The organism is Francisella philomiragia (assembly GCF_018135955.1).
Classification (GTDB): Bacteria; Pseudomonadota; Gammaproteobacteria; order Francisellales; family Francisellaceae; genus Francisella; species Francisella philomiragia.
Window position 1 is genome coordinate 1,026,886 of the sequence record NZ_CP063138.1, and the last position, 57,671, is coordinate 1,084,556.

Genomic DNA, 57,671 nt, shown 5'->3' on the forward strand with positions numbered 1-57,671 from the left:
CAAAGTAACTATTAGAATTTGCATCTAAAAGTACAGCATTTAAATGCAGGTCTTGAGTATGATAAGAAAAATTTATATTACCTCCTGACTGCATAAAATATGTTCTAGTTAATGTTGAAACATAGTTTGATACAATATCAAAATTACCATACATTACCGTTGAGTTAGCTACGTACCCAAAAAATGGACTTTCTGAAAGATTACCAACAATCAAATATATAGTATTGGGATCTATATTAAAACCATCACGATGATCTTGATATAATGTAAAACCAACTAAAGATGTAAACCATTTAGAAATTGTTGAAGCGGCATAAAAATCTACAGCATACGAAAAAAATTCTCTCTCTCCACCAGGAGGTACCTTATTTAGTCTTTGCCAATCAATTAGAGCGACTTTAGTACCAAAGTAGATATAGTTATCATCTAAAATGCCTTGTTGTCTTGCCTGAAGCATAAACAATGGATCACCAGTATCTGATTGTACGTTTAACATCGCGTGAGTTAGTGTCTCACTAACCCTAAAACCATTAAACCATGAAGTTTTTATGGCATCAATATTTAAGGCTTCATTGATTTTAGTATCAAAGGTCTTCTTAGCTAATGCGCGTTTTTCACTATCTGTTAGAGCCTCACCTTCTTTAACTGATAAGTCCTGAATTGCTTGCTTTTCGATTTTTTCTTGTTGTTCAACACTTAATGGTGCTTTGTTAAATATATAGTCTTGGTTAGGAAAAACTCTTCTATAAGCATTAGATTCAAGTCTACGGATATTATCAGGATCATAACTATTTCCAACAAGGCTAGATATATTTGTATTTGTATTTGTATTTGTATTTGTATTTGTATTTGTATTTGAATCCGTGCCCGGCATAGCACTAACTGCCACACTAAATGTAGATATTGTTAAAATACTTGCTAAGGTCACTAATTTTATAAACATGAAACTACAATTCTTTATTATCTAAGTCCTTGTCATTTTGTTGTATTATGTCAACAATCTGTTGCTGAGTTAGTGATTCACCTTCTTTTATTTCAATATCATCTATAGTATCAGCCACTCTTTTGCTTACGGGAATTTTTTTACCATTTTCTTCTATATAATATGCATAACAAAAACTACATATAAATCCAAAAATTATAATAAAAAGTATTCTCGTAGGCTTCATTTTATACTTTTTTTACAAATTGAGATTTTAATTTCATAGCACCAAAACCATCGACCTTACAGTCAATATCATGATCACCGCTGACCAAGCGAATATTTTTAACTTTAGTACCTACTTTGATAACTTGCGAAGAGCCCTTAAGCTTTAGATCTTTAATCACAGTAACTGTATCACCATCAACAAGAAGATTGCCATTTGAATCTTTGACAACTAATTGCTCATCAGCACTTTCATTTGGTTGCCATTCATAACCACACTCTGGACATATTAAGATTTCATCAACTTGATAAACATATTCCGATTGACATTTAGGACACAAAGGATAACTAGACATAAAATTCCTATAATTTCTTTAGTGTGGATTAATATAACATTATAGACCTCTAATTACTATCCATTATATTTATTTATCTTATTATATTATTTGCAATCTATTTTTAGATAAATATTCTTAAGTACATAGTCATAATGTTATCTTGTTCAGAGAAGTTTTTTGCTTGTCCTCTAACATATGTATAACTAAAACCTAGCCATCCATCAGCAAAAACATTGTATCTAAATCCAGTAGCAACTGATGCTGCGTAATTATCCGATGCTTGTTGAATCTGAGAATAACTAACAAAGGGTACTAGATCTTTATTCATTACATTTGCAGTATAATCAAGCTGTGATGACCAGCCAAAAACATTACCACCACTTGTTAAAAATTGATTTGAAGTTAAATCTGGAAATATTGATGAAGCAAAAGCTTCTCTTAAATTAAAACCTCCGGATACATCTGTCAAAGATGTCACTCCTTTATCTGTAAATACAAATTCATTAACAAATTCAAGTTTACTAATATTCATTCCGAAATTAAAATTTACTACACCAACATTATCATTTTGATCATTTGTAAAACCCGAAACATTTGAGTAAGCAGCACCAGCATACCAGTAATCCCCAACATTTTGTAAGTCTTGGGTATATTTCATATTTACAGAAAAGCTTAATTTGGAGTTACCCTCATATGCATTAGCTACCTTCAAAAAACCATCTTTAGATGTAGCCAAAAACACAAAATTGGTCTGCAAACCATCTTTGTTATATGAAAGATTAACATTCCCACCTGATTGCATAAAATATAAACGTGTTAATGTTGGTATAATATTAGTAGTTTCATCAAAACTACCAAAGTTTACTGTTGATAATGCAGCGTAAGTATAAACAGGTAATCTATTGAGATTACCCAATATAAAATATACTCCGCCCGGAGTTGCAGACCATTCACCATTAATCGTGTAGGTACTTAAAGAGGCATATATAGAAGTCCACTCACCCAATGTACTCGCCACATAATATTCTAGTGCATAATTATTAATTGAATTTGCAGATACACCATTTTGAGAATTTCTACCCCAAGTGGGTGTAAAGGAAGCCATCCCTCCTACATATAAGTAATCATCCTTTAATAAACCATTCTGACGCGATAAAATAATAAATTCTGGATCACCGGTTTCTTGCTGTGTATTAAGCATTGCTTGAGAAAGTATTACATTATCCTCTATCCCTTGATACAAGGGTAGCTTAACCTTATCAGCGCCAGATAATTTTAGAAGAGTTTTCCCAACATCAAAAGTTGATCCTGGAGCAATAGATTCTCCTTCATACTGCTCAACAGTATCTAGAGCTGAATCATCTTGAGTAACATTTCCTTTTGACTCATCAGTATTCACTAATTTTTGTTGAGTATCTATATCTGCGACATCAGTTGTGGCATAGGCATCATAAGTCAGCATAAGCAAACTTATTAGTATTAGAAAAATATTTTTCATCTATGCGCTATAATTTTGATTAAAATTTAAATAGAGAATAATAGAATAATTGATAAATTATAAATCTACAACATGACCTGATAAGTACTCAGCCACACCTTCAGGAGATGCTTTCATACCCTCATCACCTTTGTTCCAACCAGCTGGACAAACTTCACCATGCTGTTCATGGAATTGTAGTGCTTCTACCATTCTGATCACTTCATCCATGTTTCTGCCTAGAGGAAGATCGTTAACAACCTGATGACGAACAACACCAGATTTATCAATCAAAAAAGTACCTCTAAATGCCATACCACCTTCTGATTGTACATCATAAGCTTTAACAATTTCTTGATTAATATCTGCAACCATAGTGTACTTAACTGGGCCAATACCACCTTCATTGATTGGAGTATTTCTCCAAGCATTATGAGTAAAATGAGAATCTATAGATACAGAAACCACTTCAACACCAAGTTCTTTTAACTTAGCTGTTCTTTTATCTAAAGCAATTAATTCAGATGGACAAACAAATGTGAAGTCTAAAGGATAGAATACCACAACCGCATATTTACCTTGCATAGCTTTAGCAAAGTCATAGCTATCAACAATCTCACCAGTTCCTAATACAGCTGGTGCATTGAATACAGGGGCTTTTTTACCTACTAATACCATAATTTTATCCTCCATTTATATAAAGTTTTACGGTCTATTCTTTTGAATTTAGCGCTTGTAATTTTGCTTACTAATTATACTTATGTCAACTGTATTTATCGTATATAATATTGATAATAATACTTATTAACAAAATTTAATATGCTTTTACCTGTTCATGATGACACTAAACTTCTAATTTTTGACTGTGATGGCACAATTGCAAATAATATGAACATTCATATTGATGCTTGGCTTAGTGTACTTAAAAATACCAAACCAGAAGTAGAATCTATCGACTTTGATAAATATAACGGACTTCCTAGTGAGTACATACTCAAAGAAGTATTTAAGTTTAGTGATATTGAAACCCCAATAATCGCTGAAAAAATTAAAGAAGCCTCTTATGAGCTACTAATTCAAACCAAACCTATCCAACCTATAGTTGATTTGGTTATACATTATCATAATAAAATGCCTATGGTTGTCATATCTGGTGGTAAGCAAATCAATGTACTTAGATCTCTGGATGTTTTAGGGCTTACTGATTATTTTGATAAGATAATTACAGCAGATGACTCACACCCAAACAAGAGCTCACCTGAAGCATTTACACTATTAGCTAATCAATACAATCTCAAACCTCGTGAATGTCACGTGTTTGAAGATGGTGTACCAGGTCTTATTAGTGCATTACAGGCTGGAATGACTATCACTGATGTTAGAAACATTAACTTAAGATAAGAAAGAGCAGATTTAAACTATGAAAAAAAGTATACTTTTGAGCGTGATGTTGTTCTCCTGTTTAGGATATTCACAGGTTGTAAATACAGCAACATGGACAACCAAAGATATTGAAAAGAATTTTAAAACAAAATACTTTTGTAATAAAAATTTATCAAAAGAGGATTGTGATAAAAATTTTAAAAACATGAACGAGTATGGTATAGATGTTAGCTCTCTCGGTAATCAAGACATAAAAGATATCCAACTTGACAAAATATCATATACGACAACTAATTCTTTCCCAGCTACTGGGGAGATAACATCTCATGTATCTGGACTTGTAATGCTTCCTAACACCAATCATCCAAAGGGAGTAGTCTTATACTATCACCCTACTGTGTTTGATAATGCTGGCGTCCCTTCTAATCTAGATAAAGAAAATAAGACTAGTTTATATCTAAACACTGTTTATGCTGGAGTATATGCAGCTAATGGATATATTGTTGTTGCTCCTGATTATATTGGGCAGGGAGATGACTATAAAAACTATCACCCTTATGTTTTATATCCAAGACAAACCATAAATACAGCCGTCGATTTATTGAATAATGTCAGTTCTAATATTCGTAAGAAATATAGTCTAAAAGATAACTCTACGCTAAATCTTTTCTCTGTTGGTTATTCTGAAGGTGGTGCATACTCTATATGGACAGCCAAGTGTCTAGGCTGGCGTGGCGACTGTGAAGGAGTAGATAAATTAGATACACTGTATAGATATAGGGCTGCTGCTGGATTAAGTGGAGCCTACGATGTCAGTAAGACCACTTTAAATTTCATGACTGATAACAATGATTCTAGTAAATATTTCCTGCATAGCAAACTTATCACATCAATGCTAAAACCTGGTTTAATGGCAAATACTTTTATGAGCTACCTAAATTATAGTAACGTTTCAAAAACCATTAGTATAAATGATTTTGATAAAGGTTTCTTTGAAATGCAATGCTCAACCTTCTCTCAAGAGAAATGTGATATTGAAGGCAAACGTTATAACTTTGACACATTATTCTTACAAAAGCATTTACCAAACAATCAGTTTGCTGCTGCTATATTTAATAGTGCATTATATAAAAAATTTCCTAACCAAGAATCAGCTTCTCACTATGCTATACCTACTGGTAATAACTCAATGTATGATTTATTTAATGAAAAAATATTTACCAATAAAGAACTCATTGAAACCATGAAAGCTGCAGATATTGTTGATTTTGGTAAAAAAACTAGAACTCCTTTATATCTATTTGCACTCAAAGAGGACTCTGTAGTAACTCGACTTAATTATGACAAATTCATGCGAAATGCTAATGCCATTGTTGATAGTTTTGTATTAGATAACAACAAAATTCTAACGAATACTACAGATTGGCTACCAGTTCAACTTGATATCAATGAAGTAGATCACGTTACTGGTGAGACTTATGCAAATCTATTTGCATATAAATATATTGATGATATGAATAAGGTATACTTATAAGATTATGATTGATGCAATTACTCAAAGAACTAGTATTTTAGTAAATGAAATTGGAATTACAAAACTTGAGAATGCAAATATTTTTGTAGCAGGTTGTGGTGGCGTTGGTTCTTATGTGATTGAAGCTCTTGCTAGAGCGGGGATTGGTAATCTTACTATAGTTGATATGGACAGAGTTGATTCATCAAATATTAACCGTCAACTTATTGCTTTACATAGCACTATTGGTAAGCCTAAGGTAGAAGTTATGAAGCAACGCATCATTGATATTAATCCACTTTGTAAGGTTAATGCTTTAGAAACTTTTATAAATCCAGAAAACACTCTTGAGCTACTTAGCAATGAGAAGTACGACTATGTAATTGATGCTATAGATACTCTTAATGCTAAAGTTAATCTCGTGAAAATAGCTCATCAAGATCTAGGTATAAAAACAATATCAAGTATGGGAGCTGGAGGCAAAACTGATCCCACACAAATAAAAGTCGCAGATATATATAAAACTGACGTATGTGCCCTAGCACGAACGATGCGAACAAGATTAAAAAAACAGCTTGTTTCAAAGGGAATCAAAGCAGTATTCTCAACACAGAAAGGCATTAGCCCTCTTCCACCAAGTGATCCAGAGCCAAATCAACAAGGTAGATCTAGAGCAACAAATGGAACCCTCAGTTATATGCCATCACTATTTGGTCTCACAATAGCAGGCATTGTTATCAACGATATTATTGGTGATGATTTTAATAAATAAAAATATTTCAAACCCTAGAAATACGTTTCTATATCATTTACCCTAATAAATACAATACAACTAAAAATTATTTAAAGAATGCCAAAAAAGATCAGACTTAGGTACATACTACTTATTATAATAATTGTTATTGTCACAGTTTTTTTCTCAAATACTACATCTGATATACAAGTTGACGCTAATATGGGAGCTTGTGAAATACTAGATCAGAATCCTAGCTGGAAATCATCTCTTAAAAAAGCTCAAGACAAATATAACCTCTCTCCTGCTTTTGCAATGGGGCTAATCTATCAAGAATCTCGCTTTGATGCTGAGGCAAAAAGTAACTATTCAACAGCTTACGGTTATGCCCAAGCAATAAATAGCACATGGAAACATTTTCAAGATGAAGTTAAGCCAAATGCCAAAAGAAATAATTTTGATGATAGCGTACAGTTTATAGGCTGGTATATGTCGCAACTTGCAAAATCTTTAAAACTCAAGATGAGTGATAGCGAAAATCTATATATGGCATATATGCTTGGAGCAACTGGGTTCAAACGCTACAAAGATGGTACATTCAAAAATAAAGCCAAGATTGAAGAGGATAAAAATATAGCAAATAAAGTTAAAGCTTATACAGCTCTTTATAAATCTCAGCTTAAAGACTGTAAGATCTAAAATCTATACGCCAATGTAGTCATTACTTTTGACTGAAGTTTCATTATAGCTTTTACAGGCTTAGGTAACTTTTTACCACCAGCCTTCTCTGCTTCTATAGCGTGATCTGATTCATCAAGATACATCTGTTTAAGTATCTCTCGTGAGCGATTATCATTCACCGGCAAATTTTTCAAATGTGAATCCAAGTGTTTCATAACCTGTTTTTCTGTCTCTACAACGAAACCATAACTTAAACTATCACTGATAGAGCCCGCCGTAGCCCCTATTCCAAATGATGCCCAATACCAAAAAGAATTAAGTAAACTTGGCTTAGCCCCTAGTTCTTCTAATCGCTCTGCACACCATGCTAGATGGTCATATTCCTCATCAGCAGCATGATATAAATGCTCTTTGGTTTGTGCCGATTTTGCTACAGATGCCTGCCCTCTGTAAAGTCCTTGAGCACAAATCTCTCCTGTATAATCAACTCGCATTAATCCAGCAGCATGTTTTTTATCATCATCTGATAATTGACCATCTACCGTATCACCACTTGGTGACTTTCTATTAGGATTAAGAGGCTGTTTTGTAAATCTTGCATAACTATCAATTTCCTCAACAACTCTATCTAAAAAAGATAATTTTCTCATAACTAATCTTCCTAGTTAAATAAAACCAAATAGTGCATTAGCAGCAACAATTGAAAAAAGCAGATTAAGTATCAAAAATACCCAACCCACAGAGTATCCTTCTTTAATAGAAAATATAGCATAGATAGCTAACACTATACCACACACCACCATGGGTTCATTTCTACCTAATAGTATACCAAAACACAAAGCTACAAGCCCTACAAAAGCACAAACTCTAGCTGTATTTATCTTATATTTGCTAAAATAAAAGATTGAAAACGCGATTGCTAGGATTATAAATATTAATAAATTATATATTTGAGGAAAATTAAAAAAGACCATTGTTGCGCTAACAAATGCGATACCTTGCAAACCACTAAAAAATGGTTCTTTTTGAATGATAGCTGATAAAAATAAGAAAAAAGTTGCAAAAAATACTATAAGGTTTTTATGATTAATATTTGTTTCAGTCAAACCAAACATAAATATAATTAGACCACAAATCCCTACCAGCAACCCAACATTGTTGATGACTTTTTTTAGCATATAAATGATTAAATAAGTTTTATTGAAAACTATTATAATTATAAACTATAATCGTTACAAAAGTTTTCATTGAATAACAGCTAAACTATTAGTTATAATTATGAAATATCTTTTTTGATTCATTTTTTAGCATAATTAAGGAGATTTTAATGGCTAGAAAGAAAATAGCGCTTATTGGTGCTGGTAATATTGGTGGAACACTTGCTCATTTATCACTAATCAAGCAGCTAGGTGATGTAGTTCTTTTTGATATAGCTCCAGGCATGCCTCAAGGTAAAGCTCTAGACTTATTACAAACTTGCCCTATCGAAGGAGTTGATTTCAAAGTTAGAGGTACAAATGATTATAAAGATCTAGAACACTCTGATGTAGTAATAGTAACAGCTGGTGTACCAAGAAAACCTGGTATGTCTCGTGATGACTTACTTGGTATTAATATCAAAGTAATGCAAGCTGTAGGTGAAGGTATCAAACACAACTGTCCAGATGCATTTGTAATATGTATCACAAATCCTCTTGATATTATGGTAAATATGCTACAAAAGTTCTCAGGTGTTCCTGATAATAAAATCGTTGGGATGGCTGGTGTACTAGATTCAGCTAGATTTAGAACTTTCTTAGCAGATGAGCTAAATGTTTCTGTTCAACAAGTTCAAGCTTATGTAATGGGTGGACATGGTGATACTATGGTACCTCTTACAAAAATGTCTAATGTTGCGGGCGTATCTCTAGAGCAACTAGTCAAAGAAGGTAAAATTAGCCAAGAAAGACTAGATTCTATAGTGGCTAGAACTAGAAATGGTGGTGGTGAGATTGTAGCTCTACTAAAAACTGGTTCTGCTTATTACGCTCCAGCTGCTGCAGGAATCCAAATGGCAGAAAGTTACCTAAGAGATAAAAAAATGATTCTTCCATGTGCTGCAAAAATAAAAGCTGGCATGTATGGAGTTGATGAAGATCTATTTGTAGGCGTGCCTACTGAGATTTCTGCAAATGGTGTAAGACCTATACATGTTGAAATTTCTGAAAAAGAAAAAGAGCAACTACAAGTATCTATCAACGCTGTTAAAGAGTTAAATAAAGCTGCTGCTGAAATTTTAGCAAATTAATTTTCTAACAAGTTTAGACAGTAAGTGTTGTACTGTCTACATCTCATAACTGATTCAACAAAGTCAAGTATAATATTTGACTTTTTAGTATTCTAAAATTATAAAAAATTGATAAAATTTCACTAATTAAAATTTCAATTATACTAGATTAGTATAGTTTATGTGTAATCTGGTATTTATTGAAAATACTTTAAATTAAATAGGGTTTTTGTTTATTATGTCTAATGAAAAATACCTTGACATAGATATAGATATATCTAAGGATCGTGAGCTTTCAGAACAAGCACAGCAACTACTTACTAATTATTATTGTCTTGAGAATGAGCCTTCTCCACAATATGCCTTTGCAAGAGCTTCTGTAGCATACTCTTTTGGCGATATTAATCTTGCTCAGCGTATATATGATGCTGCATCTAAAGGCTGGTTTATGTTTGCATCTCCGGTGCTTTCAAATGCACCACTTCCAGGCGCAAAAGTTAAATCATTACCGATTAGTTGTTTCTTGTCTTATGTGCCTGATTCATTAGAGGGGCTTATTGAGCACTCATCTGAACTAAGATGGCTATCAGTAAAAGGTGGTGGAGTCGGCGGTCACTGGTCAAGTGTCCGAGCTGTCTCTGACAAAGCACCTGGACCGATACCTTTTATGCATACTGTTGATGCAGACATGGTTGCTTATAGACAAGGTAAAACTCGTAAAGGCTCTTATGCTGCATATATGGATATATCTCATCCTGATATAGTTGAGTTCGTGGGAATACGTGTTCCAACAGGTGATGTAAATAGAAAATGCTTAAACCTACACCATGCTGTCAACTTAACTGACGACTTCATGCAGGCAGTCGCTAATGATGAAGATTGGAAACTTATAGATCCAGATGATAAAACAGTTAGAGATACCATAAAAGCTCGTAAATTATGGGAAACTATACTTGAAACGCGTTATCGTACTGGTGAACCATATCTAAACTTTATTGATACAGCAAATAGAGCTTTACCAAAGTCTCAAAAAGAACTTGGTTTAAGAATCAAAGGTTCGAATTTGTGTAACGAGATCCATTTAGTAACTGATGAAAAGCGTACAGCTGTATGTTGTTTATCTTCAGTTAATTTAGAAAAGTATGATGAGTGGAAAGATACCTCTCTTATCAAAGATTTGATAAGATTTTTGGATAATGTTCTACAATTCTTTATAGATCACGCAGGTGATGAGATCGCTAAAGCTAGATATAGTGCTTCTCGTGAAAGAAGTCTTGGCTTAGGTGCTATGGGTTTTCATTCTTATTTACAAAAGCATAATGTTCCTTTTGAATCTCAAAGAGCAGAAGAAATTAATGAAGAGATATTTAAGCGTATAAAAGAACAAGCTGTAGAAGAAACTCTAATACTTGGTCGTGAAAAAGGAGAAGCTCCTGATATGGCTGGTACTGGTCGCAGAAATGCTCATCTACTAGCAATAGCTCCTAATGCTAATAGCTCCTTAATATTAAATACTTCTCCAAGTATAGAGCCTTGGAAAGCAAATGCTTTTACATCTAGAACTAGAGTAGGCTCACACTTAACAAAAAATAAATATCTAGAAAGAGAACTAGAAAAAATTGGCAAAAATACTGAAGAAGTATGGTCAGATATTATTACTAATGGTGGCTCAGTCCAACAACTAGATTTCTTAAACGATGAAATTAAGTCTGTATTCAAAACAGCTATTGAAATGGATCAAGATTGGGTAGTATACTTAGGTGGTCAAAGACAAAAACATCTGTGTCAAGGGCAGTCTCTGAATATATTTTTCCCAGCTGGTGCTTCACGTGGTTATATTCACAAAGTACATTTCAATGCTTGGAAATATGGTTGTAAGGGACTATATTATTTGAGAACTGAGACTTCAAATAGAGCGGAAAACATCTCTAAAAAAGTTGAAAAGAATAGGCTTGTAGAATTCTCAGAACTAAAACAATCTGAGAGTGAATGTATCGCTTGTGAGGGATAAGAAATGAAAGTAAAAATATATACAAGAAATGGCTGTCCATTTTGTGTTTGGGCTAAACAATGGTTTGATGAAAATGAAATAGTTTTTGAAGAAACTATAATAGACGATCATTCTCAACGTCTTAGATTCTATGAAGAAATGAATCAAAGTGGTAAAGTTGCATTCCCAATTTCAACAGTACCTCAAATATTTATTGATGATGAGCATATTGGTGGCTTTACAGATCTTAAAGCCAATGCAATAGAAATCTTAGCTAAAAAATAGGTAAATAATGGTGGAAGTAAAAATATATACAAAAACGAACTGCCCTTTTTGCGACCTTGCTAAAAGCTGGTTTGGCACTAATGATATTCCTTTTACACAAATTACTCTTGATGATGATCAAGAAAGATTAAATTTCTATGCTGAAGTAAACAAGAATATTCTTCTTGTTGAAGAGCATATTAAGTCTGTTCCACAGATATTTATTGGCGATGTTCATATAGGTGGCTATGATAACCTTATGGCTAGAGCTGGCGAGGTTATCGCTCGTGTTAAAGGTTCATCATTAACAACCTTTTCAAAAACGTATAAACCTTTTAGCTATCCTTGGGCTGTTGATCTAACTGTCAAACATGAAAAAGCTCATTGGATAGAAGATGAGATTGATTTGTCAGAAGATGTTACTGATTGGAAAAACGGTAAAATCACTAAAGTTGAAAAAGAGTATATTACTAATATTCTAAGACTATTTACTCAATCTGATGTAGCCGTTGGTCAAAACTACTATGATCAGTTTATACCATTGTTCAAAAATAATGAAGTTAGAAATATGCTTGGCTCCTTTGCTGCTCGTGAAGGTATTCATCAAAGAGCATACGCCCTTCTAAATGATACTCTTGGTCTTCCTGACTCTGAATACCATGCTTTCTTAGAGTATAAGGCAATGACAGATAAAATTGACTTTATGATGGATGCTAATCCTAATACTCGTCGTGGTTTGGGATTGTGTCTTGCTAAGACAGTATTTAATGAAGGTGTAGCCCTATTTGCATCATTTGCAATGTTACTTAACTTCCAACGCTTTGGTAAAATGAAAGGTATGGGTAAAGTCGTTGAATGGTCAATCCGTGATGAATCTATGCACGTCGAAGGTAATGCTGCATTATTTAGAATATACTGCCAAGAAAATCCATATATAGTTGATAATCAATTTAAAAAAGAAATATATCTAATGGCTAGCAAGGCTGTTGAGCTTGAAGATAAATTTATTGATTTAGCTTATGAGATCGGCACTATCGAAGGTCTAAAAGCTGATGAAGTAAAAGAATATATTCGTCATATTACAGATAGACGTTTAAATCAGCTTGGTTTGAATGAAATATATAATATTGATAAAAACCCTCTTACTTGGTTGGAGTGGATCTTAAATGGTGCTGATCATACAAACTTCTTTGAAAACCGAGTAACAGAATATGAGGTTGCAGGTCTAACTGGTAATTGGGATGAGGCTTATCAGCACTAATTCCACTTTTTATTAATTTTTCTCATAATTAGTTTCACTTATATTTCTTACAAAAATTTAAAACATAACTACTATTTACTCTTTTAAAACCTCCAGTTCTTCTAAAGCTGCAAACCATTCTAATTCAGTTTGTTCTATTTTTTCTTTTAGCAGAGAATGCTCAAGTAAAGTTTGCTGAAGTTTTTGTTTATCATCATATAAATCCTGATTTTGGAGAGCATCTTGCATTTGTTGATCTTGCTGTTGTAATTTTTCTAACGCCCTTTCAAGTTTTTTGACTTTATCTTGAAGTGGTTTAAGTTGCTTTCTTTTATCAGCAGATAATTTTCTATCCTGTTTTTTAGCATCTTTATTAGATTGTACTGCTATATTTGATGTATTATTCTCAGATTTTTTGACTTCAAGAATGTACTTATAGTAATCCTTCATATCACCGTCAAAAGGCTTAACCTGCCCTTCACCAACTAGCATATACTCATCAACTGTTGATTCTAATAAAAATCTATCATGCGAAACTAATATTATAGCTCCTTGGAAACTCTGTAATGCTACAGTTAAAGCTTCTCGAACGCCTATATCTAAATGATTGGTTGGTTCATCTAATAATAAAAAGTTAGGCTCTTGATATACAATCATTGCTAGAGCTAATCTAGCTTTCTCGCCACCAGAAAAAGTTCCTGCCTTTGCTAAAGCCTTGTCTCCTACAAAGTTAAAACTACCCAAAAAAGTTCTAAGCTTTTCTTGAGTTGCTTGTGAGTCTAAGCGTTGCATATGCAATAATGGTGAGGCTTCAGGATCAAGCATATCTAAAGAATGTTGCGAGAAATACCCTACTCTAAGATTTGGGTGTTTTTCTATCTTACCTGATAAAATCTCAATATCTCCAATAAGAGATTTAATAAGTGTTGATTTACCAGCCCCATTTAGACCCAATAGACCTATACGCATTTCATTATAGATATTTAATTTTACGTTATTAAGAATTTTTTTATCGCCATAACCAAGATCAGTATTTTGTAAACTGACCAAAGTACCTCCAAGATGCTCTTTAACTTGCTTAAATTCAAAGCTAAATTCAGAATCTGACTTAACAGCTTCTATTCGCTGTATTTTTTCTAACATTTTGACACGACTTTGTGCTTGTTTTGCTTTTGATGCTTTAGCTTTAAATCTATCAACAAAACTCTGTAAATGAGCTATATGCTTTTGTTGTTTCTCAAACTGCTTTTGTTGTAGTACTTTTTGCTCATAAGACTGCTTTTCATAAGATGAATAGTTACCAGTATAAGTATCTATATTCTTATTATCGATATGAAATATTTGCTTGACAACATTATCTAGAAAGATTCTATCATGTGAAATAAGTAGTAAAGAACCTTTATATTCTTGTAGATACCCTTCTAACCATAGTACAGCATCTAAATCTAAATGGTTAGTAGGTTCATCGAGTAGTAAAATATCTGACTCTTGTAATAGTGCTTGAGCAAGATTTAAACGTATCTGCCAACCACCTGAGAGCTCTTTTACCTTTTGTTGCAAGTGACTAATACTAAAACCTAAACCTGAGAGCAATTTACCAGCTTGAGACTCTATTGCATAACCTCCTAAAGATTCATATTCTTCATGATATTTTGAGTAATCTACAAAGTTCTCAGACTCTAAAGATTTTTGCATTTGGATCTTCAATTGTTTTAAAGATTCTATACCATTGACTACATAATCTATCACTTTAGCATCGAAATCATCAACCTCTTGCTTAACAGTAACTATACGGGTATTTTTAGCAATCTCAATATCGCCCTTATCTGGTGTTAGATTGCCTTGTATAAGGTTAAAAAGTGTTGTTTTACCTGTACCATTTTTGCCCACAAGACCTATTTTTTGATTAGGAAAAATTGAGAAATTAATACTATCAAAAAGTTCTTTTATCTCTACTTGATAAGATACATTTTTAAAGAAAATCATTTGTTTTAATATAAATATTTCATTAGCTAAATTATATACATTGAGTATTTATATAAAAGTGATTTTCAAATATAAGCTACTGATTTAGCTTATTTAGTAATGATAGATATACAAAGCAAACAATATAAGCAACTACAGTACCCCAATTAATACCCATAATTGGATATAACCAATATATTAATAAATCGTAGATTAATAATATAGAAACTCCATAAGAGAAATGTTTTAATACTCCTGGAAATAGCTGATCTTTGTATGTAAATATCAAAACTGTAGTCACGGATGTTAGCATAACTGGAAATGATGAAAAGATACCGGCCCACTCATGACCCACTATACGAGACACTCCAGTAATCACTAAGACTAATGAAGCAACTAGAATAATCCTAAATGTAATAACAATTAGTTTATTAGCCGGTTTAAGCTTAACAGCTACCTTTGTATGCTTATTATCAGCAACTCTCCTGAAAAAAAGAATCGTGATAAACATGGCAACCAAAAATATCATGAAACCAGAGAATATATTAATACTAAATTTTGTAAGAATATAGCCACTGATAAAATAAATAATAAAACCAACAAAAAGAGCGCTTAAAGTATTAAAATAACGATTATTAAGAAATAATTTGCCACCTAAATAAAACCCTATTGTAAATAACAAAGTACAACAGAATCCTGCAAAAGCATAAGGCATTGAATCTATCAAAAACTGTAATCCATTCTCACGCGCATAAAAATAAGTAAAAAGACCAACACTAAGTGGTAAACCTGAAAATAAACCTCCTAATCTAGGACTTTTCTCAGATATATATATTAATCCTAGTACCATTAAAGCTGATAATATTATTTTTATAGTAATCAACAACATATAAAAAATACCGTTATAAAATATAGATTGAAAGTTTACACTATTTGGTATTTTTATAAATCATTTTACAGATCTAATAATGCTATACTAACCAAAGCATTTATCTATATTGGTATCTATGATGCAAAATGTAATTATTGTCTTATTTAATGAGTTTGAAACCTTAGATGTTTTTGGACCAGTTGAGGTTATTGGGAGTTTCAAAGAACACTTCAAACTTGAGTATTATTCTCTAGAGGGAGGTAATGTATATAGTAGTCAAAATGTCTGTATAAACACCAAAAAACTCTCAGATGCTAATTCAAAAGACTCGATATTATTTGTGCCTGGGGGTATTGGTACAAGAAAGTTAATATACAATAAAAAATTAATAACTGAATTAACTAGATTAGCAAATAATGCTAAATATATACTTACAGTCTGTACAGGTTCATCTTTATTTTCACAAACAAATCTGCTTAATGGCAAAAAAGCTACTTCTAATAAAAAAGCTCTTAGTTGGACAAAATCTATAGCTCCAGATGTAAACTGGATCGACAAAGCCAGATGGGTAAAAGATGGTAATATTTATACAAGCTCTGGCATAAGTGCAGGCATAGATATGTCTCTTGGTTTTATCGCGGATATCTTAGGCTATGATGTTGCTAAACAAAAAAGTATTGAGTTAGAATACTCATGGCAAGAAGATGCAAATGTTGATGAATTTGCAGATATTTATAAATAACAACTTATGAGCAAAATAAGAAAAATCATACATATTGATATGGATTATTTTTTTGCTCAGGTCGAGGAAAAAAATAATCCGAGCCTCAAAGATAAACCTTTTGCTGTAGGTGGTACCAACCCCAAACGTGGCGTAATATCAACTTGTAACTATATAGCTAGAGAATATGGTATTCACTCTGCTATGCCTACAGCGATCGCTATGCAGAAATGCCCTAATCTAATACTTTTAAATACTGATTTTGCAAAATATAAAGCTGCATCTTCGATTATAAGAGAGGTATTCTACACTTTCACAGACAAGGTTGAGCCTCTATCTCTTGATGAGGCGTATCTAGATGTTACAGATGTTGCAGTTTATAAAAATAGTGCAACACTAATTGCTCAGGCGATCAAACAAGAAATTTTTAATAAAACTGGCCTTACAGGATCAGCTGGAGTAGCTCCAAACAAACTACTTGCAAAGATAGCTAGTGATATTAACAAACCTAATGGTTTATATGTAATCACTCCTGAGCAAGTTAGTGATTTTGTTAAAAATCTGCCTGTTAAGAAACTTTTTGGTGTTGGTAAAGTCTCACAAGAGAAGCTAAAAAGTATGAGTGTCGAAACTTGCTTAGACTTGCAGCAACTAAGTCTAACTACTCTTCTGGATAAGTTTGGTAAATTTGGAAGTAGTTTATATAACTATGCTAGAGGTATAGATAATCGTGAAGTTAACCCTGTACGGATTCGTAAATCTGTAAGTGTTGAAAATACATATTTAGAAGATCTAAAGACTCTCGAGGTTTGCCTAGAAAAACTACCTAACTTATATAATAAATTGACTAGTCGCATGACTGAAGAGCATTATAAGTCTATAATTAGTATTGTTGTCAAATTTACAGATACAAAATTTAATAAAACAAGTCTAACTAGAGTAGCAAAAACACTAGATATAGAAATGCTAAAAAATCTAATAATTGAATTACATCAGAAACAAAATCATCCTATTCGACTAATTGGTATAGGTATAAAACTTGGGGAGATTGATGATAGGCAGATGGATTTATTCTAAAATTTTTTTATACTCTTCTAAAACTCTAAAAATCTCTCGTTCATGCTCCAACTGATTCAACTTCATGCGAAACTCTTTTGAACTAGGTAAATCAGCAAGATAAAAACTTGCATGAGTTCGGATTTCTTTAACAGCTACTTTGGCAGTTTTTAGTTTAATGAGTCTTCTTAGATGTTCTCCTAATACTTCAACACGCTCAACTGGTGTTGGTGGCGGTACTAGCTCACCTGTATTGAGATACTCAGCAATTTGTCTAAATATCCAAGGGTTACCACGAGAAGCGCGCCCTACCATCACCGCATCTACTCCTGTATGCTCCATCATAGCCTTAGCACTATGAGGACAGAACACATCACCATTGCCAATCACAACTGTATCTACAGCTTTTTTAACATCACGTATAATATCCCAATTTGCTTTACCGGTATACATTTGTTCACGCGTACGTCCATGGATAGCAATAGCACTTACGCCAGCATCCTCACATGCTTTAGCAACCTCTATAGCATTAATGTTTTCATCATCCCAACCAATACGCATCTTTACAGTTACTGGTTTATGTACTGCTTTAACAACAGCTGTAAGTATCTCATGGATTCTATTAACATCTTTTAGAAGTGCCGCTCCAGCTTGTAATTTCTTAGCAACTTTTGGCATAGGACAACCCATATTTATATCTAAAAAATCACATTCTGTATTCTCTGCGATATATTTTGTTGCGCCAACAAAACTATCAATATCTGTACCAAATATCTGTATTCCAAGTGGCTTTTCAATATTTTCCATATAGAGCATTTCCATAGTTTCCCAGTTTCGCTCCACTACAGCTTTGTTACTCACCATCTCAGTATATATCAGCCCTGCGCCATGCTCTTTACATATAGTACGAAATGCACTATCACAAAAGCCTGCCATTGGTGCGAGTACAACATTATTTTCAATTTCTATATCTGCAATTTTAAAGCCCATCTTTCACACCATCTAACAGAAACCATTGTCCCATTTGTTTGGGTTTATCAAATTTCATACCGTATTTTTTAAACTCTTGTTGAACTTCATCAACTTGATTCTCTATGATTCCAGACAGAGCTAATCTTCCACCAAGCTTTAAACTACTAGTTATACTCTCAACTAAGCTTATAAGCACATTTGAGAAAATATTGGCCACTACTAAGTCAAACTGTTGTTTAGGTGGATTATCACTAAAGTGGGTTTTATTAGCTACGCTATTTTCTTGAGCATTTTTGATAGATGATTCTATTGAGTTTGGATCAATATCTATACCTTCAGCATACTTTGCTCCTAGCTTAACAGCCCCAATAGCTAGGACTCCAGTACCACAACCATAATCCAAAACTAAAGAATCTTTTGAAACATATTTTTCCAACCATTCAAGACACATTTTAGTTGTTTCATGATTACCACACCCAAAAGCAATACTAGGATCAACTATTATATAAGTATGCTCATTATCTTGAGGTGGTTGCCTCCAATTTGGATAAACAACTATATTTTTACCAATAGATATTGGATCGTAATCATATAACCATGCAGCTTCCCACTGCTGATCTTTAATTATTTCGTAATTTATTTCACTTTCAATTATGTTTTCAAACTTTTTTTGAATGTTAGCAATAATACTATCTATATCATGATGGTTCTCATATAAGACTGTAATGCTGACTATATCATAGGATTTATCTATTCTTGTTACAGAACCTGCATCATTATCAAAGAGGTAATTCTCGACTATGTCAAAATATTTAGATTTTAGTGTAAACTCTAACTGGTGCCATTGTTGCATTTTATAAAAAATAATTCAAAACTTTATATATCGTAAAATAATACTAAATATACTAATTAACGGCTAGATTAAATTTATTATTTAGTGTCTGATAATTAACCTTATTTCAACAATCTTCATTTTAATTTTCTTATTTTGATCTAATTCTTCTTAACCAAAAATGATTAACAATCCTCAATACATGGACTGCTATATATCCAGCACTCGCCACTAAAAGACCAGCAACAAAACTACCTAAATATAGTGGTTTCCAAAATTCATGTAAATGATTTAGCATATAAGAACCAAATGTTTCCCAGTTAGAGATATCTACCTGTTCTCCAAGCAAAAAGCATCCAAATATATAATTACCCAAATACATTGGCACCCATGTTAGAGGATTACTAATCCATACAGTTGAAATTGCTATTGGTATATTAGCTCTCAAAATTATAGCTGAAATAACTACTGGAGTCATTTGCAAAGGTAATGGAATCATCATCCAAAAAAATCCTATAAAGACACCTCTTGCAACAGTATTATAATTAGCAATCCATAGATTTTTATTTGTAAGTCTATGTGCTACAAAACCCAAAAATTTAGAATTCTCTAGTCTTTTTCTTTTCTTAATTAATTTTCGAGCTCTTTTCGTATTCATATCTCTAGATTTCTTACAAAAAAATGGTTCTATACAAAACTCTACAGTTATTGATATTCTATACTATGACCGTACAAAGTACCTTGAATTTAAACTTAACTAATATCGTCTAATTAATTACGGCTGACTATAAGACCAAAATAGTCTATTTGCATCATCACCGGGACTAAATTCTACTTGTCTATTGTCTATATACTCACCATATCTTGAGTTAATAAACTCTCTATCAGGTGGTACATAAGCAGCACCTTGTGCTCTCTCTTGCTCAACTTCTGGACCATAATACATTGTGTATGGATTAGCTGGTCGCATATAGGCATAGCTCATCGCAACACCCAGCAAACCTGCAGTGATTAAAATTATTTTTTTCATTTGTTTACATCTCCTTTAAAAGGCCTTTAGCCCAAAATTAATTATAACCTTTTTTAGTTAGTTATATGAAAAAAATTTAACTTTAGACTATAGATATTTTGCTACAATTATCCTTAGGTTAAATGTGTACACAAAAGATATGCAACAATACAGTACTAAATATAATAAAAAAGCTATTTTATTAGTTAATCTTGGTACTCCAGATAACTATGATGTAAAATCTATTAGAAAATATCTTAGAGAATTTTTGTCTGATCGTAGAGTAATAGAAGCTAATCCTTTATTATGGAAGCTAATCTTAAATTTAATTATTCTACCAATTCGTTCAAAAAAGAATGTGCATACTTATGAAGCCGTATGGAATAAAGAGCATAATAAATCGCCCTTGCTCTTATACACTGAAAATCTAGCAAAAAAACTAGATCAAAGACTCGATAATTACATAGTAGATTGTGCGATGCGTTATGGCAATCCAAGCATTGAAAGTAAGATTAAAAGCTTACAAGATCAAGGAGTAACTGAGATAATAGTATTTCCACTATATCCTCAGTATTCTGCGACTACTACTGCAACTGTTTATGATGAAATATACAGAGTCCTATCAAAGCTAAGATGGCAACCCGCTATCAAAGCAATAAATCCTTACTATGATAATAAGTTTCATATTCAAACTATCAGTCAACAAATTAAAAATTATCTGCAAGCTACAGACTCATATCCGGATATAATTTTATTTTCTTTCCACGGCTTACCAAAGGAATATTTTGATAAAGGTGATCCCTACTATTGCCATTGTCACAAAACTTATCGCTTGGTCAAAGAAAACCTGCAAAATGAATATCCTGATATAGATTTTGAATTATCATTTCAATCTCGTTTTGGTCCTAAAAAATGGTTAGAACCATATACAACTGTCAAACTAGAAGAATTTGCAAAGCAAAATAAAAAAGTTGTAGTTATAGCCCCAGGATTTAGTGCCGATTGCCTAGAAACATTGGAAGAGCTTGCAATCACTGAAAAAGAAAACTTTATTGAAAAAGGTGGTAAAGAGTTTGTTTTAATTCCATGTTTAAATGACTGTGATGAACATGTCGAAATGTTATACAATATTATAAATGAGGAAATATGCCTAAAAAAATAGCTATACATTGGTTTCGTCAAGACTTACGCCTTGCGGATAACCCTGCGCTACATCAGGCTAGTCAAGCAGATGAGACAATTACAATATTTATACTAGATGAGAATCAAGAGATTGGTGGAGCTAGCAAACTTTGGCTTCATCACTCTTTGAGCAGTCTAAGTAAATCTCTAAATAATAAGCTCAACTTTTTTAGTGGTAATCCCCTAGAAATCATAAAAAAACTTGTCAAAGAAAATAATATCACGGATTTTTATTGGAATAGATCTTATGACAAGTACAGTATTGATAGAGATACTCAGATTAAACAATTTCTGCAAGAGCAAGATATAAATGTAAGTAGTTTTAATGGAAGTCTACTTATCGAACCATGGCAATGTAAAAAAGATGATGGCACACATTATAAAGTATATACTCCGTTCTACAAGGAGCTTATCAAAATTAGAAAATATCGCTCAAATATTGTCAAACCAAGTTTTAATTCCCTAAAAAAACTAGAAACTGCTGATGAATTAGATTCTTTAAAACTACTAGAACCAAAACTTTCTTGGCAAAATATAATAGATCAATGGCAAATTGGGGAAGATGCCTCGCATCAAATCCTTGAGGAGTTTCTAGATGGTAAAGTAAAAGAATACAAAACAGCTAGAGACTTTATGAGTACAGACTCAACTTCTAAATTATCTCCATATTTACACTTTGGTGAGATATCACCTAACCAAATTTTTAATGCCGTGCAGAGTCTAGACTATATTGGTAACAATGAAGAGCACTTTATCAAAGAGTTAGTTTGGCGTGATTTCTCTTATTATCAGATATATTATTATCCTGAATTACATAACAAGAACATCAACCAAAAGTTTGATAGTTTTGAATGGGATAACGACGCTACTCTTCTTAAAAGATGGCAAACTGGACAAACAGGTATTCCAATAGTTGATGCGGGCATGAGAGAGCTTTGGCAGACTGGCTATATGCATAATCGTGTACGTATGATAGTTGCTAGCTTCCTTATCAAAAACTGTCTTATCCACTGGAAATATGGAGAAAAATGGTTTTTTGATACTTTATTTGATGCTGATTTTGCTAGTAATAATGCTAACTGGCAATGGGTTGCTGGTTGTGGTCTAGATGCCGCTCCTTACTTTAGAATTTTTAATCCTGTACTACAAGCTGAAAAATTTGAAGCTTATGAATATATTCGTAAGTATGTACCTGAACTTAAGTTTCTACCAAATAAGCTAATTGCAAAGCCATGGGAAGCAAGCGAGCTAGTATTACAAGAAGCAGGAGTTAAATTGGGTGATAATTATCCAAAACCTGTAGTAGACCTCAAGAAATCTCGAGACAAAGCATTAGAGTTGCATAAGAAATTAAACTAAAACTCAAGCTTAATAAATTGCTTATATTGCTGCCCTTTCTTGAGTTTGATATCTGAATTATCATAGTTTTTGCCAATTACTGGTATAAACTGTGGCTCAAAACATATTGCATGAAATTTCTGTGAATTTAAGCCATTTGATAACTTCAAACCATCAGGAAAATTAGTAGTATATATCTGCGTAGCCGGATAAGAACTTGTTACTACAAGCTTTCGTCCACTAATCTCATCTGTCAATTTAATAGTTCCATCAACAATATAACAATGATCTATCCCACCACCACTAAAATATTCAAAATTAGTTTCTAATTTATCTGCAATAACTGATTCTTGACTAAAATCCATTTCATAAGGAATTTTTATAATTTGCTTAGGTATACTGTTTGTATTAGTTATTACTACTCTCTCTGCAGATACTTGTAATTTGTGATTTTCTATAGTCGCTTTAAAATCTCCAGATAAATTATAGTAATTGTGATTTGTGAGATTTAGTAATGTATCTTCATTAGCTATGGCTTCAAAATGGATTATTAGTGAATTTTCTTGTAATTCATAAGTTATATCAATCTGTACATCTGCTGGAAAACCATCATCTGATGATTTTTGAATACGGCTGAATTTAACTTTATTTTGATTAACTCTATAATCAAATCTTTGATGAGATATATTATTAAAACCTCCATGAAGAGTATTAATAGATTTTTCATTTTTACTAACACTATACTTTTTATTATTTAGGATAAACTCACCATCTTTGATCCTCCCAGCTACCCTACCGATACTAGCACCATAATATGATGGATTATTAAAATAATTTTCTATATCTGCATACTGTAAGATTATATTTTCAAACTTACCATTGTTATCTCTAGTTCTAAGAGAATATACAGTAGCTCCAATATCTAATAGTTTTAATTGGATATTATTATTTTCTAATGAAATTACATTTAGGAAGTTTTGTGCAGTTTTAATTCTTTTAGTAGATACTTTTAGCATAGTCTAATATCAATTTTGCAACTTGTGATTTTGATATATTATTATACTCTTTTAAATTATTTTCAGATAAGATTGTTACACTTGAATTATCATTACCAAATACTTCGGTTGAATTAGCAACTATCATGTTTAGATTTTTTTTGACAAGCTTAGATCGAGCATATTCAACTATATTTTCAGACTCAGCTGCAAATCCTATAGCAAAAATACTTGGATATGATTTTTTACAATTTGCTAAAACATCAGGATTTTTAATAAATTCTAAAGTTAAATTTTCATCAGTTTTCTTAATTTTATTAGTAAATTTATTTTTGATCTTATAATCAGCCACTGCTGCACAACCAATAAAGATATCACTATGTTTAGCTTTCTCGAGCATTGCTTGATTCATTACATCAGCACTTTTGGTATCAATAATTTCTAAATTAGGATGTTCAATATCAAAACTTATTGTAGTTTTTGCTTTAAGAACAGTAACTTTCGCTCCTCTATTAACAAGCTCTTTTACTAATGCAAAGCCCATTTTTCCAGAACTATAATTTGATAAATATCTTACTCCATCAATATCTTCTACAGTTGCTCCTACTGTTATCACTACTTTTTTAGCTTTGAAATCTTGAGCAATATTCAATAACTCAAACAAAACTTCAGGCTCATGTAATCTGCCACTACCTATATCTCCACAAGCTTGAATGCCTTGATCTGGAGCAATCAAATTAAATCCTATATTTTGAAGTTTTGTAATATTCATCTGAGTTAATTGATTTTGCCACATATTTACATTCATAGCAGGAGCTATATATACTTTAGAATTATCCTCATTAGCTAATATTGTTTGACTTAATAAATCATCAGCTAAACCATGAGCTAATTTTGCAATAGTATTTGCTGAAGCCGGAACTATAAATATCTTATCAGCCCAGCGTGATAAATTGATATGTGCCATACTTTGACTATATTCACTCATATTCAAAGATTCATCAGTATAGACATTACAGCCTAAAGCTACTAAAAGTTCAGGCTTTATAAACTGCTGTGCTCCTTTAGTGACTATAGCTCTACACTCAACACCACTTTTAATAAAAAGTCTTATCAAATTTATAGTCTTAAAAGCTGATACACTACCAGTAATCCCAAATAAAATCTTATTACTCATAAATATTAATCTCTATTTATTTAATATCTTCTCTCTTTTATAAAACATAATTATTAGTAAAACCATAATAGCTACTAATACAGCTAAGATATTTACATTCATTCTAAATGTGCTTTCATTAGTAATCCAATAAGCAAAAATAATCCCAAAGAAAATACTACTACTCCTACCTAAAGCAAATATCATATTAGTAGCTAATGAACGAACTTCTGTCGGAAACTCAGTGGCTGCATATTGTGCCCACATTATATTATAACCACCACCAATAAGCCCAATAAGTATTCCATAGAAAAATATAAAATCACTAGATACATATTTATACGCAAAGATACTCACCAGAAATATAACTATATTTATTACAAAAAATAAACTCGGTGATTTAAAATATTGGTTATATATTCCGCTAAGAATACTACTAATAATATTTCCTGCAAAAAATCCAAATAGAAACAGCTTAACTAAACTTGCAAAATCCATATCATTAGCGATGAATTTCACCAATGCAAACATTACAGTTATCACAAAGAAATAAGGTAGCGTAATTAAAAAGTTAAGAATCAGCGGTTTATTATAATTTCTGATAAGAAAACTAATACTTCCCGCATTTTTAAATTTATCAGATTTATACAACTCTATAAAATATGGTGACTCTTCTAATACTCTTCGAAATGCGTATATTCCCAAACCAGCAAATCCACCAAAAATAAACATTACTTTATAAGATAAAACACCCAAAAGTGTAGCGACCACTCCTCCTAATACTCCAAGAATATATAAAAGACTCATTCCCCAAGCAGCTAATCTAGGCGGAAAAAATTCTACTATCAAAACACTAGATACAGCAAACTCACTTGCTAGAGCCAAGTATGCTAAAAATCTTAGTAGCATAAAAATGTAGATATTATTTACAAATATACACAATAAAGTAGTCAAAGAATAAAGCAAAATACTATATTTTATGACCGTAATACGCCCAAACTTATCGGCTAAAATACCAAAGAGGATTGCACCAACTAAGATACCAACCATTTGAATATTATTTATCAAGTAATAAGTTTGTTGAATTTTAGTAGAATCAAAAATTCCAAATTGTTGCTTTAGTAAATCAACATAAGAGACGCTAAATACAGTCAAATCGTAAAAATCTATAAAGTAACCTAAACATAGTATTACTAAAATCCATTTTGCATTTTTCATTATTCAAAATAAATTGATAATATTAGAGATGTATTATAGATAGATAAAAGTTTAATGACTATAGCTAAAAAGCATTAATCGACAATAATATTCTTCTCATTTGCTGTAGATCTACAAAATGCTACATAACGCTTATCAGTCACAAACCAATAGAATACTGCACCAACAATAGCGTCAGCAAAATAGTTTGTTATAGGTGTAGTTAAACAAACAAAAATTATAAATGGTAATATAAGCATTAAAAGATTTTTAATACCAATTCTTCTAAACTCAAGGCTTGCATATATAGTTATTAAAACTACAAGTATTGCACTCATATTTATTTGTGTCTGAATCTCTACTGTATTAAGTAACAATGTCAAAACCACAAATACAACCAAACCAAATAGTCTAGTACGTGGCGCTAAAGCTCCCATACTTACAGGTGCTGCCATATATCCTATAATGTGAAAACCTGTCACAACCAACATCAAACCAGTCCAGTTATCTGAGAAAAACAAAAATATGACTGATAATATAAAGTTCGCAAGAAGAGATCTACGTGAGATATTTACAACAGGAGTAATTTTAGCAAAATATCTAGGCATCTGTCCTTCTGATGACATTGCATATAGCATTCTCGAAGAAGCTCCTAAATATGTATATCCTGTAGCAGATGGGCTAACTACACTATCAACTATAAGCAAAAATGATATATAACCAAGTCCTAATAGTGTCGCTAATTGTAATAATGGTGAATCAAAATCTAATCCTGCCCAACCACCTTTTTCTAAAAGATATTGATGAGGAACTGCCTGCATAAATGCATATTGCAAACCTAAATATAAAACTAAAACTATAAGTAAAGCTAAAATAATTGCTAATGGAATATTTCTACCAGGATTTTTAACTTCACTAGCATAAGCAACAACTGTTTGAAATCCATTGAAGGTATAGATCAAACCACCAGCAACAATAGCAGTCAAAGCTGAGCCAAATCCAAACTGGGAATTGTTAGGAATATCTTCGGAAAACATACTAACATGATCAGAGCTATGTATAAATGCATAGGCTATAAATATAATAACGATTATAAATGGTACTGCCATTTTAAATACTGTTATAGCATTATTGACTCTAGCTAATAATTTAACACCATAAAAATTAATAACTAAATATATAAATAATACAGCTAATGCGAAAGTCATACCAGCTGTAGTCAAAACGCCATCACTCATTAACCATTGCATAGACTTAACACCAGATAGATACTGAGTAGTTGCTAATGCTTCAGATGAAATAACTACAACAATACCAAACCAGTTTGCAAAAGCAAATGGCATTGCAAAAATACTATTATGAGATATCGCACTCGATCTAGTTGTAGCTCCTCTTACTGGATACAAAGATACAACTTTACCAAGACATAGCGCAATCATTACAACAATTAATGCTGCTAAAATCCAAGCCAAAAAAGCCCAGTTACCAGCATTTTTAGCTGTAAGCTGAGCACTAAATAGCCAGCCTGAACCGACCATACAAGTAGTACCGATCAATACAGCACTAAACAACGACATCTTTTTTACAGATACATTATCACTCATATTCTTTCCTTATAATTAATTTAAAACTAGACAAAAAAATATTTGACATATTTTTTAGCTATAACTTTTTGATAATTTTTGATCATTGACTGACAAAAAATTTGACAAGGTAAGTTTTAAATTACCATCAAGAATATGAGTTTACAATATTTTTTACTCCTCTAAACTCATTAAAGATGCATTTCCACCAGATGCGGTAGTATCGACACTGACAGTTTTTTCTACAACGAATCTGCGCAAATATAGAGGTGATGCTGTTTCTATTGCTAAGCTAGTGCACTTACCATCTTTAGCAACACTTTCTGCAACAAACGGGATAATTGCTCCTCTACGTAATGCCAAAGCTTGATGAACTTGTTTAACTGCTGAAATACTTCCTGAAAAAGTCACTAAAGCTACTTTACTATTGAACAGTAGCGCTGAAGTAATCTCTTCATCATCAGATAAAATTAAATTAATAACTTTAGGATCAACACCCGCCTTAAGCATTAACTTAACAATATTATAAGCTGTTAAACTACCTGTATATGCAGGTTTAGCTACAACAGTATTACCGGCTAATAATGCAGCAGTTGTTTGACCTACAAATCTTATTAATAAATCACAACTTGAGCACATACTAACTACTACACCACGCCCTTTCAGGCTTAGTTCATCAATTTCACCTGTAGGTCCAGGTAACAACTCAGGATGTGCAAATTCCTTTTTAGCCTGTAAGCAATAATATGCTACTTGCTGTATAGTTTTATCAATCTGAATATGAGCATTTTCTACAGATACATTTGATTCAGTAACCAAACATGATGCTATTAGATGACGCTCTTTTTCTAATAAATCTAAGAATTTTTCAACAATTAAAGCTCTATCTTCAGCATTTATATGATTCCAAGCATCTGCTTCTGCATAAGCTACTTCTATAGCTTTATCGACGGTACTTACAGAGGCAACATATTTTTTACCAATATTCTTACCATCAGCAGATTTTAGATCTACAAATTTATCCTTCTTAGCTTTCTCACCAGCTACAATATTAGTGATACTATATTTATCTTTTATCAGTTTGTTTGTAGCTAGTTCATCATTAGCAATTTTTTCAGGATTATAAATCTCTTCTACCGCACCAACACCTGATAATTTTTCATTTGCCAAACGATGCATATAGTATGGACCACCTGCTTTAGGACCAGTACCAGATTTACCTTGTCCCCCAAAAGGTTGGACACCGACAACAGCACCAACAATATTTCTATTTACATATACATTACCAGCTTTGATGTTATTTTTAACATAGTTCATAACCTCATTAATTCTACTATGAACACCTGCAGTCAATCCATAACCAGTAGAGTTAATATCCTTTATAAGTTTGCTAAGTTCATTTGCTTTAAACCTAAGAATATGAAGAATTGGACCAAACTGTTCTCTACCAAGGTCAGATAACTTCTCTATTTCAAATGCAGTAGGCATTACAAATGTACCTTTTTGAGTATCATCATTTGGTTGAGCTTGGTATACAAGTTTAAATTGTTTTTTCTTCTCTTCTATATATGCATTTAAGTTATCAGCTGCTTCTTTATCTATTACAGGACCAACGTCTGTATCAATATACTTTGAATCACTTATTTTAAGCTCTTTCATCGCACCAACAATCATTTTGATATAATTATCAGCGATGTCCTCTTGTAAGCATAATATACGCAATGCCGAACAGCGCTGACCAGCGCTATCAAAAGCTGAACGTATCACATCTCCAGTAACCTGCTCTGGTAGAGACGAAGAGTCTACTATCATAGCATTCTGACCACCAGTTTCTGCTATAAATGGCACTATTTCACTAGATTTTGATGCTAATGTTTGATTTATAATTCCTGCAACTTCAGTTGATCCTGTAAATATAACCCCTTTGCACACAGGACTTTGAACTAAAGCACTACCAACAGTTGCCCCATCTCCTGGAGTAAACTGTAATACACCTTTAGGAAGGCCTGCTTTGAATAATAACTTGATAGCCTTATAAGCAATAATAGGAGTTTGCTCAGCAGGTTTAGCTACAACAGTATTACCAGCAGCTAAAACAGCTGTAATCTGGCCTAAGAATATTGCTAGAGGGAAATTCCAAGGGCTAATACATACCATTGCTCCTCGACCTGTAAACTCAATTTGTTTTAGATGATCTGATAATGCAGGCAATTCAATCGGTCCATTAAATTCTCTACGTGCCTGAGCAGCATAATAACGACAGAAATCTACAGCTTCTCTAACCTCATCAATAGCATTTGATAAAGTTTTGCCAGCTTCAATCATCGCTATAGCAATAAATTCATCAGTATTCTTTTCTAATAAATTTGCGAATTTTTCTAGAATATCAGCTCTTTGACTAGCTGGAGTATTATTCCAATCTTCAAATGCACTTTGAGCATTTTTTAACGCTCTTTTTGCCATTTTAGCATCAGCATTAATCACAGTACCAATTGTATCACCAGTATTTGGATTTATAACAGCTTCAGCTGTGCTCTTGTCAATATCAACATTAGAAACTATTGGCTTTGCTTTATATGTATTTTTAAGAGTATATTTCTCAATATTTTTATACATATCTGCTAACACTGCGAAGTCATTAGTATTATGACCTTGTGAATTTAACCTAGGAGCTACTATATCTTTTGGATATGGTATATTAGGATGCTGACCACAACCATAGTCAATAGCTTTTTTAACTGGATCCTCTATTAGCTCTTCAATAGGTAAATTTTCATCAACGATTCTATTTACAAATGAGCTATTGGCACCATTTTCTAATAATCTTCTGACTAAATAAGCAAGTAAGTGCTTATGTCCACCAACCGGAGCATATATTCTACAAGGAATATCTTCATAACCTTCTTTACCAACTATATTGTCATATAAAGGATCACCCATACCATGTAGACATTGAAACTCAAAATCTTTATTGCCATTAGCCAACTCCATCACTACAGCTACAGTTTGGGCATTATGAGTGGCAAACTGCGGATAAATATATTGATGATGTTCAAAAAGTTGCTTCACACATGCTTGGTAAGAAACATCTGTATGATATTTACGTGTAAATACTGGGTAACCTGCTAAACCTTGCTCTTGTGCATGTTTAATCTCAGCATCCCAATATGCACCTTTTACAAGACGAATCATAAATCTTCGATTAGTTTTCCTAGCAAGATTAGCTAGGTAATCTAATACATAAGGAGCTCTTTTCTGGTAAGCCTGAACAACTATACCAATCCCATCAAATCCATCTAAAGATGGCTCATGAGCCAATCTCTCTACCAATTCTAGTGATATTTGCAATCTCTCAGTTTCTTCAGCATCAATATTCATTCCTACATTATATTCTTTAGCTAACTGAGTAAGTTTAAGTAACTTTGGATATAATTCTTCATGAACTCTTTGATGCTTTGCAACTTCATAACGCGGATGTAAAGCAGATAGCTTGATAGATATACCCGGATTCTTTTTAATCTCTTTATTTGTTGCATATTTAGCTAGCTCATTTATAGCATGCAAATACTGACCATAGTAATAATCAGCATCAGCCATAGTCATTGCAGCTTCGCCTAGCATATCATAAGAATAACTATATCCTCTAGCAACTTTAGTTTCTGATACTTTTAATGCTTCTTCAATAGTTTCACCAAGTACATATTGCTTACCAACTATTTTCATAGCCTGCTTCATAGCTTGACGAATTACTGGTTCACTTGATTTTTTTAGCAAGTTTTGAAAAACCTTTCTATATGCTCCATGAGGCTTCTTCAAAATTTTACCAGTTAACATCAAACTCCATGTGGCAGCATTGACAAACAAATGTTTTTCTCTACCAACATGATTTTTCCATGCCGCACTAGTTAATTTATCTTTGATAAGTAGATCAATGGTGTATTTATCAGGTACTCTTAATAACGCCTCAGCTAAACACATTAGTACGATACCCTCTTCAGAAGATAAGTCATACTCAATCATAAAAGCATCAATACCAGATTTCTTTAGCCTATTTTTTCTAACTTTTTCTACTAAACCATATGCTCTTTCTCTTACTTGTGCTTTTTGCACACTAGACATATGAGCTTTATCTACAAGTTTAGTTACAGCCTCTTTTTCTTCTATAAGCCAATATTTAGAGATATTCATTATTTCATTTGAAATAGGATACTCACCTGAATGGTTTAATAAGTTATTCATATTGCTTCCTTTTATACTTACTTTAATCTATTTTTGTTAAATTTTTTCTTTTCTAGAATAATTTTGTTAATAAGCTCTCTATATCTATCTGGTGGAGTAACTCCTTTAAACAACCAGTCAAACATGTCATTATCTTCGCTAGTCAAAAACTCGACAAACAATTTTTTACCGGCAAGATCTTCTTGCATATAACAATTATTTAAATATGGGGCTAATATTATATCAAGCTCTAGCATACCTCTACGTGCAGAGTATTTTATTTTTTCTACTGAGCTGAATATAAGATCATCATTTTTTATTATCATAAATAGTCAAGCTTATTAAATATAAGGATTACACTAGTTTATACTATACACTTAAGACAACCAATATCGTTAAAGGAATTATTTCAAAAAATACTCTTTTATTTAGCTAAACAATCCGGTATTATTTGCTCTATAATTTTAGGTTTATTCATAACTATTTATTACCTATCTAAAATAAGTTTATTCAAACTAAAAAATACTAAAAGGATTTAAATTTAATGGCTATCAGTCAAAATGTTACAAAAATACTTCAAGATATCGATGAACTAGATTTATTTAGCAATATTTCAGATGAGTGGTCGACTCTACTTAATGAATCTGATGATGAAATCAAAATCAAAAAACTATACTCTGCATTAGTAAAAGAGAGTATTCGCCGTGAGACAGCAGAAAGATTAGCTAAAGATGCTAAATCATACTGTGATCTTATTCAGGAACAATCTAAGCAACGTATATCTGACTTGAAAGAAAGCCTAGAGAGCCAAATTGCATTTCTCACTCAACAAATCAAAGATCTAAAAGTTGAGTCTTCAAAAAATCTTGATTACTACAGAAATGAGTTAAAAAAAGCTACTAGAAGTTTGATAGATAACAAAAATTAACTAGACTAATAAATTTGAAATATCTCAGAAAGCTATTTTATTTGTATTAGCCTTTAAAATTATAATATTTATCTTTCTTGATATCTAAAATTCCCAGTATAAGAGAATACTTCTCTATTATTGCATTTTGAAAAAACAGCTCTAGAAAATCTATTTTGATTATCTTTCTCTATTTCTAAATCAGCACAATTAGTTATAGCTTTACCTTTATCATCTAAAACAGTATAGCTTGCAAAAGAAACTCCCGACAATGAAAATAACAATGTCCATACCACTAAAATTTTATTTTTCATATTTTATGAATCTTATATAAATCACTAATACAAATAGAATATCAATATAATCAATTATTTTCTATTAGAAACTTTCAAGAATAATTCTAAATCTTTTTTAGACTGCTTCTGTAAAGCCAAGTTTCCGATATCTTTTATAAGAATAAATTTTAACTCTTTATTACTATTTTTCTTATCCAAAAGCATTGCATCTAAAAACTCTTTTTGACAAATATCTCTAGGGAAATCAATAGCAATATCAAAGCTAACTATAAATTTTTTAAAATCTTTTGCTTGTTGCTGTGAAATTATATCTAGGTAGCAAGAAAAATCTATAGCCTGAGCCATTCCAACACCTACTGCTTCTCCATGTTTTAAACCTAGATATTTTTGACATTTCTCAATAGCATGACCAAATGTATGTCCGAAATTAAGGATTGCTCTAGCGCCTGTAGTTTCCTTTTCATCTTCCGCTACAACTTGAGCCTTAATTTGACAACTTCTTTTGACCATTTCTATCAAAGTAGAAGCATCTTTAGCTAAAATTTTATCTCTATTTAAATCAAGCCAATGATAAAAATCTTTTGAGATAAAAGCATATTTAACAACTTCAGCCATACCAGATATATATTCTCGTTGAGGTAAAGTTTGATAAAATTGTACAGATGTATAAACAAGTTTTGGCTGATAAAAAGCTCCTATCATGTTTTTACCTAAAGGATGGTTTATTGCTGTCTTACCACCAACAGAAGAGTCTACCTGTGATAATAGTGTAGTAGGAACTTGGATAAAGTCTACTCCTCGCTGATATATCGCAGCAGCAAAACCTGTAATATCACCAATAACACCACCGCCTAGTGCCACTAAAACAGTTGAATTTCGAGTATATTGATTTTCTAGCAAAGATGATAATATTTTATCTAAGCTTGTTTGAGATTTATATTGCTCACCATCTTCAAGTGCACATGTCTTAATATCTAATTCATTAGGCATTGAATCTAAAAAACTATCAAGATATAAACCAGCTACTGTAGTATTCGTGACAACTAAGACTTGTTTATTTTCAATATGAGAAATAATATGAGAAAGATCTAGTGAAGAATCAATTATAATATTATAACTTTCACTAGCCGTAGGATTTACTGATATTTCACTAATCACAGTATTGTTTCTTCAACTAAGAATGTAGATATTTTGTTAACTATATTTTTTACTGTTGCTCCATTTGTTTCAACCACAACATCAGCAATACTTCTATATAAAGGCTCTCTCTCAGCCATTAATTGCTCTAAGACAGGTTTTTTATCATCAACTCTTAAAAGAGGTCTCTTTGTATCTTTTGCCGTTCTCTCAAGTTGTTGCTCAATAGTTGCTTCAAGATAAACAACTTTACCACGTGAAGATAACAATGATCTTGTATCTGGATCAAGTATAGCACCACCACCAGTAGCTAGAACTATGTTTTGCTTTTCTGCCAAAATTTCAGCAATAACATCTCGCTCACGCTTCCTGAAGCCTTCTTCACCCTCTAGATCAAAGATCCAATTAATATCAACACCACACTTTTTTTCTATTGTATCATCAGAATCTATAAACTCTAATTTTAACTGTTTAGCTAATTGCTTACCAATAGTAGATTTTCCAGCACCAACTGGACCAATTAAGAAAATATTTTTTGTTCTTATCATTTTTGACTCAAAATTATAAGTTGATTACACACCGTGATAGTTTGTTACTAATCACCCCTTATACATAAAAAATTATAGGCTATAAGATACCTAAATATTAATATTATTGCAACTATTATCTGCTATCATTTTTGGACCTTCGACTCAATAATCTTAGGTGTTATAAAAATCAAAAGCTCTGCATCCCTATCTTCTATTTTGGTATAACTAAATAAATAACCTAAATAAGGTATATCACCTAAAAAAGGTATTTTATTACGCGTTTCTGCTTGCTCTTTAGTATAAATCCCACCAATCACTACAGTTTCACTATCTTTAACCATTACTTTGGTTGTTACTTCTCGTTTATTGATTATAGGAGGTAAGTCTTCACCCGTTGAGGTTTTACCTGAAGATGCGCCAACACTATTTTTTGTTACAAGTACTTCCATCACAATATTACCATCTGGTGCAATTTGAGGAGTAACTTGAAGCTCTAGCACTGCCTCTTGGAATGCTACAGATGCAGCACCTGAAGCAGTTGCTTGTTGATATGGTACATCTTTACCATCTTTAATAAATGCTGTTTCATTATTAGAAACAACCAAATGCGGTGATGATACTAGGTTAGCTAATGATTCATTCTCAAGAGCTCTTATCTCCATTTCTAACTGAAGCCCCCCTGCCAGAGTATAGGCAAGTCTTGCAGTACTAGCAACAACATTATCTTGCTGACCAGGTTGAGGAGCTTGATTGGCATATGTATTAAGTCCTAAGTTAACATATGGATCATAATTGACATTGTAATTAAAACCTAGCTCTAAACCACTTGTTCTAGAAACTTCAACAATTCTTGCCTCTATAAGTACTTGATCATTAGGTATGTCAATTTCATTTATGACATTCCTGATAAGTGGAATTTTTTCCTCTGTATCGGTTACGATAAGCGTATTTGTACGTGCATCCGATGTTATACTACCTCGTGGCGACATAATTCCACCATTTTGTTTTGCCATAGAAGTAATAACTGTCTGAGCTGCTTGTGCTGTAGTATAGTTTAGAGGAATAAACTCTGTCACTAACGTCGCGTTATTTTCTAATGATCTTTTTGTTTGTAGCTCGAGTTGTTCTTGTGCTGCGATTTCAGCAGCTGTCGCAACATAAAGGATACTACTCATTTTTTTGGTAGCTAGTCCCTTACTAACAAGAACGATATTCATCACCTCATTCCATGGAACATTTTTAAGATCAATAGACACGTTTCCACGTACACTACTACTAACAACTAAATTTAATCCTGCAAATTCTGATAGGACTTGAAGAACTGTCTGTACAGGCGTATCTTTAAAAGATATTGTTATAGGCTCATTAACGTTAAAGCCTTCAACACGGCTATTACGTCTATCAATTTTAAACTTAAAAGTATTACCCTCTTTAAAATCACTTAAAGCAATTCTATCTAAAGAATGTATCACAAAAATGACATTATCATTGTCTTTAAGAATTTTTATTGAATCTACTATCGTATTAAATACTTTAGTATCAATATTACTTACCCATTTATCAGATATTGTTGTATCATCAAAAGTTATAGTAAGAGTATAGCCATCTTGAGATACTTTTGTTTTATATCCAGCGAAATTGCTAATATTTTCTTCAAAAGCAACATCAAAAACAGCACTACCATTCAAACTTCGATGAAACTCTAGATCTTTAATATGTTTGCTATAATTAGTGGTTTTACTTTCATCTCTTCCAACTATCTTCGTTTCCGGCGGCTTAGCCTCTTGAAGCTGATTTGCTGGTGTTTGACTGCTATTTTGTGAGTCTGCAAATGAGGCTTCACAACCTAGCAATCCTCCCAATAGAGTCAAAACAGTTAATAATTTATTATTTCTAAAAAACATTAATTCACCCTAATGTATAGTAACTGGAGTTTTTTGCCAAACTCTCTTTTGATCATTTTTTTTCCATTCATCGACTACAATACCTTCTTTGGTAATATTTTCGACTTTCCCATAATTTTGTCCAATGAGTTCACCTTCTTTTATATATATTGGCTTATTCTCCATTGAGTTTTCAACTACACCCCATTTTTGATTATTTTGAGAAACTGTTCCTTTAAACTTAAAAGAATTTAATGGATACTGTTGTAAACTTGTAGGTTTATTACTCATAACTTCGTTAAGTTCTTCTGGAATAACTATTGGCTTAAGTTTAACAACTTCTTGTGTTTGTTTAACCCCTTTGATAGGTACTCTTTTTTCAAAAGGTAGCATATGATCTATATTAAAAATATTACGTATTTTTGATAATCTCTCAAAAGTTAATGTATCTCCTTTATATTCAGGAATATCAAGCTTTTCTGTACTTTTTGTAGTCTTAGTACTATTCTGAATAAGTTGATTAACCTGATATATTCTAGTTTGATAAGAAGCATAACAATTACTATAACCAGTTATCAATAATATTAGACATAACAATTTTAATCTTTGATATTTACTCATTTAAATTACGCTCCTACTCCTTGACGTGAATAGGTCTGCAAATTTAGCTCAGTAACTATTTTAGAATCAGACTCTTTTTTAATGTTTATATTAGTGATAACGGCGATATCTTTCATATCTATCAAAGCTACGAACAATTTAATCAACTGAGTAAAATCACCAACTAATTTAGCTTTAAAATCTAGCGCATATAAGTCTAAATATTTATTTTTTTCCACACCTGCTGGTGATAAATCAATAATTGTAATACCAGAACTACGAATAGCTTCATTTAGCGCAGATAAGAAAATAGGTACAGAATGACGTTCAGGAATACTAAATCTTTCCTCAATATTATGCTTTTCTAATACCTTCACTTGTTCTTTAAGAGCTTCTAAATCTTTTTCTTTCTTAATAAGTCTTGGTATTTGAGACTCCATTGAGTTTATGTGACTTTCTCTTTGATTCGCTTGTGAAATCACAGGACTAACCAAAATACCATAGAAAATAAATACAAATAATACAAAAGTAATTATTAATACTGGTAACTTAATTTTTAATGGAGTATCTATAACTATTACAGCGTACTTGTTAGATAAAAGGAATCTTCTTATTTTATCTACCATTTCACACTCTCTCCCTTAAACGCATTACCTTCACCAAATTTAAACTCTAAAGAAAAACTCCTTTGCCCATTTTTCTCAGATCCTAAATTCTTAAGCTCAACTTTTTTAACTCTAAACTCAATTTCTAAGTTTTTCATAAAAATTGAAAGTAATTTCAAATCTCTCACTTCACCTGTAATAACAAGAATATCTGTATTTGCAACATAATTTATGTTTGTAATATATAACTGATCAGTTATTGCTCTAGAAATTTTTTCTAAACCAAGTAGTATGTAATATTGACTAGCTTTGATATTAGCTAAATCTGAAGATACATCCAATAGTTTATCTCTTTGACTTTTGACAGTTGGATATTCAGCTACATTTTTGTTTAGTTTAGTAATTTGAGTTTGGATATATCTCTCTACTTTAATATCTTCATCACTAGACCATGAGAACACTATAGAGAGAATAAACATAGATATAAAGGCCACTAATATCATAAAACCAAGATCTATGCCTATATAAGTAAGCTGTTTCTGGCGCCAACGACCACGTACAAAATTAAGATCCTTCATTACTTATAGAGCCTCCTTCATAGCAATTGCTATTGGTAAAACATACCTATATGGTTGCTCTATATCCCCAAACTTTTGATAATCTATATTTATGAATGGATCAAGTATCTTACAATTCTTTTGTGACAAATCCTTTATCGATTCAAAAATGCTCTCAAAATTTTGCTTAATACCATATACATAAACATTATTATCTTGGATTTCATCAAAACTATCAAAGCTATTTTCACCAAGATCTAAGGACATAAAATCCATAAATCTTAACAACAACTGAATAACTTCATCCACATATGCTACATCACTAATATTATCATCAAAAATCTTTACAGATTCATAACTTTTTAGCTCGCCTTGAGGAGAAAAACTATAAATAGACAACTTATCTGAATATAACCCTAAAAAAACACTATCACTCGAATATTGAGATATCTCACCGATAAAAAGCTCTGAAACAAAACTACTAATTGCAAGTTTATCTAAAGTACATACAGATAAGGCCCGTCTTACTTTACTTGCGATACTATATAATCTTTTAATTTTTTCAATATCTGAAATATAGTATATGATCAAAGTACCATTACTTTCTGATTCATCGTAATAGTCATACGCCATGTCTGTATACGTATCTGGAAAACGTTTCTTCAAGAAATACTCATTTATATAAAAGAATACACCCTCTTTTTTGATAATTTCCAATGCTCTTTTATCACAAGTAATTTCTTCTTTAGTGACATCAATTTCATTATAACTAGTAAATCCTAGTTTAACAAAGCGACCTAACTTATTTTCCTTTATGATTTCTGCAACAACGTTACCAACATACTCATTCGTTAATTCACCTTCAAAATAAGCTTCTGGAGCAAATACGTGACTATTACAACTTACTAATGTGTAACTATCTCCTTTTTTATCGAGCTTCACGCTAGCTAATGAATATCTATCATATTCAATACCTAAAACTGTCTTTTGTGCTTTTTTGCGTCTTTTTTCAAGTAGTAACGATATCATAAAATTTCTTATAAAAACTATAGCCTAAAATTAGATACTCTATTTCTAGATATATAAGTTTGTTTATTTTATAATTAAAACCACATTAAGTAAACTATAGTTTTAAAACGTTAAGGCTAAATTAACTATGCGTATAATACTTTTAGGTGCTCCAGGAGCTGGTAAAGGAACTCAAGCAAAGATAATCGAAGATAAATATAATATTGCTCACATATCTACTGGAGATATGATAAGAGAAACTATCAAATCAGGTAGTGAAATAGGTAAAGAGTTAAAAAAAGTACTTGATGCTGGGCAACTAGTCTCGGATGAATTTATTATCAAAATCGTCAAAGATAGAATATCTAAAGATGATTGCAAAAATGGATTTTTGTTAGATGGTGTACCTAGAACAATAATTCAAGCTGAAGAGCTAGACAAGTTAGGTGTAAATATCGATTATATTGTTGAAGTAGATGTCAAAGATAATCTTCTAATCGAAAGAATAACAGGCAGAAGAGTTCATCCTGCATCTGGTAGAACATATCACACTAAATTTAACCCTCCCAAAGTTGAGGGCAAAGATGACATTACTGGAGAGGATTTAATAACTCGTACAGATGACAATGAAGACACAGTTAGAGAAAGACTTTCTGTATACCATGCTCAAACCTCTAAGTTAATCGATTTTTATAGAAACTTCTCATCTGCAAATACAAAAACGCCAAAATACATAAAAATAGATGGCGACCAAGCTGTTGATAGAGTCTCTCAAGACATCTTTAATCAACTTAAATAAACTCTCTAATCTAAACATTCTAATAATAACTCTGTAAAAGATATATACTCTAAATGTCCATGATATGACAGACCTATCTGACAACTACGGTTAAAACTAACACCGATTTCACAATCACTGACTTGTGGTTTAAGAGACTCTAAACTCGTAGCATTTAACTCAGGAGTTGTAAAGCCTTTATCTCCGGCAAATCCACAGCAGTAGATTTGCTCAGGAACAATTACAGAAGTACTACATTTTTTTAGTGCTTTTAGATATTTATTATCAATATTCTGCTTACGTGTAGAGCAATCAATATGCAAAGCTATTTTACTAAACTTTTTATTTAAATTAATAGCATCTAGCTTATCTATGATTAGACTGTTGATATTTATAATATTTAAATTTTGATCTTTAGCAAAATTAGCACAAGAGCTATTATCAGTCACAACATAATCATATTGAGTATAATCTATACTTTGCTTCAATAAGTCCTGAGATACATGTTGCTGAATAAAATTTGCTTGTGAATGATACATCTGACCACAGCACTGACTACTTGTTTTATGCGGGTAATTAACTTCAAAACCTAGTTTTTCTAATATTAATTGGCTCGGATACTTTGCATATTTTTTATTACTTGCAAAAATTCTATTTGGACAAGCAGGCAATAGTAATACTTTTGGTTTGGTATTCTCTTTCGAAGAGTTGATAAAGCTTGCTGATTGAACTTTTGGCATAGTTTCTAGATATACGGGAATAGATTTAAAATTATTATGTAATAACTTAGTCATATTCTGGAGATTTTTCTTTCCAACTAGATTGGCTGCTAAATTTCCTAACCTAACTTTTTGTTTTGCTTTATTTATTTCTTTGTCATGATTAACTAGCTTGTTTTGTAGTTTTTTCTGACTAAGAATAAAATCACCAGTATCAATGTCAACAGGACATCGTGTCTTACAGAGACTTGTTGTAGCACATGTTTGTATACCATAATAATCATAATCTTTGAGCCATTGTTGTTTTTGCTCATTACCTAGCGTTTGCATTTTACGCGCAACAGTATTTCTTTGTCTTGGAGTTAAACTCAAATTTCTTGATGGACAAACTGGCTCACAAAAACCACACTCCATGCATTTATCTATTTTTTCATCAACACTATTTAGCTCTTTAAGATTCTTAATGTGTAAATTCTTATCCTTCGTAAGTTTAACATCTGGATTAAGAATATTTTTGGGATCAAAAAGTTTTTTAATACGCCACATAATATTTAAACATTTATCACCCCATTCCACTATCGCAAATGGTGAAATATTTCGACCACTGCCATGTTCTGCCTTTAGTGACCCATTATATTTTTCTGCGACTAATGAAGTAATATCTTGCATAAATTGATCATACTCAATTAACTGCCTTTCATCATTAAAATCTGGAGTAAGGACAAAATGAATATTGCCTGCTAAAACATGACCAAAAATTGCTGCATTAGTATAGTTATATTTGATGAATAATTCTTTTACATCTGTTATTAAACTAGGTAAGTCAGATATTTTTACTGCGATATCCTCAATCAATACAGTACTACCATTTGGTCTTTGTCCAGCGATTGTAGGCAAAATACCTTTCCGTGCCTTCCACATAGTTTGAATATCTCTTTCATCTTGCCTAAAACCTACTTGATGAACTATATTTGCCCGCTCAATACTTTGATTTACTATATCAAGCTTGCTATCTAAACTACCTTGACTATCCTCAGATACTTCAACCATAATTGCAGCAGTATCAGTATTTTCAAAATTTATCAAAAAGGGTTGTAATTCTGCCACATCTGCTACTGACTTTAATGATAAGTTATCAAGTAACTCAACAGATGATGGAGCATAAGGCTCTAATTGTGTAGTAAGTTTTACTAGTTCATCAAGACTTCCATATATTAAGTTCAAGGCTTTAAATTTATGATCTGCCACTGTATTTAATGTTACATTACTCACAAAACCAAGAGTACCTTCTGAGCCAATAATCAATCTTTCTATGATTTTTATGGGATCATCAAAATCTAGAAAAGCATTTAAACTATAGCCACTAGTATTTTTTATTGAGAATTTCTTTTTAAGAAAATCAACAAGCTCTACATCATTTTTGATTTGATTATGAATTGATAATATTGAACTTATAATATCTTGATTATTATCTTTAAAGTTTTTAATACTATTAGAGTCAGATGTATCTAATATCTGACCATCTGAAAACACAATCCGTATTGAATCTAAAGTTGCATAAGAATTTTTGGCTGTGCCACAACACATCCCACTAGCATTGTTTGCAATAATACCACCAATCTTAGCACTATTAATTGAACCAGGATCAGGACCAATTTTACGATTATATATTTTAAGATATTTGTTAGCATTTTCTCCTATTATGCTCGGCTCAAGCTTCATCTTTTGACCATCATCAATAATTTGATAATCCAACCATGCATCCGATGCTAAAACCACAAGCACTTCATCTGTAACTGCTTGACCAGAGAGACTAGTTCCAGCCGCTCTGAACGTTAGTTTAATATTATACTGATTAGCTAATTTAATGATCTGTATTACTTCTTGCTCTTTTTTTACAATAAGCACTAATTTAGGTACCATTCTGTATAAACTAGCATCTGTAGAATATGCGTAACGAAGTAGCTCATTTTCAACAATTTGATTAATTTTTAGATGGCCTCTTAACTGGGATTTAAATTCATTTAACATTAGAAAGAATCTGTGGATATATACTTGATGAAAGTATACCTAAGATTATACTGAAGATTAATTATTTTTCAGTAAATGAAATATATTTAGCCAAATCACGAATATCATTTTTATTTTTGAAATTTGACTTATGTAACCATATTTTGATTTTTTTATTAGAACCCTGCTGAACTGCGTAAATATAGATCCAAGCATTTATAATAATGTACTTTCTGATATCCCAAAAATCAGACTCATTGCTATTTATTATAAATATTAAAGATTCATTATCTGATTCATTTGGTAATAAAATTGCTTCGATTACTTGCCTATTTGGTCGAGATTCAAAAAATATTGATAATAGAATCAAAAGTCCACCTAAATAGAAAATAATGTTTTGGTTATGATAAGTACCAATCACGAAACTTGTTAGAAATATCAAACAAGAATAAACAATTGCTCTATACTTTCGCGACTTGTTGATTTCTAATCGCTGCATATAACAAACATTTAGATTAGATCATATCCAAGTGACTTCAGAGCTCTTTCATCATCTGACCAGCCACTTTTTACTTTAACATGTGTCTTAAGGTTAACTTTCATACCAACTAATCTTTCGATATCTATACGAGAATCAGTACCAATTTTTTTAAGCTTGGTTCCTTTTGCTCCAATAACTATGCCTTTCTGACTGTCTCTTTCAACAAGAATACTAGCATAAATATCAACTATGCTTTTTTCTTGATCAACCTTATAGCTATCTATTTCTACAGTTATTTGATACGGTACTTCATTACCTATAGTTCGCATAATTTTCTCACGAATTATTTCAGCAACCATAAACTTAATACTTCTATCAGTAATTTGATCATCTTCATAGAAAAAATATTCTGATTCAGGTAAAAGCTTCTCTATTCTTGATTCAAGTTCATTTACATTATGTCCTTGCTTAGCAGATACATATATCACATCATAAAAGCTTAATTTCTCTTTAATTGACTCAATAAAAATTGAAGCTTCCAATGATTTTTTCTTATCAACTTTATTAACAACTAAAAATATTGGAACTTGTGAATATTTTAATTTCTCTACAATATTATCTTCTAACTCAGTCCATTTGCCTAACTCAACCACAAATAAAATCACATCAACTTCCTTTACCATAGCTGTAGCGGCTTTATTCATAAACTTATTAATCGCTTTAGGTTCATCTATGTGGATACCTGGAGTATCAACGTAGATAAACTGAGTATCTCCAAGAGTTTTAATTCCCGTTATTTGATGTCTTGTTGTCTGAGGTTTGCGTGAAGTAATACTAATTTTATATTTTAGTATGTTATTTAGTAACGTTGATTTACCAACATTTGGTCTACCAATAATTGAAATATAGCCACATTTTTTCATAAAAGCTTTACAATAGAAATAATATATTTAATTTTAGCAGGTATGTGCTTTAGAGTCGAAAATATTTAGTAAAGTTTTCAATATAGAAGATTGTAATCTAATAATTTTTGTAGACTAAAAATCACTTAGAAACATGTCGTTTAACAAACCTAGAAAGTCTACTCATAGCCTCTTCTAATTCTGGCATTTCATTTGCACAACTTATTCTAGCAAATCCAGACAAACCAAATGCTGTTCCTGGCATCATTGCAACATACTCTTCTTCAAGCAACGCATTACACAACTCTATATCACTGCTAAAGCTCGTATGCTTGATTAAATCGCGAATATCTGGAAAAAGATAAAAAGTACCATCTGCACTTTTGACATCGATATAAGGCATATCTTTCAAGCACTTGGTAACAAACTGCTCTTTCTGCTTATATGAATCAACAAAATATTGCAAATCCTGAGATGGCATTTGCATAGCAGTAATGGCTGCATACTGAGATATAGAACAAGCACAAGTGGCCGATTGTGATTGAAATTTTTTCATTGCATCGTTTAACAATTTTGGAGCAATAGTAAAACCAACTCTCCATCCTGTCATAGCAAAGTTTTTTGAAACTCCACTAGCAATTACATATCTATCTGCTAGATCAGGAGCTACTTCTGTTATTAGAGTAATTCTATTATTAAAATAAAGCTGATCGTATATATCATCACCAATTATCCAAATATTAGGATATTTTCTGAGCAAGTTAGCTAAATCTTCTATGCACTTTCTTGAATAAATTAATCCCGTTGGATTGTTTGGTGAGTTAATAATAACAGCCTTTGTTTTTTCTGTAATATGTTTTTCTAAGTCTGTAACATCTATCTCAAAACTATTCTCAAATTTAGTTTTAACTACAACTGGCTTAGCTCCTGTAAGAGCAATCATATCTGGATATGACACCCAGTAAGGAGCAAAGAAAATAGCCTCATCTCCTTCTTCTAAAATACAGTTAAATATATTGTGTAAACTATGCTTAGCTCCAGATGTTATACAGATTTGATCAGCAGCAAAATCAACACCATACTCTCTTTTATATCTAGCTGAAACTGCTTCTCGCAGCTCCTTAAGACCATCTACATTAGTATATTTTGTAATATTATTATTGATAGCTTCTATACCAGCTTGTTTTATGATATTAGGAGAACTAAAACCCGGCTCTCCGATAGCAAGCGAAATAACATCATGACCTTGATCTTTAATTTGTTTTGCTAATGCTGCCATCGCATTAGTTGGTGAAGTCGAAACATTCTGAATCTTTGTATTTAGTGATGCCATTTTAGTTCCTTATAACTTTTCTACTTTAAACTCATTATGTTTAATCTCAATACAAGAGTAATTATCTATATATGTGTACAAGTCAGAATCAACTAGGGGTTCTGATAGTACCAGATATCCATTTTTGAGCTTATGCTTTTGTGACAGTTTTAGAGTTTCTATAATATTTTTATAACTTATATAGTATAACGATGGTTGGTCACCAATGGTAGACATTTTTAGCGAATATGATGTATGTCCATTGGAATATGCAATACTTGCTTTGACCTTTTCTTTTAGACCATTTCTAGCTTGGATCTTAGTTATTTGCTCAATAGATTTAGCTATAGCTAAAGTTGGATTATCATCAATACCATTTGAAAGCGCTAATAAAAAAATAGCTTCTGAATCAGTAGAACCAAATCTTGCTTTAAAATACTGGGGGTTGATATGTTGTTCAATCTCTTGACGAATATCATCAAAATCACCTATAGAGCCATTATGCATAAAAAGATGATTATCAAATACAAATGGGTGAGAATTTACTCGAGATGTCGGAGCAATAGTACTTGCTCTGATATGTGCCATAAAGTTTCTACTTTTGATATGCTTAGCTATAGATATCAAATTTTGATTATTCCAAGCTGGTAACGAGTCCTTAAAAACCCCTGGTTCTTTGTGCAAACTTGTATACCAACCGATACCAAAACCATCGCCATTAACAGAAACAGCACCTTGAGATGAATGTATACTTTGGTGTATAAGTGAGTTCTCAGGATCTACTAATAAATCACTCATTTTGATTTTATCACCATGGTACATTAACCATCTACACATAAGGTTATTCTCCTTTAGCTTTCCAGTGACTAGTACCTCTCAAATAAACAGGAAAGGTTTCTTGAGTTAAGCTTTGAGTTTCTTTTTGCTGCTGATACTTATCAAAAATATACTCTACAATATTACCCACATCAATCTTAAAATCTCTATTAACTATTTCTAACTCAGCAATAGATTCTCCTATTAATTCATAACCTGAATATAGTTCTTGTGAATATTCTTCAAGTTTATAAACATTCTCAGAGATTGTTTGATTTGTCTGCAAATTATAGAGCCCCAAATAAAAATCACCCATTTTAGCATCGAGAATTACTGCTACTTTTTCGGATGCTGCTGGTGTACTTTTAGCTAAAGCAAACATACTTGAAAATCCTATAATAGGAATATCTAAGCCAACAGCGAAGCCTTGACTAATCGCTGCAGCAAGTCTTACTCCAACAAAACTACCAGGTCCAACACCATAAGCTATGAAATCTAGAGACTTAATATCAGTACAAGAACTATCAAAGACACCTTTGATCATTTCAAGTACATACTTATTGTGCTGACGAGGAATTTCTCTAGTATCGTTATATACTTGACCATCTACAGATAATACTATAGAACAATACTTACTCGATGTGTCTATTATTAAAAACTTCATCTTCTAATTAAATACCTGTTTGATTTGATAATACTTATCTAAAACAACAAGATCAGCATCATAGCCAACTTTGATATCACCCTTTTTAAAACCCAAAGATTTAGCTTGATTTGTACTTGTCATCTTAACTGCATCATGTAAGCTACAGTTTGTAAATTTAATAAAATTTTCTAAAGCTTTATTCATTGTTAACACACTTCCTGCTAACACACCATTTTCTAATCTTGCTTGACCATCTTTAACTATAACTTTTTGACCTCCAAGATCAAATACACCCTCTCCTGCGCATTGTGCTGACATTGCATCTGTAATTAGAGCAATATTATCACTACCTTTGATTTCATAAGCAAACTTAACCATATCTGGATGAAGATGTATACCATCGACTATTAGTTCTGCTAAAACTTTCTTTGACATCAGTAGTGCCGTAGCGGCACCTGGATTACGGTGATCGATGGGACTCATTGCATTAAATAAATGTGTAGCATGTGAACATCCATGATCTATCGCTTCTAGAGCCTGCGCCATAGTACAGCTTGTGTGGCCAATCGAACTGACAATATTATGATTATTACAAAAATCTATAACTTGCTTAGCATTTTCTATTTCTGGAGCAATTGTTATTTTTTTGACTAAATTATTACAAGCATTGTGCCAACTTGCCATCTTAGCAACATCTGCCTGCTGCAAATAATTTGGATTCTGCGCTCCAATTTTACCAGGAGATATAAATGGACCCTCTAAATGAACCCCAACAATTTTTGAACTGTCTGTATGTTGATGTGAATTATAAGATTTGATTGCATTCATTGCTCTTAAAATATGGTCGTTTGAAGCTGTCATTGTTGTAGCAAGATAACTTGTAACTCCCTGCTTATATAGTGATTTTGATATTGTCTGTAACGCATCTATATCAGCATCCATAACATCTGCGCCCATTGATCCATGTATATGAATATCTATAAACCCTGGAATTACATAATCATCAGAGCTTAGTTCTATTACAGGCAAATTATATTCAGCGACCTTTATATCTTCATCTATAGCACTTATAACATTGTTTTTGATTACAATATCCTTATGTTGAAAACCATTCTGAGCATAAATTTTGGCACCTTTTATAATATAACTTTGCATATAGTTTCTCCAATGGGTAAAATCACACTCTATATTAACCAAATTTATATTTTTTATCCACAATGTTACATTGGTTTCCTGGGCATATGCATAAAGCTACCAAAGAGTTTCGCAAAAAAATGCCTTCCACTGATATTGCTATTGAAATAGTTGATGCACGTATTCCTGACTCTAGTAGTAATCATGTTTTAGAAGATATTGTTGGTGACAAACCCATAATAAGAATTTTGTCAAAAAGTGATCTAGCCGATCCTCAAATAACTAAACAGTGGCTTGATTTTTATAAAGGAAGTGCTATCGCAGTTAATACCTTACAAGATAAAAATATAGTAAAAAAAATACTTGAGTTAGCCCAGAAAAAATGTCCATCAAGAGGAACTGTCTTAAAACCTACAAGAGCTATTATATTTGGATTACCTAATGTTGGAAAGTCAACAATGATAAATAAGCTCGCTGGCCGTAAAGTTGCTAAGACAGGAAATGAACCCGCTGTAACTAAACTTCAGCAACGTATTGATATTAGTAAAAATTTCATGATTTTTGACACTCCTGGAATTATGTTTCCTAGTCCTAAAAGTGAAGTTAGTGGTTATAGAATTGCAAGTATAGGCTCTATTCGTGATACAGCTATGGACTACGAAGGTACAGCCTATTATCTTATAGACTTTCTCAAACAGAAGAATACAAAAAAATTCTTATCGCGATATAATTTCATATCTGAGCAAGATTTTTTAGAAAAACATCCTCAAGAAATAATTAAAGATATTTCAGCTACAAAAACCAACTACAATGTAAAACAAGCAGCTAAAAATATTGTTCATGACTTTAGAGCTGGGCATTTCGGTAAAATTTCTTTGGAAGATCCTCAAATTATACAACAAGAAAAAGAACAATTTATTATGAACCAACTTGAGCAAGAAGATAATCTCTAATTGTCTTAAAATCAATATAAAGCTATCATATAGCATAGTTAGATACTTTTATTTAGAAACTATAATTAATGTCTGAATTAGAAAACACTCCAACAAAACCAAAAAAAATTAGCCACATTAAGGCTACTAGAAAAAATATTCTTAGTGCTCTACTGATTGTAGCTATGATCAGTGGTGGTGTCTACGGTATAAATAGCTACTTAGATTATAAACATAATAAATTTCTAAAAGAGTATAATGCTGCTATCACGGATATCAAAAATCATAATAGCAATGGTTATAATAATGCTTTTAGCATTCTCAAAGAGATTGTTGAAGATAATGAGGCTACTGCTCAAGACTTTTTTTATTTAGGGTACTCATATCAATATGGATTTGGTACTGAAAAAAATTACTTTGATGCTTACAAGTACTATAAGAAATCAGCTTCTTTAAATTATCCTCAAGCTTTTTATCAAATAGGTGTTCTTTATGAAGATGGCTTAGGTGTTAATAAAGATAATACAAAGGCTATGGACTATTTCAAAAAATCATATGACTTAGGTTACAAAAATTCAATAGTCGATTTAGCAAATATAATTAGTTCTAATAACAACCTAATATCAACCACCGATCCAGAAATCTTATATGAAATATATCTAGCTTACAAAGATGGTAAACTACCTAATGAAAATGATAAAACCATAGATAAATACATTATAACAGCTGCGGCTAATGGTTATGAACCAGCCATAATTGTTCAAGCACGTAACTTTACAGACAAAGGTGATAACTATAGAGCTCTAATGCTATGGCAAACACTATTATACAGCTCAGATCCTAAAGTAGCTGAACTAGCTAAAAAGGAAACAGTAGAAGTTGAAAATCTAGTTAAACAAGAAAGATTGAAAACTCTAGAAAAAGAAAGACTAAAACGCATTGAAATTCAGCAAAATTTGCGTAAAAAACAACTGGATGATACTAGAAGAATCGAACAAGTACAGAAAAAAATTGAATTTGCATTATCAACACCAAAACAAGAAATAACTAATCTAGATGGATTAATTTATTTAAATCTCTCAAGAGTAAATAAAGGTCAATTACAACAGTTTTATTCAGATATTCTAAAAGCATCTATCGACATAAAACTATTAAATACCGATAATAATCTAGATTATAGTTATATTGATGATTTCTTAATCTTATCGAAATATGTAGACATAAGATCATCTTTACGATTTGACTTCGGCGAAAAAGCTAATAATAACAAGTATGAAGGCATTGTTTATCTTTTCTATAATTATGAGAACAAAATGGTTAAACAAAGTGCCATAGCAGCTCTTAAAAATATAAAGGCTAAAGAGTCATCATTAACTCCAAAGTTAGCTAATGCTCAAGAACAGCCTTTAGATTACTCAAATAAACCTATAAAAGAAAAAGTAAAACAAACAGAAAAATCTAAAACGAATGTTGATAAAGTCCAACTAACCTATGAAGAAAAAATCCAAAGAATGCAAGTATTTGCTCAAAAAGGAGATTTTAGACAATTATATAAGCTAGAGCAGGCAGCAAAAGATGGTGACGTTTATGCTATGTACTATGCTGGGGAATATTACTACAATGTAAAAGAGTATAAAACAGCTCTCGATTACTTCAATGAAGCTGCTGATAAAGGATATGGTCCTGCTTATTATAAGCTAGCATCTTTATATTATAATGAAGAGCAAAACGGAGTACCTTACGATAAAGAAAAAGCTATGTATTACTATAAAAAAGCGGCTCAACTAGGTGTAAGAAATGCTCAACATATATTAATGCTTATTGAATAATAAATTCATACTCAATCATTCCTACATGATTATTGATACTCACCTTTTTTCCAATGTTTACGACAAACTGAAACATATCGAGTATCGATATCTTTTAAAGAATCATCATCAACAACTATTGGATTACCCTCTTTTATAGCTTTACCATTTTGCACCATCATATTAAAACTAGCTTTTTTACCACAGTGACAGATAGTTTTGACCTCTTCTAAAGTGTCTGCAATTGCAAGCAATAAAGCTGCTGTTTCAAAAGGTTGACCTAAATAGTTAGTACGTAGCCCATAACAGATGACAGGTATATCTAACTGATCCGCAATATCAGAAAGTTGCCAAACTTGGGCTTGGGTAAAAAAGTGTATCTCATCAATTAAAACACAATCCACCTTATGTTTCTCGTTATAATCTTTGACAAATTCAAAGATGTTATCTTGATCTGTTAATGAATAAGCATCTTGATCTATACCTATTCGTGATTTAACTTTATTTAAACCCGCTCTTTTATCTATTGCTGAAGTTAAAACCAAAGGTTTTCTGCCTCTATCTTCATAATTATAAGCTACTTTTAAGAGATCCAATGTTTTACCCGCATCCATTGCTGAATATCTAAAATATAATTTTGCCACTATCAAAACCCTTTATATTTTTTCCTAATAATATTAATCCCATGACGAATAGGTAAAACTAATGTTTCCAGATCATCTCTTTGATTTACATATTTATTAAAATCATCTAATGCTTTTGCTCGTTTATCTTGTGGATCTATCACCTCACCACGCCAAAGTATATCATCTACTATGATAACTCCTTTATCAGATAGCTTCTCAATTAAAATATCAAAATATTGTTGAGTTTGTTTTTTATCGGCATCAATAAATGCAATATCTATATGATTAGGTAAAGTTGGTAATATATCAATAGCATTACCTTGACAATACTCAATATTAGGATACTTAGCTATAAACTCTTTAGCTATCGCTTCGCCTGATTGATTAGCTCTATCAATAGTATACACCTTTGTATTAACTGATACTTCTGCCATCGCAATAGCTGACATTCCAGTAAATGTGCCAACATCTACACAAATTTTTGCTTGGGTTGTAAATACAAAAAACTGTAATAATTTAGCTACTACCTTTTCTGATAACATCTGAGCACCATGAACAGACTCTTTCGTAGAATTATTTAAAAGATTTAGATTAGCTGATAAATCACTCGTATGTTCAATACAGTATTGCCAAATACTATCTTCAGTAAACTGATTTTGTTTCATTACAAATGAGAATATAAAATAATTGACTCCGAGTATTTTGCATTAATGATAATCATTAGTCTAGAGACTTGCCGTGCTTTTAGTTAAATTTTATGATAGAATTTGCGAGCATTTTACTATAAACAACTTTTTAGTATTTAGAGAATAAATTAAATAACAGCATAAAAATTATAAAGGTTTCAGATCAATGAAAGAACAAAAAAAAGTTTTTATAAAAACTTTAGGTTGCCAAATGAATGAATATGACTCTCAAAAAATGCATGAGGTATTAGATGAGCATTTTCATACCGTTAAAACTGATGACTACAAAGAAGCAGATATAATATTAATAAATACATGTTCTATTCGAGAAAAAGCCCAAGAAAAAGTATTCCATGAGTTAGGAAGATGGAAAAATCTTAAAAAGAAAAAAGAAGATTTAGTAATTGGTGTTGGTGGCTGTGTTGCATCTCAAGAAGGTGAAAACATTATCAAAAGAGCTCCATTTGTAGATCTAGTATTTGGTCCTCAAACTATTCATAGATTACCTGAGATGATCAGGAGAAAACAAAGCACTCAAGAATCTCAAGTTGACATATCTTTCCCAGAAGTTGAAAAATTTGACTTTTTACCTGAACCAAAAGCTGAAGGTGCTAAAGCATACGTATCAATTATGGAAGGATGTGATAAATACTGTTCATACTGTGTAGTACCATATACTCGTGGTCCAGAAGTTAACAGACCATTTGAGGATGTACTTGGAGAATGTGCAGCTCTCGCAGAACAAGGTGTTAAAGAAATTACTTTATTGGGACAAAATGTAAATCACTACTTAGGTCCAATGGAAAATGGCGAAACTGCAGATTTAGCATTATTAATTCACTTCATCGCTGAGATAGATGGTATCGAAAGAATTAGATTTACAACTTCTCATCCTGTTGAGTTCTCACAAAATCTGATCGATGCTTACGGTAGTGTACCTGAACTAGCTAACCACTTGCATTTACCGGTGCAACATGGCTCAGATAGAGTTCTAATAAATATGAAAAGAAATCATACAATTCTAGAATTCAAACAAAAAATTAGAAAATTAAGAGCAATAAGACCAGACATTACTATTTCATCTGATTTCATTGTTGGTTTCCCAGGTGAAACTGAAGAAGATTTCCAAAAGCTTATGGATCTAGTAAAAGATGTGAATTTTGATCAGTCATTTAGCTTCATATATAGTAAACGTCCTGGTACTCCAGCTGCTGACTTACCTGATGATACTCCAATAGAAGTTAAGAAAGATAGACTAAAAAGACTACAAGATTTATTAAATAGTAATGCGCAAATTATTTCTAGACAAATGGTAGGTACAGAGCAAAGAATCTTAGTTGAAGGTACATCTAAAAAAGATGATAATGTTCTGGCTGGTAGAACAGAAAATAATAGAATTGTTAATTTCATAGGCGATAAGTCTTTGATTGGTCAGTTTGCTATGGTTAAAATAACAGAAAGCTTACCAAACTCTCTTAGAGGAGAACTTATTTAATTTATGAATAAAACTCAATTTGTTCTAGAGCCTTATAATTACGATGCCATGATGCTACTTTGTGGTAACCTTGATGAAAATATTCGCGCGATTGAAAATTATTTTGATGTTGAAATTAAACACCGTGCGGATGAGTTTGAGATAACAAGTGAATCAAGCGCTAATAATACTCAATCAAAAAGATTTATCAAATCATGTTATGCTGAAATTTTAGCTGGAAATACTGAGCTTGACCTAGAGCAAATCACAACGATCCTAAATGCTACCGCAAAAGAAAAAGTAGCATCAAGTAATAAAGCTCAAAAAAAAGTTGAAGAAGCTGAAGTTCAATTACGAAGTAAAAAACTAAAAGCACGTACACAAAACCAAGCTATTTACCTTGATAATATCAAAAATAATTTTGTTACATTTGGTGTTGGTCCGGCAGGTACTGGTAAGACATATATGGCAATCGCTTGTGCTGTATCTGCTTATGAAAGAGGTGAAGTTAGAAGAATAGTACTAGTCCGCCCTGCTGTTGAGGCTGGAGAAAAATTGGGTTTCTTACCTGGTGATTTAGCTCAAAAAATTGATCCGTACTTACGTCCAATGTATGATGCTTTGTTTGACTTTATGGGTGTCGAAAAAGTTACAAAACTAATAGAAAAACAAGCCATCGAGATAGCGCCCTTGGCATATATGCGTGGTAGAACCATTAATGACTCTTTTATAGTTCTTGATGAAAGTCAAAACACTACTAAGGAACAAATGAAGATGTTTTTAACAAGAATTGGTTTTAATACTACTGCTGTCATAACAGGAGATATAACTCAGGTTGACTTACCTAAGAATGTAACTTCGGGCTTAAGACATGCTCTATCAATTCTTGATAATATTGATGGTGTAGCTATTAGCTATTTAAAATCAGTTGACATTGTACGCCACCAAATAGTTCAAAAAATTGTAAATGCTTATGACAAGCATGAAGAGAACACTAAAAATGGATAGTCTAAATTTAAATGTCATCAATGATGACGAACACCCCATACCTAATCAAGATTTACTAGAAAAATGTTTTGCTCTTGTAGCTAATAAGCATAATATTTCACAAGCTGAAGTTAATGTGAGTATTGTATCAAATCAAGAAATACAGCAAATTAACAAGCAATTCCGTCACAAAGACAAACCGACAAATATTATCTCTTTTGAATTTGAAAAACCTGAAGGGTTACCAGAAGATATAGCTGCCAATTTTTGGGGAGATATTGTTATAGCTCCAGAAGTACTCAAGAAAGAAGCCAAAGAGCAAAATAAAAATTTAGATGACCATTGGCAACATATTTTTATCCATGGGTTATTACATTTACTAGGCTATGATCATATTGATGATAGAGAAGCTGAGGAAATGGAGAATTTAGAGATTGAGTTACTAGCTGAACTAGGAATTGCTAATCCGTATATTGAACAAGAGAATTAGAATGGCCGAAAATAATCATTTTATAAAAAAACTTACATCAAGCATTTTTAATATTAAAAGTGAAAATGCCCTTATTGATGCTATTAATAGAGCTGCTGATAATGAGGTTATTGATAAAACATCACAGAATATGCTAATTGGTGCTATGAAAATATCATCTTTAGATGTCGGTGACATTATGATTTCTCATACAAAAATAGTTGCTATAGATATGTCAATGTCAATCAGTGAAATCCTAAAAAAGACTATAAACTCAAGCCATACGCGCTTGCCAGTTTATTGTAGAGATAAGTCAGAGGTACTAGGTATTCTGCATTCAAAAGATCTATTAAAACTAATTTTTGAAAAAGAAATTGAATCTTCTGATGATGAAGAATTAAAAGCAGAGGATATAAAGACTATACTTCGCCCTGCTATTTTCATTCCAGAAACAAAAAAACTTAATGCAATGTTAAAAGACTTTAAAAATAGTCAAAATCATATTGCTATTGTTGTTGACGAGTATGGTGCAATTTCTGGACTAATAACTATCGAAGATGTCTTAGAAGAAATTGTTGGTGATATAGAAGATGAGTTTGATATTTCTAGTCAAAATATTGTCAAAATAGCTGATGATAAATTTATAATTGATGCTACAACATCAATTGAAGATTTCAACGAATATTTTGCAACATCGATAGATGATGATGGTGATTATGATACTATCGCTGGGATGATAATTCAGACCTTAGAAAGATTACCTGAAAAAGGCGATAGTATTGTTATTGATGGCTTGAAATTTATAGTACAAGAAGCAGATAATAGAAAAATCATCAAAATTTTAGTAGAAAAATTTAAGAAGTAATGAAAAAGATTATTCTAAAAATCGCTCCACCAATAGTAAGTGGCGCCTTACTAACGTTGGCTTTTGCTCCATTTCGCATCGATGTATTAGCTGTTGTAGCTTTAGTAGCTTTTTTTTATTTATTAAATCGATCAGTTAGAATTCGTGACGCTTTTTTCACATCTACGTTATTTGGAATAGGCTTTTTTGGTACTAGTATATCTTGGGTATATATAAGTATTCATCTATTTACCGAATCAGTAGCTGCTGGACTATCTGCTGCTATTGCATTAGTAATTTTACTTAGCTTCTTACATATAATACCTTTTGGTGTTTTTAGCCATATTCTCACACGTAAAGCTAATAACTTTTCTAAGCTATTAATTTATCCTGCATTATGGACACTTTTTGAGATTGTCAAAGCAAACCTTCTATGGGGAGGATTTCCTTGGGTTTCTCTTGGTTACTCACAGACAGAATCGCCTTTAATTTGGTATGCAAATATTGGTGGTGTCTATTTAGTAAGCTATATAATTGCTTTGATTGCTTGTCTAATAGTCTTTTTCATCTGTGACAACACTTCTACTAAGAAGACAATTAGTGTTGTAGCTATTATAGTAGCATTATATTTAGGTGGTTATATCATTAAATACAATCAACCTGAAACACAAACGAATCAACCTCAAAAAGTGGTTTTAATTCAGGGAGATTTTGTCCAAGGGTTTAAATGGGATCGTGATAACTTTGCAAAAATGCAAAAGTACTATCAACAAGCTGCATCTAAATATAAAGACTCTTTAATAATACTATCCGAAAATGCTATCCCTAATTATCGACAATTCATGAGTGAATATTTTAAGAATCTTACAAAGTTAGCAAATAAAAATAATAATGCTATGCTCATAGGATCTTTAAGTGCTGATCAATCAACTGCTGGAACTAAAATTTATAATAGCTCAATCATTATTGGCAAAGGTGAAGGCGTTTATAATAAACACCACTTAGTTCCATTTGGTGAATATTTTCCAATTAAGTTTTTTGGATATGTAGATAGTGTTGGTCTTAGTAGTTTTAATGCTGGTGATAATATACAACCTATTATGACAGCCTTTGGCTCGCCTATTGCTAATTTTATTTGCTATGAAGTTGCCTATCCTGAGCAGGTTCGAGATCAACTACAAGGTGCTAGACTTATTTCTATAATAAGTGATGATTCGTGGTTTGGTGACTCCATAGCACGTGAGCAACAGCTACAGATATCTCAAGTAAGAGCTATTGAGAATATCAAATATGTTCTCACAACTACAAGTAATGGTATTACAGCAGTTATCAACCCAGATGGAGTAATTGTCAAAGAACTACCTAAAGATACTCGTGCTTCCCTTGAGCAAACAGTC

Annotated in this window: 57 protein-coding genes (2 of these 57 only partly in view); 21 read left to right on the top strand and 36 right to left on the bottom strand. The window is 32.0% G+C overall.

The window, feature by feature from the left end; all coding sequences use genetic code 11:
- From IMS64_RS05020 to IMS64_RS05040, 5 genes are all read right to left on the bottom strand, one after another.
- On the bottom strand, positions 1-943 hold the 5' portion of the coding sequence (locus IMS64_RS05020) for a hypothetical protein (protein WP_211490039.1). It extends 599 nt beyond the left edge of the window; only the first 943 of its 1,542 coding nucleotides appear in the window; it begins with the start codon at positions 941-943; its stop codon lies beyond the left edge, outside the window.
- Between the two features lie 4 nt (positions 944-947).
- Positions 948-1,169 carry a hypothetical protein gene (locus IMS64_RS05025; protein WP_211490040.1) on the bottom strand — a complete coding sequence of 74 codons (222 nt, stop codon included), beginning with the start codon at positions 1,167-1,169 and terminating at the stop codon, positions 948-950.
- 1 nt (position 1,170) lies between these two features.
- Positions 1,171-1,503 carry a zinc ribbon domain-containing protein YjdM gene (locus IMS64_RS05030; RefSeq protein WP_004287640.1) on the bottom strand — a complete coding sequence of 111 codons (333 nt, stop codon included), beginning with the start codon at positions 1,501-1,503 and terminating at the stop codon, positions 1,171-1,173.
- A 103-nt stretch (positions 1,504-1,606) separates the two neighbouring features.
- Positions 1,607-2,983: a hypothetical protein gene (locus tag IMS64_RS05035; RefSeq protein ID WP_211490041.1), complete on the bottom strand. Its 1,377-nt coding sequence runs from the start codon at positions 2,981-2,983 to the stop codon at positions 1,607-1,609.
- A gap of 57 nt (positions 2,984-3,040) precedes the next feature.
- Positions 3,041-3,640 carry a peroxiredoxin gene (locus IMS64_RS05040; RefSeq protein ID WP_042518210.1) on the bottom strand — a complete coding sequence of 200 codons (600 nt, stop codon included), beginning with the start codon at positions 3,638-3,640 and terminating at the stop codon, positions 3,041-3,043.
- Positions 3,641-3,781: 141 nt separating this feature from the next.
- On the opposite strand from IMS64_RS05040, the gene IMS64_RS05045 reads away from it, so the two are divergent.
- From IMS64_RS05045 to IMS64_RS05060, 4 genes are all read left to right on the top strand, one after another.
- Entirely contained in the window at positions 3,782-4,363 is a 582-nt protein-coding gene (locus IMS64_RS05045) for an HAD family hydrolase (RefSeq protein ID WP_012280928.1), read from the top strand.
- A 19-nt stretch (positions 4,364-4,382) separates the two neighbouring features.
- Positions 4,383-5,879, top strand: coding sequence for an alpha/beta hydrolase family protein (locus IMS64_RS05050; protein ID WP_211490042.1), 1,497 nt, complete (start codon positions 4,383-4,385; stop codon positions 5,877-5,879).
- A gap of 4 nt (positions 5,880-5,883) precedes the next feature.
- Positions 5,884-6,630, top strand: a complete 747-nt coding sequence (locus IMS64_RS05055) for a tRNA threonylcarbamoyladenosine dehydratase (protein ID WP_211490043.1) — start codon at positions 5,884-5,886, stop codon at positions 6,628-6,630.
- Positions 6,631-6,708: 78 nt separating this feature from the next.
- Positions 6,709-7,290, top strand: coding sequence for a transglycosylase SLT domain-containing protein (locus tag IMS64_RS05060; protein ID WP_211490044.1), 582 nt, complete (start codon positions 6,709-6,711; stop codon positions 7,288-7,290).
- On the opposite strand, the gene coq7 is transcribed toward IMS64_RS05060, so the two are convergent.
- Both coq7 and IMS64_RS05070 read right to left on the bottom strand, forming a co-directional pair.
- A complete protein-coding gene (gene coq7, locus IMS64_RS05065) occupies positions 7,287-7,922 on the bottom strand; it encodes a 2-polyprenyl-3-methyl-6-methoxy-1,4-benzoquinone monooxygenase (RefSeq protein WP_211490045.1) in 636 nt (211 codons plus the stop codon). The two genes, IMS64_RS05060 and coq7, sit on opposite strands and share 4 nt — an antisense overlap.
- 15 nt (positions 7,923-7,937) lie before the next feature.
- A complete protein-coding gene (locus tag IMS64_RS05070) occupies positions 7,938-8,450 on the bottom strand; it encodes an MFS transporter (protein WP_211490046.1) in 513 nt (170 codons plus the stop codon).
- A 149-nt stretch (positions 8,451-8,599) separates the two neighbouring features.
- Here IMS64_RS05070 and mdh point away from each other — a divergent pair, with 149 nt between their 5' ends.
- The 4 genes from mdh to IMS64_RS05090 all read left to right on the top strand — a co-directional run bounded on the left by mdh (position 8,600) and on the right by IMS64_RS05090 (position 13,053).
- Entirely contained in the window at positions 8,600-9,559 is a 960-nt protein-coding gene (gene mdh / locus IMS64_RS05075; protein ID WP_004287630.1) for a malate dehydrogenase, read from the top strand.
- A gap of 217 nt (positions 9,560-9,776) precedes the next feature.
- The gene (locus IMS64_RS05080) at positions 9,777-11,549 is read left to right on the top strand and encodes a ribonucleoside-diphosphate reductase subunit alpha (RefSeq protein ID WP_211490047.1); all 1,773 of its coding nucleotides are present in this window, start codon (positions 9,777-9,779) and stop codon (positions 11,547-11,549) included.
- A 3-nt stretch (positions 11,550-11,552) separates the two neighbouring features.
- Positions 11,553-11,813 carry a glutaredoxin gene (locus tag IMS64_RS05085; RefSeq protein WP_211490048.1) on the top strand — a complete coding sequence of 87 codons (261 nt, stop codon included), beginning with the start codon at positions 11,553-11,555 and terminating at the stop codon, positions 11,811-11,813.
- 7 nt (positions 11,814-11,820) lie between these two features.
- Positions 11,821-13,053, top strand: coding sequence for a ribonucleotide-diphosphate reductase subunit beta (locus IMS64_RS05090; RefSeq protein WP_004287627.1), 1,233 nt, complete (start codon positions 11,821-11,823; stop codon positions 13,051-13,053).
- Positions 13,054-13,128: 75 nt separating this feature from the next.
- On the opposite strand, the gene IMS64_RS05095 is transcribed toward IMS64_RS05090, so the two are convergent.
- Together IMS64_RS05095 and IMS64_RS05100 are read right to left on the bottom strand one after the other, a co-directional pair.
- On the bottom strand, positions 13,129-15,018 hold the full coding sequence (locus tag IMS64_RS05095) for an ABC-F family ATP-binding cassette domain-containing protein (protein ID WP_211490049.1): 1,890 nt from the start codon (positions 15,016-15,018) through the stop codon (positions 13,129-13,131).
- A gap of 76 nt (positions 15,019-15,094) precedes the next feature.
- Positions 15,095-15,886, bottom strand: a complete 792-nt coding sequence (locus tag IMS64_RS05100; protein WP_146422085.1) for an MFS transporter — start codon at positions 15,884-15,886, stop codon at positions 15,095-15,097.
- A gap of 121 nt (positions 15,887-16,007) precedes the next feature.
- Here IMS64_RS05100 and IMS64_RS05105 point away from each other — a divergent pair, with 121 nt between their 5' ends.
- Both IMS64_RS05105 and dinB read left to right on the top strand, forming a co-directional pair.
- Positions 16,008-16,610, top strand: coding sequence for a DJ-1/PfpI family protein (locus IMS64_RS05105; RefSeq protein ID WP_211491096.1), 603 nt, complete (start codon positions 16,008-16,010; stop codon positions 16,608-16,610).
- A 6-nt stretch (positions 16,611-16,616) separates the two neighbouring features.
- The gene (gene dinB / locus IMS64_RS05110) at positions 16,617-17,666 is read left to right on the top strand and encodes a DNA polymerase IV (protein WP_211490050.1); all 1,050 of its coding nucleotides are present in this window, start codon (positions 16,617-16,619) and stop codon (positions 17,664-17,666) included.
- On the opposite strand, the gene dusB is transcribed toward dinB, so the two are convergent.
- From dusB to IMS64_RS05130, 4 genes are all read right to left on the bottom strand, one after another.
- Positions 17,658-18,635 carry a tRNA dihydrouridine synthase DusB gene (dusB, locus tag IMS64_RS05115; RefSeq protein ID WP_211490051.1) on the bottom strand — a complete coding sequence of 326 codons (978 nt, stop codon included), beginning with the start codon at positions 18,633-18,635 and terminating at the stop codon, positions 17,658-17,660. The genes dinB and dusB overlap by 9 nt on opposite strands.
- Positions 18,625-19,470, bottom strand: coding sequence for a 50S ribosomal protein L11 methyltransferase (prmA, locus tag IMS64_RS05120; protein WP_211490052.1), 846 nt, complete (start codon positions 19,468-19,470; stop codon positions 18,625-18,627). The genes dusB and prmA overlap by 11 nt, the downstream gene beginning before the upstream one ends.
- A gap of 130 nt (positions 19,471-19,600) precedes the next feature.
- Positions 19,601-20,107: a DUF2062 domain-containing protein gene (locus tag IMS64_RS05125; protein WP_200156137.1), complete on the bottom strand. Its 507-nt coding sequence runs from the start codon at positions 20,105-20,107 to the stop codon at positions 19,601-19,603.
- A 117-nt stretch (positions 20,108-20,224) separates the two neighbouring features.
- Entirely contained in the window at positions 20,225-20,479 is a 255-nt protein-coding gene (locus IMS64_RS05130; protein WP_004287884.1) for a hypothetical protein, read from the bottom strand.
- Positions 20,480-20,618: 139 nt separating this feature from the next.
- On the opposite strand from IMS64_RS05130, the gene hemH reads away from it, so the two are divergent.
- Together hemH and IMS64_RS05140 are read left to right on the top strand one after the other, a co-directional pair.
- Entirely contained in the window at positions 20,619-21,620 is a 1,002-nt protein-coding gene (gene hemH, locus IMS64_RS05135; RefSeq protein WP_211491097.1) for a ferrochelatase, read from the top strand.
- A complete protein-coding gene (locus IMS64_RS05140; protein WP_211490053.1) occupies positions 21,605-22,999 on the top strand; it encodes a cryptochrome/photolyase family protein in 1,395 nt (464 codons plus the stop codon). The genes hemH and IMS64_RS05140 overlap by 16 nt, the downstream gene beginning before the upstream one ends.
- On the opposite strand, the gene IMS64_RS05145 is transcribed toward IMS64_RS05140, so the two are convergent.
- The 6 genes from IMS64_RS05145 to IMS64_RS05170 all read right to left on the bottom strand — a co-directional run bounded on the left by IMS64_RS05145 (position 22,996) and on the right by IMS64_RS05170 (position 32,453).
- Positions 22,996-23,994: an aldose epimerase family protein gene (locus tag IMS64_RS05145; RefSeq protein WP_211490054.1), complete on the bottom strand. Its 999-nt coding sequence runs from the start codon at positions 23,992-23,994 to the stop codon at positions 22,996-22,998. The two genes, IMS64_RS05140 and IMS64_RS05145, sit on opposite strands and share 4 nt — an antisense overlap.
- Positions 23,975-25,150 (bottom strand): bifunctional phosphopantothenoylcysteine decarboxylase/phosphopantothenate--cysteine ligase CoaBC, encoded by a 1,176-nt coding sequence (coaBC, locus tag IMS64_RS05150; RefSeq protein WP_211490055.1) that lies wholly within the window; start codon positions 25,148-25,150, stop codon positions 23,975-23,977. The genes IMS64_RS05145 and coaBC overlap by 20 nt, the downstream gene beginning before the upstream one ends.
- A gap of 12 nt (positions 25,151-25,162) precedes the next feature.
- The gene (locus tag IMS64_RS05155) at positions 25,163-26,347 is read right to left on the bottom strand and encodes an MFS transporter (protein ID WP_211490056.1); all 1,185 of its coding nucleotides are present in this window, start codon (positions 26,345-26,347) and stop codon (positions 25,163-25,165) included.
- Between the two features lie 74 nt (positions 26,348-26,421).
- Positions 26,422-27,930, bottom strand: coding sequence for an APC family permease (locus IMS64_RS05160; RefSeq protein ID WP_004287891.1), 1,509 nt, complete (start codon positions 27,928-27,930; stop codon positions 26,422-26,424).
- 153 nt (positions 27,931-28,083) lie between these two features.
- The gene (gene putA, locus IMS64_RS05165) at positions 28,084-32,148 is read right to left on the bottom strand and encodes a bifunctional proline dehydrogenase/L-glutamate gamma-semialdehyde dehydrogenase PutA (RefSeq protein WP_211490057.1); all 4,065 of its coding nucleotides are present in this window, start codon (positions 32,146-32,148) and stop codon (positions 28,084-28,086) included.
- Positions 32,149-32,165: 17 nt separating this feature from the next.
- Positions 32,166-32,453, bottom strand: a complete 288-nt coding sequence (locus IMS64_RS05170) for an FAD assembly factor SdhE (protein ID WP_004287893.1) — start codon at positions 32,451-32,453, stop codon at positions 32,166-32,168.
- Between the two features lie 218 nt (positions 32,454-32,671).
- Between IMS64_RS05170 and IMS64_RS05175 the strand changes: the two genes are divergently transcribed.
- A complete protein-coding gene (locus IMS64_RS05175; protein WP_004287894.1) occupies positions 32,672-33,055 on the top strand; it encodes a hypothetical protein in 384 nt (127 codons plus the stop codon).
- Positions 33,056-33,123: 68 nt separating this feature from the next.
- Here the strand turns inward: IMS64_RS05175 and IMS64_RS05180 are convergent, their stop codons facing one another.
- The 8 genes from IMS64_RS05180 to IMS64_RS05215 all read right to left on the bottom strand — a co-directional run bounded on the left by IMS64_RS05180 (position 33,124) and on the right by IMS64_RS05215 (position 39,671).
- Complete coding sequence (locus IMS64_RS05180) at positions 33,124-33,348, bottom strand: hypothetical protein (protein WP_211490058.1); 225 nt, start codon at positions 33,346-33,348, stop codon at positions 33,124-33,126.
- A gap of 54 nt (positions 33,349-33,402) precedes the next feature.
- Positions 33,403-34,488 (bottom strand): 3-dehydroquinate synthase, encoded by a 1,086-nt coding sequence (gene aroB, locus IMS64_RS05185; protein WP_211490059.1) that lies wholly within the window; start codon positions 34,486-34,488, stop codon positions 33,403-33,405.
- Positions 34,485-35,015: a shikimate kinase AroK gene (gene aroK, locus IMS64_RS05190; protein ID WP_004287897.1), complete on the bottom strand. Its 531-nt coding sequence runs from the start codon at positions 35,013-35,015 to the stop codon at positions 34,485-34,487. Before aroK ends, aroB begins: the two co-directional genes overlap by 4 nt.
- A 125-nt stretch (positions 35,016-35,140) precedes the next feature.
- Positions 35,141-36,901, bottom strand: a complete 1,761-nt coding sequence (locus tag IMS64_RS05195) for a type IV pilus secretin PilQ (protein WP_211490060.1) — start codon at positions 36,899-36,901, stop codon at positions 35,141-35,143.
- A 9-nt stretch (positions 36,902-36,910) separates the two neighbouring features.
- Positions 36,911-37,501 (bottom strand): pilus assembly protein PilP, encoded by a 591-nt coding sequence (locus IMS64_RS05200; protein ID WP_211490061.1) that lies wholly within the window; start codon positions 37,499-37,501, stop codon positions 36,911-36,913.
- A 5-nt stretch (positions 37,502-37,506) separates the two neighbouring features.
- On the bottom strand, positions 37,507-38,106 hold the full coding sequence (locus IMS64_RS05205; protein ID WP_211490062.1) for a type IV pilus inner membrane component PilO: 600 nt from the start codon (positions 38,104-38,106) through the stop codon (positions 37,507-37,509).
- On the bottom strand, positions 38,100-38,663 hold the full coding sequence (locus IMS64_RS05210; protein ID WP_004287901.1) for a PilN domain-containing protein: 564 nt from the start codon (positions 38,661-38,663) through the stop codon (positions 38,100-38,102). The genes IMS64_RS05205 and IMS64_RS05210 overlap by 7 nt, the downstream gene beginning before the upstream one ends.
- Before the next feature lie 3 nt (positions 38,664-38,666).
- On the bottom strand, positions 38,667-39,671 hold the full coding sequence (locus IMS64_RS05215; protein WP_211490063.1) for a type IV pilus biogenesis protein PilM: 1,005 nt from the start codon (positions 39,669-39,671) through the stop codon (positions 38,667-38,669).
- A 127-nt stretch (positions 39,672-39,798) separates the two neighbouring features.
- On the opposite strand from IMS64_RS05215, the gene adk reads away from it, so the two are divergent.
- Entirely contained in the window at positions 39,799-40,449 is a 651-nt protein-coding gene (gene adk / locus IMS64_RS05220) for an adenylate kinase (protein WP_211490064.1), read from the top strand.
- Positions 40,450-40,454: 5 nt separating this feature from the next.
- On the opposite strand, the gene IMS64_RS05225 is transcribed toward adk, so the two are convergent.
- The 7 genes from IMS64_RS05225 to nagA form a co-directional block, all read right to left on the bottom strand.
- Entirely contained in the window at positions 40,455-43,178 is a 2,724-nt protein-coding gene (locus IMS64_RS05225; protein ID WP_211490065.1) for an FAD-binding and (Fe-S)-binding domain-containing protein, read from the bottom strand.
- 61 nt (positions 43,179-43,239) lie between these two features.
- Positions 43,240-43,656: a hypothetical protein gene (locus tag IMS64_RS05230; RefSeq protein ID WP_211490066.1), complete on the bottom strand. Its 417-nt coding sequence runs from the start codon at positions 43,654-43,656 to the stop codon at positions 43,240-43,242.
- A gap of 11 nt (positions 43,657-43,667) precedes the next feature.
- A complete protein-coding gene (era, locus tag IMS64_RS05235) occupies positions 43,668-44,561 on the bottom strand; it encodes a GTPase Era (protein ID WP_211490067.1) in 894 nt (297 codons plus the stop codon).
- Between the two features lie 121 nt (positions 44,562-44,682).
- The gene (locus IMS64_RS05240; protein WP_211490068.1) at positions 44,683-45,873 is read right to left on the bottom strand and encodes a pyridoxal phosphate-dependent aminotransferase; all 1,191 of its coding nucleotides are present in this window, start codon (positions 45,871-45,873) and stop codon (positions 44,683-44,685) included.
- Between the two features lie 9 nt (positions 45,874-45,882).
- Positions 45,883-46,689 (bottom strand): class II glutamine amidotransferase, encoded by an 807-nt coding sequence (locus IMS64_RS05245; protein ID WP_211490069.1) that lies wholly within the window; start codon positions 46,687-46,689, stop codon positions 45,883-45,885.
- A gap of 4 nt (positions 46,690-46,693) precedes the next feature.
- Complete coding sequence (gene tsaB / locus IMS64_RS05250; RefSeq protein WP_088821321.1) at positions 46,694-47,332, bottom strand: tRNA (adenosine(37)-N6)-threonylcarbamoyltransferase complex dimerization subunit type 1 TsaB; 639 nt, start codon at positions 47,330-47,332, stop codon at positions 46,694-46,696.
- 3 nt (positions 47,333-47,335) lie between these two features.
- Positions 47,336-48,469, bottom strand: a complete 1,134-nt coding sequence (nagA, locus tag IMS64_RS05255) for an N-acetylglucosamine-6-phosphate deacetylase (protein ID WP_088821322.1) — start codon at positions 48,467-48,469, stop codon at positions 47,336-47,338.
- Between the two features lie 62 nt (positions 48,470-48,531).
- Here nagA and ylqF point away from each other — a divergent pair, with 62 nt between their 5' ends.
- Together ylqF and IMS64_RS05265 are read left to right on the top strand one after the other, a co-directional pair.
- Positions 48,532-49,401, top strand: coding sequence for a ribosome biogenesis GTPase YlqF (gene ylqF, locus IMS64_RS05260; RefSeq protein WP_042523111.1), 870 nt, complete (start codon positions 48,532-48,534; stop codon positions 49,399-49,401).
- 68 nt (positions 49,402-49,469) lie between these two features.
- Positions 49,470-51,209: a tetratricopeptide repeat protein gene (locus tag IMS64_RS05265; RefSeq protein ID WP_088821323.1), complete on the top strand. Its 1,740-nt coding sequence runs from the start codon at positions 49,470-49,472 to the stop codon at positions 51,207-51,209.
- A 29-nt stretch (positions 51,210-51,238) separates the two neighbouring features.
- Here IMS64_RS05265 and IMS64_RS05270 read toward each other — a convergent pair whose 3' ends face one another.
- Both IMS64_RS05270 and IMS64_RS05275 read right to left on the bottom strand, forming a co-directional pair.
- Positions 51,239-51,832 carry a thymidine kinase gene (locus IMS64_RS05270; RefSeq protein WP_004287914.1) on the bottom strand — a complete coding sequence of 198 codons (594 nt, stop codon included), beginning with the start codon at positions 51,830-51,832 and terminating at the stop codon, positions 51,239-51,241.
- 2 nt (positions 51,833-51,834) lie between these two features.
- Complete coding sequence (locus IMS64_RS05275; protein WP_211490070.1) at positions 51,835-52,479, bottom strand: O-methyltransferase; 645 nt, start codon at positions 52,477-52,479, stop codon at positions 51,835-51,837.
- Between the two features lie 187 nt (positions 52,480-52,666).
- Between IMS64_RS05275 and miaB the strand changes: the two genes are divergently transcribed.
- The 5 genes in view from miaB to lnt are tightly spaced (at most 3 nt apart) and all read left to right on the top strand, a layout consistent with a single transcriptional unit that may run on beyond the window.
- Positions 52,667-53,995, top strand: coding sequence for a tRNA (N6-isopentenyl adenosine(37)-C2)-methylthiotransferase MiaB (miaB, locus tag IMS64_RS05280; RefSeq protein WP_088821325.1), 1,329 nt, complete (start codon positions 52,667-52,669; stop codon positions 53,993-53,995).
- A gap of 3 nt (positions 53,996-53,998) precedes the next feature.
- Positions 53,999-54,982 carry a PhoH family protein gene (locus tag IMS64_RS05285; protein ID WP_012279585.1) on the top strand — a complete coding sequence of 328 codons (984 nt, stop codon included), beginning with the start codon at positions 53,999-54,001 and terminating at the stop codon, positions 54,980-54,982.
- On the top strand, positions 54,975-55,451 hold the full coding sequence (gene ybeY, locus IMS64_RS05290) for an rRNA maturation RNase YbeY (RefSeq protein ID WP_211490071.1): 477 nt from the start codon (positions 54,975-54,977) through the stop codon (positions 55,449-55,451). The genes IMS64_RS05285 and ybeY overlap by 8 nt, the downstream gene beginning before the upstream one ends.
- 1 nt (position 55,452) lies before the next feature.
- Positions 55,453-56,295, top strand: a complete 843-nt coding sequence (locus tag IMS64_RS05295; protein ID WP_004287919.1) for a CorC family transporter — start codon at positions 55,453-55,455, stop codon at positions 56,293-56,295.
- Positions 56,295-57,671: the 5' portion of an apolipoprotein N-acyltransferase gene (gene lnt, locus IMS64_RS05300; RefSeq protein ID WP_211490072.1), read on the top strand. The gene runs 117 nt beyond the window's last position; only the first 1,377 of its 1,494 coding nucleotides appear in the window; its start codon is at positions 56,295-56,297; its stop codon lies beyond the right edge, outside the window. The genes IMS64_RS05295 and lnt overlap by 1 nt, the downstream gene beginning before the upstream one ends.

Bases quoted from the DNA above. Each gene is read 5' to 3' on its own strand.
- prmA (WP_211490052.1), bottom strand. From the start codon at position 19,470: ATGCAACAATGGCACCAGTTAGAGTTTACACTAAAATCTAAATATTTT.
- IMS64_RS05085 (WP_211490048.1), top strand. From the start codon at position 11,553: ATGAAAGTAAAAATATATACAAGAAATGGCTGTCCATTTTGTGTTTGG.
- IMS64_RS05070 (WP_211490046.1), bottom strand. From the start codon at position 8,450: ATGCTAAAAAAAGTCATCAACAATGTTGGGTTGCTGGTAGGGATTTGT.
- IMS64_RS05050 (WP_211490042.1), top strand. From the start codon at position 4,383: ATGAAAAAAAGTATACTTTTGAGCGTGATGTTGTTCTCCTGTTTAGGA.
- IMS64_RS05040 (WP_042518210.1), bottom strand. From the start codon at position 3,640: ATGGTATTAGTAGGTAAAAAAGCCCCTGTATTCAATGCACCAGCTGTA.
- miaB (WP_088821325.1), top strand. From the start codon at position 52,667: ATGAAAGAACAAAAAAAAGTTTTTATAAAAACTTTAGGTTGCCAAATG.
- IMS64_RS05195 (WP_211490060.1), bottom strand. From the start codon at position 36,901: ATGTTTTTTAGAAATAATAAATTATTAACTGTTTTGACTCTATTGGGA.
- IMS64_RS05295 (WP_004287919.1), top strand. From the start codon at position 55,453: ATGGCCGAAAATAATCATTTTATAAAAAAACTTACATCAAGCATTTTT.
- IMS64_RS05030 (WP_004287640.1), bottom strand. From the start codon at position 1,503: ATGTCTAGTTATCCTTTGTGTCCTAAATGTCAATCGGAATATGTTTAT.
- IMS64_RS05025 (WP_211490040.1), bottom strand. From the start codon at position 1,169: ATGAAGCCTACGAGAATACTTTTTATTATAATTTTTGGATTTATATGT.
- nagA (WP_088821322.1), bottom strand. From the start codon at position 48,469: ATGCAAAGTTATATTATAAAAGGTGCCAAAATTTATGCTCAGAATGGT.
- IMS64_RS05245 (WP_211490069.1), bottom strand. From the start codon at position 46,689: ATGTGTAGATGGTTAATGTACCATGGTGATAAAATCAAAATGAGTGAT.
- IMS64_RS05140 (WP_211490053.1), top strand. From the start codon at position 21,605: ATGCCTAAAAAAATAGCTATACATTGGTTTCGTCAAGACTTACGCCTT.
- coaBC (WP_211490055.1), bottom strand. From the start codon at position 25,150: ATGAGTAATAAGATTTTATTTGGGATTACTGGTAGTGTATCAGCTTTT.
- IMS64_RS05265 (WP_088821323.1), top strand. From the start codon at position 49,470: ATGTCTGAATTAGAAAACACTCCAACAAAACCAAAAAAAATTAGCCAC.
- IMS64_RS05285 (WP_012279585.1), top strand. From the start codon at position 53,999: ATGAATAAAACTCAATTTGTTCTAGAGCCTTATAATTACGATGCCATG.
- IMS64_RS05145 (WP_211490054.1), bottom strand. From the start codon at position 23,994: ATGCTAAAAGTATCTACTAAAAGAATTAAAACTGCACAAAACTTCCTA.
- dusB (WP_211490051.1), bottom strand. From the start codon at position 18,635: ATGGGCTTTAAAATTGCAGATATAGAAATTGAAAATAATGTTGTACTC.
- adk (WP_211490064.1), top strand. From the start codon at position 39,799: ATGCGTATAATACTTTTAGGTGCTCCAGGAGCTGGTAAAGGAACTCAA.
- IMS64_RS05090 (WP_004287627.1), top strand. From the start codon at position 11,821: ATGGTGGAAGTAAAAATATATACAAAAACGAACTGCCCTTTTTGCGAC.
- IMS64_RS05080 (WP_211490047.1), top strand. From the start codon at position 9,777: ATGTCTAATGAAAAATACCTTGACATAGATATAGATATATCTAAGGAT.
- IMS64_RS05225 (WP_211490065.1), bottom strand. From the start codon at position 43,178: ATGTTAAATGAATTTAAATCCCAGTTAAGAGGCCATCTAAAAATTAAT.
- IMS64_RS05170 (WP_004287893.1), bottom strand. From the start codon at position 32,453: ATGATAATAAAAAATGATGATCTTATATTCAGCTCAGTAGAAAAAATA.
- ybeY (WP_211490071.1), top strand. From the start codon at position 54,975: ATGGATAGTCTAAATTTAAATGTCATCAATGATGACGAACACCCCATA.
- dinB (WP_211490050.1), top strand. From the start codon at position 16,617: ATGAGCAAAATAAGAAAAATCATACATATTGATATGGATTATTTTTTT.
- IMS64_RS05240 (WP_211490068.1), bottom strand. From the start codon at position 45,873: ATGGCATCACTAAATACAAAGATTCAGAATGTTTCGACTTCACCAACT.
- IMS64_RS05200 (WP_211490061.1), bottom strand. From the start codon at position 37,501: ATGAGTAAATATCAAAGATTAAAATTGTTATGTCTAATATTATTGATA.
- IMS64_RS05275 (WP_211490070.1), bottom strand. From the start codon at position 52,479: ATGAAACAAAATCAGTTTACTGAAGATAGTATTTGGCAATACTGTATT.
- hemH (WP_211491097.1), top strand. From the start codon at position 20,619: ATGCAACAATACAGTACTAAATATAATAAAAAAGCTATTTTATTAGTT.
- IMS64_RS05230 (WP_211490066.1), bottom strand. From the start codon at position 43,656: ATGCAGCGATTAGAAATCAACAAGTCGCGAAAGTATAGAGCAATTGTT.
- IMS64_RS05215 (WP_211490063.1), bottom strand. From the start codon at position 39,671: ATGATATCGTTACTACTTGAAAAAAGACGCAAAAAAGCACAAAAGACA.
- IMS64_RS05175 (WP_004287894.1), top strand. From the start codon at position 32,672: ATGGCTATCAGTCAAAATGTTACAAAAATACTTCAAGATATCGATGAA.
- IMS64_RS05180 (WP_211490058.1), bottom strand. From the start codon at position 33,348: ATGAAAAATAAAATTTTAGTGGTATGGACATTGTTATTTTCATTGTCG.
- IMS64_RS05095 (WP_211490049.1), bottom strand. From the start codon at position 15,018: ATGATTTTCTTTAAAAATGTATCTTATCAAGTAGAGATAAAAGAACTT.
- coq7 (WP_211490045.1), bottom strand. From the start codon at position 7,922: ATGAGAAAATTATCTTTTTTAGATAGAGTTGTTGAGGAAATTGATAGT.
- ylqF (WP_042523111.1), top strand. From the start codon at position 48,532: ATGTTACATTGGTTTCCTGGGCATATGCATAAAGCTACCAAAGAGTTT.
- putA (WP_211490057.1), bottom strand. From the start codon at position 32,148: ATGAATAACTTATTAAACCATTCAGGTGAGTATCCTATTTCAAATGAA.
- aroK (WP_004287897.1), bottom strand. From the start codon at position 35,015: ATGATAAGAACAAAAAATATTTTCTTAATTGGTCCAGTTGGTGCTGGA.
- mdh (WP_004287630.1), top strand. From the start codon at position 8,600: ATGGCTAGAAAGAAAATAGCGCTTATTGGTGCTGGTAATATTGGTGGA.
- IMS64_RS05125 (WP_200156137.1), bottom strand. From the start codon at position 20,107: ATGAATACGAAAAGAGCTCGAAAATTAATTAAGAAAAGAAAAAGACTA.
- IMS64_RS05155 (WP_211490056.1), bottom strand. From the start codon at position 26,347: ATGAAAAATGCAAAATGGATTTTAGTAATACTATGTTTAGGTTACTTT.
- IMS64_RS05035 (WP_211490041.1), bottom strand. From the start codon at position 2,983: ATGAAAAATATTTTTCTAATACTAATAAGTTTGCTTATGCTGACTTAT.
- IMS64_RS05205 (WP_211490062.1), bottom strand. From the start codon at position 38,106: ATGGTAGATAAAATAAGAAGATTCCTTTTATCTAACAAGTACGCTGTA.
- IMS64_RS05130 (WP_004287884.1), bottom strand. From the start codon at position 20,479: ATGAAAAAAATAATTTTAATCACTGCAGGTTTGCTGGGTGTTGCGATG.
- IMS64_RS05060 (WP_211490044.1), top strand. From the start codon at position 6,709: ATGCCAAAAAAGATCAGACTTAGGTACATACTACTTATTATAATAATT.
- era (WP_211490067.1), bottom strand. From the start codon at position 44,561: ATGAAAAAATGTGGCTATATTTCAATTATTGGTAGACCAAATGTTGGT.
- IMS64_RS05210 (WP_004287901.1), bottom strand. From the start codon at position 38,663: ATGAAGGATCTTAATTTTGTACGTGGTCGTTGGCGCCAGAAACAGCTT.
- IMS64_RS05100 (WP_146422085.1), bottom strand. From the start codon at position 15,886: ATGTTGTTGATTACTATAAAAATAATATTATCAGCTTTAATGGTACTA.
- IMS64_RS05105 (WP_211491096.1), top strand. From the start codon at position 16,008: ATGCAAAATGTAATTATTGTCTTATTTAATGAGTTTGAAACCTTAGAT.
- tsaB (WP_088821321.1), bottom strand. From the start codon at position 47,332: ATGAAGTTTTTAATAATAGACACATCGAGTAAGTATTGTTCTATAGTA.
- IMS64_RS05160 (WP_004287891.1), bottom strand. From the start codon at position 27,930: ATGAGTGATAATGTATCTGTAAAAAAGATGTCGTTGTTTAGTGCTGTA.
- IMS64_RS05055 (WP_211490043.1), top strand. From the start codon at position 5,884: ATGATTGATGCAATTACTCAAAGAACTAGTATTTTAGTAAATGAAATT.
- IMS64_RS05045 (WP_012280928.1), top strand. From the start codon at position 3,782: ATGCTTTTACCTGTTCATGATGACACTAAACTTCTAATTTTTGACTGT.